Genomic DNA, 57,671 nt, shown 5'->3' on the forward strand with positions numbered 1-57,671 from the left:
TGGTACATCACTACGCTGCCCGTCATGATCATAAAGTCGAGGTATTCCTCATAAAAGTAATTGAAGGGTGTAGCGCTGTAATTGAGATATGATTTCAGGAAGAGCAGGGAACAGGTAAGAAAGGTATACCCTGCATAAAAAATAAATTCTTTATTACGGCTTTGAATATACACCGCGAGCGAATAAAAGATCATGAAGAGCAATATGCCTGAGACCGTATAGGTGAATACATCGAGCATATGATCGCGGTCGCGCTGGCTCATATTCCACTGCGGCAGGTAATCGTACCTGATGATGCGCGGGGTAAGCGAGTTGATGTTGGTGCGCACGAAATTGAAGCGGCAGTAATAGACAGCCGTTTCATGCGGCTGCAGGGTGATCTGTTTTACCCCGTGTGACCGGTCATCAGTTGTAAGGCTGTCGGGTAAACGCGTAAAGCTGCCGCTTATATCATCGGGCCGGGCTTTGAAAAGAATAAAGCTCCGGCAAAAATAGGCGGGCGTAAAACAAACCGTAATGGCCGTATCGTGGGTGTTTTTCAGAAAGAATTGTAAGAAGCAATCGCGTTCTATGAGTTTTCCCGGCAGGTCATGGGGCAGGTAATTACCGGGGTTATGGTTGAAAGGCAGTTTATAGATGTCGGCATCCGGAATTTGATGTTTGGGTTGTGAACTGAACAGGGAGTATTTCCCAATAGGCTTATGATAACGGATAGCGGCCACATCAATGATCATGGAGTCGGCCCATTGTGAATAACTATTGGTCGTAAAACAAAAAAGCAGGATATAAAAACATGTATGTTTGATGGCCTTGTGAAAAGGATGATGGCGTGTAGCGTTTGTGGATACAAATCCAGGATGGCGATTAGTGCTCATAAAGTGCCCCGGTTTGCACCGGGAAGCGTTAGTTTCGAAGGGTGAATGTACGAAAAAAGCACAATGTGCTCATGTGATAATTAGCTAATGGGCTGATCCGGCTGCCGGTTATCAGTTGCCGGGAACACAGGTTCAGGATCAGCGATGTTGAAATACTTAGTGGTTTCGGTTTTAAGGTCCGGTAACCGGGGGCCGGTAACCGGTAACCTCTTCGAAACTTAACAATTCTCATAGGTGTGAACCCATCTTATACTTTGATCCTTATTCCCTAAACTACTTATCTTTGCGAACATGGCCAACCGCTTAAAAGCAGATAAAGCAGAAAAGAAAAAGCCAGCTAATCCGGAAAAATTCAAACCTGAAAAGGAAGCTCAGGTTACGGTAAAACAATTGGTAAAAGACGAACGTACCCATAAAATTGCTGGTGCTTTCGCCTTATTGATCAGCCTTTTTTTATTCATCGCCTTTGCATCTTACCTGTTCACCTGGAAGGAAGACCAGGATAAGGTATTCCGGGGCGCTGCCATCCTCTTGCCGGGTGAAGAAGTAAAGACCACCAACCTGTTGGGAAACCTCGGTGCGTATATCTCACACCTGTTCTTTTTTAAAGGTTTCGGCGCTGCTTCCTTTATGTTCTGCAGCCTTTTTTTCGTAATTGGCGTAAATGCCTTACTCGGTTCCAAAATATTTTCGCTGGGGCGCAATCTGCGCTATGTGATAGTAAGCCTGGTATTTTTCAGTGTTGTATTTTCCTTTATTTTCAGCAGCAGCGCTTTCGCCTGGGGTGGGGCAGTTGGTGATATGTGCCGCGACTGGCTGGTTCGGATGATCGGCAGTGTTGGTACCGCTGCCTTGTTACTGGTAGCCGGACTGGCGTATATCATTTGGCGTTTCAACCCTGTGTTCAAAGCACCGGCTTTAACCAGGCCTAAAACGGAAGAACCTGCGAAAGTGGTAGCTCCGGTGCTGGCGAAAACGGAAGATACTGCAATGCCTGAGGTAAAAACTGCAGGTAATAAACTGAAAGACGGGGTAGGAGTGCTTAAAAAGTTACCTGAGACCGATACCGTGGAAGAAGAACCGCTGGATATACAACTGGTGGAAAAACAAACGCCGGTTCCTCAGCCCGCACTCGAAGAAGAAGAGCTTGAAGAAGAACTCGAAGAAGAAGAATTGCCGGAGCTTCCGGTGCAGGCAGAAATACCACCCGTGGTTGCACAAAAAGGCAAAGGTAAAAAGCCCGGTCCCGACCTGGAGCTGGAAATTAAGTCCTACCCGGAAGTGGATCAACCCGAGCCGCCTGTGGAAGAACCCAAAGTGGAACAAAAGGTCATTACCCAGGAACCCTATGATCCATCCCTTGAATTGCGCGATTATAAATTCCCTGGTCTCGAATTGCTGGAGCTGCATGGCAGTGAACGCATTATTCAGGATCCCGCCGAGCTGGAGACCAACAAGAACCAGATCATCAGTACGCTGAAGAACTACGACATCGATATTCAGAAGATCAGTGCTACGGTAGGACCAACGGTAACCCTGTATGAAATAGTACCCGCGGCAGGTGTGCGCATCTCACGTATCAAGAACCTGGAAGATGATATCGCCCTGAGCCTTGCGGCCCTGGGTATCCGTATTATTGCGCCTATACCCGGTAAAGGAACCATTGGTATCGAAGTGCCGAATGTAAAGAAAACGGTGGTGAGCATGCGCAGTATGCTCTCGTCGGAAAAATTCCAGCACAACAGTTTCAGTTTACCGGTGGCCATTGGTAAAAAGATCGATAATGAGAACTTCATTGTAGATCTCACCACCATGCCGCACCTGTTGATGGCCGGTGCTACCGGTCAGGGTAAATCGGTTGGTTTGAACGCTATCCTGGTCTCGCTCCTGTATAAAAAACATCCCTCGCAGCTGAAGCTGGTGCTGGTTGACCCCAAGAAAGTGGAGCTGAGTTTGTACCGCAATATTGAGACCCATTTCCTGGCGAAACTGCCAGGGGAAGAAGAAGCCATTATCACCGATACCAAAAAAGTTATTCATACCCTGAATGCCCTTTGTATTGAAATGGATAACCGGTACGATCTGCTGAAAGAAGCGGGCGCCCGTAACATTCGTGAATACAACGAGAAATTTATAAAACGGCGCCTGAACCCGCAGAAAGGGCACCAGTTCCTGCCATTCATTGTACTGGTGGTGGATGAGTTTGCCGACCTCATCATGACAGCCGGCAAAGAAGTGGAAATGCCTATAGCGCGTCTCGCGCAGCTGGCCCGCGCGGTGGGTATCCATTTGATCATTGCCACCCAGCGTCCATCGGTGAATATCATTACCGGTACCATCAAGGCCAACTTCCCGGTGCGTATCGCGTTTAAAGTTTCTTCAAAAGTCGACTCGCGGACCATCCTCGACACGGGCGGCGCAGAACAATTGATCGGTAAGGGCGACATGCTTATTTCCTATAACGGGGAAATCACGCGCCTGCAGTGCGCATTTGTTGACACACCCGAGGTAGACAGTATCTGTGATTTCATCGGTACCCAGGAAGGCTATCCTCAGGCATTCCTTTTGCCGGAATATGTTGATGAGAAACAGTTCGAAGGCAAGGACCTTGACCTGGATGACCGGGATTCCCTGTTCGAGGATGCAGCACGTATGATCGTACAAAGCCAGATGGGATCTACCTCATTGTTGCAACGGAGAATGAAGCTGGGTTATAACCGGGCCGGGCGCCTGATGGATCAATTGGAAGCGGCCGGTATTGTAGGCCCCAGCCAGGGCAGCAAGGCCCGCGATGTACTGGTTAAAACCGAGGCTGATCTGGAAAGGCTTCTGTCGGATCTGATCTAGGGTTACAGTTTTGTTAATATAGCGCTGATTTACAACCCGGGGTAACATTTCGCGTCTTATTATTGCCGCTAAAGCTTATAACTAATATCTTTGCGGCCTTTACCCAAAGAATAATGCATATAATGAAAAGCCTAATTGTATTTATAACTACTTTTTTTATAGCTACTATAAGTTTTAGTCAACAAAGCGATCCCGCTGCCAAAAAAGTACTGGATGCAGTAAGCGCCAAGTTCAAAACGTTTAAATCGGTTCAGGCCAGCTTTACCCTGCGTAATGAGGATAGTAAGGGCACTTTGCTCGGAACTAAAAAAGGTACTGCTTCGCTGAAAGGCGCCCGCTACCGGGTTAGCATTGCGGGAACCGGTCAGGAAGTTTTCTGTGATGGCGCCAATATCTGGACCTACGATAAATCAGCCAATGAAGTAACGATCACCAAACCCGATAATTCTGCCAATACCATCACCATGCAGAAGCTGTTCACCAATTTTTATGATAAGGATTTCCTGTACAAGCTGAATGGCGACAAAAAGGTGAACAACAAATCGGTTCAGGAAATTGAAATGACGCCGGTTGATAAAACCAAGCCTTTTCATAAAGTGTATCTGCTGGTTGACAAGAACAGCAAGACCATCTACAGCACGCGCATTCTCGATAAATCAGGCGCCGTAATGGTATATACCGTAAATACCATGAATGGTACTGCCAACCTGCCCGATAATCTCTTTGTATTTGATAAAAGCAAATACCCGGGGGTAGAGGTCATTGATTTAAGATAGAAACTGATAGCGATACTGCTTACGGTTTAATTTATAAGTTACAGGTTACAGGTTCCAGGTTACAAGGGTATAACACCCTGCAACTTGCAACTTGTAACCTGTAACGTTTAACGCAGATTTCAGGTTCAGGTTACAAGGGTCAAAGCTCCGCAACCTGAAACTTGTAACACTTTACACCAATCCTTATTACAGGAACTGTATTTCATTATCAAATTATCGAATTATCACATTATCACATTAGCTACAGGAACCGTATTGCATTATCAAATTATCGAATTATCACATTAGCTACAGGAACTGTATTTCATTATCACATTATCGAATTATCACATTATCACATTATTTTCCGCCCCACCGGTATGTCGTGATATCCAGTCCGGCAAGATCGAGCACCCGGTCGGTAACGGTGGCCACAGCTTCTTCGATGGTTTGCGGGCGGCTATAAAAGGAAGGAGTAGCAGGGCAGATGATGCCACCGGCCAGGGTAAGGGTCTCCATATTCCGGATATGCACCAGGTTATAGGGCGTATCGCGTACAACGCAAATGAGCCTGCGCCTTTCTTTCAGCACCACATCGGCAGCCCGGGAAATGAGGTCGCTCGAAACGCCGGATGCAATGCGGCCCAGGGTGCCCATCGAGCAGGGGGCGATGATCATGGTATTATACCTGCCCGAACCGGAGGCAAAAGGCGCGGTGAAATCTTTGGTCGTATAAAAAGAAACGGGGTATTGGGTGTAGTTGCTATTACCAAGTTCGGTTTCCCAAACCTGTTTGGCATTGTCGGTCATTACCACGGCAAGATCCTGCCATTGTTCTTTAATGGTGAGCAGTTTTTCTATCAGTAAACGGGCATAGATACTGCCACTGGCGCCGGTAATGGCCAACACTATTTTATGCATGGAAAAGACTTACATTTATGATGTTAAACAAAAATACAGATGCAAACATTGAAAATGTCGGTTTTGTTTTGCTGGTTAGCTGTTTTTTCATGTGCCGAAAAGCCGGCCATCAAGGCTGATGAGGGGAACCTGACAGGGCGCGGAAAGGAACTGAGCGCAGAAAAACTGCAGTGGATGACGCTGGATGATGTGGCCAATGGTTTGAAAAAAGAAAAGCGGCCTGTGCTGATCGATCTGTATACCGACTGGTGTGGCTGGTGTAAGACCATGGATAGGAAAACCTATGCGAATAAAGAGGTGAGCAGTTACGTGCAGGAAAAATTCTATCCGGTAAAATTCGATGCCGAAGGGCGCAAAAGCATTCAATGGAATGGCAAGACCTATCATTTCAATCCAGGACATAAAACCCATGATTTTGCCATCTACCTCACCAATGGCCAACTCTCATATCCTACTACCGTGATCATTCCGGTAAATGGTGAACCCCAGGCCATACCCGGTTACCTGGCGCCCAATGAGTTTGAGCTCATCGCTAAATATTTCGGGGAAGGAAAGTATGGAAAAGTATCTTTTGATGACTATCAGCGGAGTTTCAAATCAAGCTGGTAAAGAAACTATGAGGAATAAATGTAATAGGTGAAAGTGTGAGGGCGCTCATTCTTCTTTCCCGCGTTCAAGATCGTGGCGGGTAATGGAACCTGCCATGTAATATATAAAACGAAGAATCGCTATCTGTTTTATAATCAATTTGTAAACATGTGTTCTGTTTAAAATGTCTGACTGTTGTCGCCTGCTGGCAGGCGGGTAGATCACTTTATTAAATGAAAGAATATAAATAAATAATATGTCAGTGCAAACGGTTGCGTAGGTTATCCAGATTGGAAAAGGACTCAATTATTTAGTTTATTTTTGTGTTGATTTAGATCAACTAAGAAGCTTAGAAGCAAATTTTCCGAATAAGAGGACCTATACTTTGAGATATTCATACTATATTTGAATTTTCATAGGATAAGGTTTAATGGTTAATGGTATTTGATTAGTGCAGCCTCCCCTCCGGGAGGCTATTTTTTGCGCCAACCGCACCTGCGCGGCCGAATGGCCGCTTTCATTCATTTCCCGCCTCTTTATTTTCTCATTCTCCCTTTTAACAGAGGTTCTTCAGGCTGGTATAAGCTCGGGGCCGTATTGGCTTCTGGTTATCTTCGCCCATATCCCGAATATATTCCGTAGATATTCCGTACATGTCCCGTATATAAGCCCATCCTTTAAAGGAACGGGACATCTACGAGATAACTGTGAAACCATGATGTGACAAGGAGGAGAAATATGCGAAGCAAACCAAAAGCAAACCCGAAGCAAACCCGGAGCTGATGTTCATGTGGCTAGCGGAATGACTTAATATTGGTGATGGCGAGGTTGGTAAAATCAATTTCCATATCAGGCAGGTAAGTGCCGGGCACATACTCGTCTGTTCCTTTGAGTTTATACCTGAGCTGGTTGCTATGCCTTTTGCTGATGAACATGAGGTCGTTGAACTTATCGGTGTAAAAACCCAGGCAATAGATGGTGATGTAATATTTGCCTTCGGGCACCCGGGGAATAGTGAATTGATTATTTGTGGGGTAGTAGATATTGCGTACAATGCCGGCGCCGGTATGGTCAAAACGGTCGAAGATCACCAATACAGAGTCGACCCGCGGACTGGAAGGGTTCCGGGGATGCAGACGAATCAATACGTTCACACTGTCAGGTAGTCTTTTTCTTTGTGCATTGGCGGTTTTCACTGTCAGCAGCGAAACCAGCATGGTCAGCACAATGACCGTTTTCATAGTTATCGATATTAGGGTACCGGAATAAAATTCACTGCATGGTTAGTATTTTTGCTAGGGCGATTTACTATTTGAAATCATTGATCTCTAATAAGTATTAACGCTTATCCGCTCAATTTCTTATCCGGAAAGCAGACTCTTTGACAGAATTAATAAAAAAAATCCCGTCCGGGCCAGGCCATGACGGGATCTTGATTGTAATTCAATATGTTGACAGGCTTTTCAAACCAGCTGATCGTTTGAAAAGCGCGCAGTTAAGCTTCGGCCATATCAGGGATGGCAGACACTTTATAAGCGCCGGCGTCCAGCTTTTCTTTGGTGGCTGAGAACGCTTCCAGGGTTTTCTGGATATCCTCGTCCGTATGAACCGCAGTAGGTATTAACCGGTAAATGATGTGTCCTTTCGGAATAACCGGGTACACCACGATAGAGCAGAATATGCCATAGTTCTCGCGCAGGTCCATCACCATGGCGGTAGCTTCTTCAACGCCGCCTTTCATGTACACCGGTGTAACCACAGAATCGGTCTTCCCGATATCGAAACCTCTTTCTTTCAGGCCTTTTTGGAGTTTGGTAGCCACATCCCACAGTTTTTTCTTTAACTCGGGACGGGTCATCAGCAGTTCGAGGCGTTTGAGGTTACCGATTACCAATGGCATGGGTAAACTTTTCGCGAAGATCTGGCTGCGGATATTATAACGGATATAGTCGATGATGGATTTGGGTCCGGCTATAAATGCACCGATAGAAGCCATGGATTTGGCGAAAGTGGAAAAATACAGGTCTATCTCATCCTGTACGCCTTGCTCTTCACCGGCGCCGGCGCCTGTTTTACCCAGGGTGCCGAAACCATGTGCATCATCAACCAGTAAACGGAATTCGTATTTCTTTTTAAGATCGGCTATTTCTTTCAGTTTGCCCTGATCGCCTGCCATACCAAATACCCCCTCGGTGATCACGAGGATACCGCCGGCTTTTTGTTTTTCGATCAGTGCGGTTGCGCGTTGCAATTGCTTTTCCAGGTCTTCCAGGTCGTTATGCTTGAATACATAACGGTGACCGGGGTGTAAACGAACGCCATCAATGATACAGGCATGGCTTTCGGCGTCGTAAACAATAATGTCGTGCCTTCCGCACAACACATCAATCAGGCTTACCATACCCTGGTAACCAAAATTCAACAATATGGCATCTTCTTTACCCTCAAATTCGGCCAGCTTTTTTTCCAGTAACTCGTGGTTATTTGAATTACCACTCATCATGCGGGCGCCCATCGGCAATGCCAGTCCGTACTGAGCAGCACCATCTGCATCCGCCTTCCGTATTTCAGGATGGTTGGCTAAACCCAGATAATTATTCAAACTCCATACGATCATTTCCTTTCCCCTGAACTTCATTCTGCTCCCGATCTCGCCCTCTAGTTTAGGAAACGCAAAATAACCATGAGCTCTTTCACGATGTTGACCTATTGGACCGGCATTCTTTAGTAATCTTTCAAAAATATCTGCCATAATATGGATTTTAATTAAACGGTTATTGCTGTTTTTGGCGAATGGCGCAAAGGTAGCGCTTTTAATGGTTTATTGCCTGTCCGGCACAACAAACGTTCAGCCGGGGCCTTCAACAGGTTGTTTAATGGCTGACCGAAAGAACGATCTTGCTCTTAGCATGGATAAACGGATAAAGCAGATGATTATTGAATTTGCTATAACAATTGTGTAAATAAAGGGGCCGATGAAACAATTTCGATATGAGGTTATTAAACAAACGATTGTGTAGTTGATTTTATAAAATTTTAATGTTCCGGTTTAGGCAGCCGGTTATCTTTGCCAAAATTAATTTTTAATGCGCCTTCTTTTAGCAACGATCTGTTTATTGCTGTTTTGTTTAATAGCGCCCGCTCAAACCAAAACCAGCCCAGCCACACCCACATCGGTTAGCCGCCCTAAATTGGTAGTAGGTATCGTAATTGACCAAATGCGATGGGATTATCTTTATCGCTATTACGACCGTTATGCTGCTGACGGGGGCTTTAAACGCTTATTGAACCAGGGCTTTTCCTGCGAGAACACCCTCATCCCATATGTACCCACGATCACTGCCTGCGGCCACACCTGCATTTATACCGGCAGTGTACCTGCCATACACGGTATCATCGGCAATGGCTGGTACGATCCGCAAAGGAAACGCAGTGTTTATTGTACCGAAGATTCATCGGTAACAACAGTAGGAGCCGCTGCCGGCGCACCCGGCGCTATGAGTCCGCGCAATATGTTCGTTACCACCATTGGCGATGAACTGAAACTGGCCACGAATTTCCGCAGCAAAGTGATCGGTGTAGCCGTAAAAGACCGCGGTGGTATTCTGCCGGCCGGTCATTCAGCCGACGCTGCTTACTGGTACGATTCGCGGAATGGCAACTGGATAACGTCTACCTACTACATGAACGAACTGCCCAAATGGGTGCAGGACTTCAATGCCCGCAAACTGGTTGATAAATACTATGCGATGGGATGGAATACCCTGTATCCCATTAACACCTACCTGCAAAGTACGGCCGATGAAAAGCCGTATGAAGGTAAACCACTGGGCGCCGATCAGAAAGGCTTCCCTTATGATTTAACCAAGTTTACGAATACTAACTATGGTGCAGTGTGCAGCACGCCCTACGGTAATTCCATGACCATTGAAATGGCCAAAGAAGCCCTGGTGAATGAAAAACTGGGGGCCGACAATTTCACCGATCTGCTGGCTGTGAGCTTTTCTTCGCCCGATTATATTGGCCATGCATTTGGTCCGAATTCCGTTGAACAGGAAGATGATTATCTGCGCCTGGATAAAGAACTCGGCGGCTTTTTCAATTTCCTGGATGCAAAGGTGGGCAAAGGACAATACCTGGTCTTTTTATCGGCCGACCATGCGGTAGCCCATGTGCCCGGTTTTATGAAAGAACATAAACTGCCTGGTGGTTCCGCGCCTGCCGGCCGCTGGCTGCAGGAACTGGGTAAAATATTATCGGCCAAATTTGGTAACGGAAAACTGATCATTGGCAATTACAATCACCAGCTTTATCTCGATCATAACCTGATCGATTCCCTGAAGCTCGATGAAGCGGCTATCAAGAAAACGATCGTGCAATACCTGGGCCGTCAGCCGGAAATTGCGCGGGTATTTGCCCTGGATAAATTGATGGAGGAACCGCTGACCGCCAAACAACGCGACATGGTGGCCAATGGTTATAACCAGCGCCTGAGCGGGGATATCGAAGTAATGCTGCAATCGAATTATATGGAAGGGGGCGCTACCGGTACTACCCACAGTGCCTGGAACCCATATGATTCGCATATCCCCTTATTGTTCTACGGCTGGCGTGTACCCGCCGGTAAAACCAACCGCGAAACCTATATGACGGATATTGCGCCTACTTTGGCCGCCATGCTGCGGATCCAAATGCCCAGTGGTAATGTGGGGGCGGTTATACCGGAGGTAGTGAAATAAACATAGTTGAAAGTTAATATACTCAAGGTGAGGTTCTCGTCAAGGGAAACTCACCTTTTTTTATTGCCGGTTGCCCCTTTACAGATCTTATGGCAGGCTGCCGCCGCTTTTTTATCAACGGCGATCCGATATAAGCCCTGCGCCAATATTTTTGTAATCCAAAATGACAACTATCATGATGTACTTTTTGCGCATAGAAACCCGGTGGCTATTGCTGCTGCTTGGCATTTTTGTGATCGAACCTTGCTTTGCCCAGCTGAACCTGGCCGGTAAACTTCCTATCGACAGCAAGGTAAAGATCGGCAGGCTGGACAACGGGCTTACTTATTATATCCGCCAGAATAAAAAGCCGGAACAGAAAGTGGAACTGCGCCTGGTATTGAATGCCGGTTCCATTCTGGAAGATGATGACCAGCAGGGGCTTGCCCATATGGCCGAACATATGGCCTTTAACGGCACCTCGCACTTCAAGAAAAATGACATCGTATCTTTTTTACAGGATATCGGCGTAGGTTTTGGCAATGACCTGAATGCCTATACCAGTTTCGATGAAACGGTTTACATGCTGCCCATACCAACCGATAAACCCGAAAACCTGGAAAAAGGTTTCCAGGTGCTGGAAGACTGGGCGCATAACGTAACCTATCTTGATGATGATATCAATGGCGAGCGCGCCATTATCCTCGAAGAAAGCCGCATGGGCAAAGGCGCCAATGAGCGCATCTTCCGGAAAATTTATCCAAAGCTGTTTGAAGGATCGAAATATGCGAGGCGGCTGCCGATAGGGGTAGACAGCATAATCAGGAATTTCCCGGTCGAAAATATTCGTAAATACTATAAAGATTGGTACCGGCCCAACCTCATGGCAGTGGTGGTTGTTGGCGACATTGAAATAGCAAAAGCCGAAGCAATGATCAAAAAGCATTTTGCCGGCTTAAAGAATCCTGCTTCCCCCCGCGAAAGAGAGTATGCCGATGTGCCGCCTTATACCGCTTCCCAGGCAATGGTGGTGACCGATAAGGAAGCCACCAGTAACCGGGTGGCCATCAATTATCCGGCGGTTAAGAAAGCAGCACCGGTAACGGTAGGCGATTACCGCAAGGACCTGGTACAACAGATGTTTGTGTCTATGTTAAATGAACGTTTGCAGGAACTGACGCAGAAGGAGAACCCACCCTTTATTTATGGGGGCGCGGATTTTGATTCCTATGCCCGCGGTTATGAGTCGTTCAATGCGATGGCGGCAGCAGGCACCGGCGATGCGCAAAAGGCACTGGAGGCCCTGGCCGAAGAAATTGAGCGCGTAAAACGTTTTGGTTTTACGGCGCCTGAACTGCAGCGGGCAAAGAAATCGGTGATGGCTGAATACGAAAGAGCTTATAACAATCGCGCAAAAACAGAATCGGCCGATTATGTGGAGGAATATATAAATCATTTTCTCACGCAGGAACCGATCCCCGGTATTGAAAAAGAGTATGAATATGCGAAAGCCCTTTTACCGGCCATTACGCTTAGTGAAGTAAATGCAGTGTCGAACCGCATCAAAGAGCAGAAGAACCTCTTTGTGTACATGAGCGGTCCTGAACCAAAAGAAACAGATAAGCTGCCTGCTGAAAAAGATCTGCTGGCGATTATCGATGCAAAAGCGAAGGCCGATATTAAACCATACCAGGAAAAGGTCATCGCCAGCACCTTGCTGACCAAGGAACCGAAAGCGGGTAAAGTGCTCACTGTTAAGAAGAATTCGCAACTAGGCACTACTGAATATACGCTGAGTAATGGTATAACGGTGACCTTAAAGCCAACTGATTTCAAAAGCGACCAGATCATTATGGGCGCTACCCGCCCCGGTGGCAAGAACAGTTACGGGTTGGCAGATAAATACAATGCTGAATATATGGTTCCGGCCACGGTTGCCATGGGGGTAGGCCAGTTTTCACCTACTGATCTGGGTAAGGCGCTGGCAGGAAAAACGGTGCGCGTTGAACCCGTGTTCACCACCATTTCAGATGGCTTCAGCGGCAATAGCAGCGTTAAAGACCTGCCCACCTTGTTTCAGTTAACGTATTTACAGTGTACTGCTCCTCGTGCAGATACGGCTTTGTTCAGGGCTTTTGTACAAAAGAATAAATTGCAATTTGCTAAGATCGATGCCAATCCAAAGGCTGCTTTCGTGGATACCTTGTATAAGACCTTCTTCAATAACAATCCACTGGCGCCCGTTGTGGTGCCCAACAGTGCAGACTTTGATAAGATCGATCTTGACCGGGTGCTGGCCATCCGCCGGGAACATTTAGGCGATTGCAGCAATATGCATTTTGTTTTTGCCGGCAGTTTTACGGAAGCAGCCATTAAACCGCTGATAGAAAAATATCTCGCCAGTTTGCCGGTAAGCGATAAAAAATTCAGCATCACAGATAATAAAGTGCGGCCGGTGGAAGGGAAAAGAACATTCACGGTAAATAAGGGTAAAGAAGACCAGAGCATGATACTGGCATTTTATACAGGCGAAACACCGTATAATGAAGACCTGGAGCTGAAAGCGCATGCACTGAGTGAAGTGTTGAACATTCGCATTATTGAAGAATTGCGCGAGAAGATCCAGGGTATTTATGGCGGCGGTACTTATGCAGAGCTGGAAAAATATCCGTATAACAATTTCAGTTTTGTGGTACAACTGCCTTGCGGTCCGCAAAAAGTAGATACACTGGTAAAAGCGATCAAACAGGAGTTGAATGCCATGGCAACTGCAGGGCCCGATACAAGTTATCTGAACAAAGTAAAAAAGCAATGGCTTGAACAACATAAACTGAACCTGAAAGAGAACGGGGTTTGGGTGAAAAAACTACTCCACTACAAATTGCAGGGTGGCGATGCCGGCAGGTTCGTTCAATATGAGAAGTACGTGAATGCATTGGCACCGAAAGACATCCAGGAGGCTGCCAAACTGGTGCTCGCAGGCAATGAATTCCTGGCCATTCAAATGCCGGAAAACGGAAAAGCAGGAACGGAAGCGGAGTCTAAAAAAGGATTTTAGGAGCTAAATAACTAAAGCACAATATAGAACCGGGGGTGTCTCAAATGAAAGAGACACCCTTTTTTTATACGGTTACCGGAAGGCCGGGTAGCCGTTCATGTGATACTGGGCAGATTGGTTGTTTGCACCGCCTTTACTGTGATGGTTATGTGTATAATATTGAAATGCAGTGCAATTGAGCGAGTGGATGATGTTGGCATAAAATGCAAAAGACAAATCTGCGCAAACACTGGCGGGACAAGCACTTCGTGACTAACTTGCTCATTCGTTTTATTGATAAAAAAGGGCAAAAAAATTTTTTTATTTTAGTTTTACCACTAACTTGCAGGAACAAACGGATATAGCGAACTCCTCCCTAGTTGTGTTTTTGCTTTCATTATTAAATGGCTTGGTTGTATAACAAGCATTGGCCCTTCATGAATACTGTTAGAGACAGCATTAATTGACTGATTACTGTGCAGACGGAAGTCACGTATGTAGAATAAACATAAAATTATTGGTAAGATATCCCGGAGGTGAGAGGTGTCTTAGTACCGGCTTTAATTAGTAGCGGGTAAAGCTTTGTTCATACAAGCATCGTTAAGTTGCTCTGAAAAATTACCCGTTTAACGATTTCGCTGGTTTAGGGGTTGCTAGATCACGACAGTCGGCCGCATGGCTGGCTGTCTTTTTTTTGCCCCGGCCCGGTAAACGTATCGATCGCTTACAGGGTTTGGTGTTCAGGAAACGTTTTTGGGTAAGCGAAGGGGGTGGTGAATGGTCAATGGTGAATGGTGAATGGTCAATGGTGAATGGCTCGCTGTTTTTTGGGATGCGATTGCAATTGCTGCTTGTCGGTTGCGATTGCCAATTGCCAATTGATGTATTGCCCATTGCCAATTGATGTATAGCCGATTGCAACTGCCAACTGCGAACTGCGAATTGCGATTTGCCCGTTGCCAATTGATGAATTGCCGATTGCAACTGCCAACTGCCAACTGCGAATTGCGATTTGCCCATTGCCAATTGATGTATTGCCCATTGCCAATTGATGTATTGCCCATTGCGAACTGCCCATTGCCTGGTGTCGATTGTGAAACGAAATGTGCATTCATAGACCATTGACCATTCACCATTGACCAATGGGATTTATTGCGTATTGTGAAAGAGATGTGCATCAATTGCCCATTGACCATTCACCATTGACCAATTGAAAATAATATCTTAAATCAAGATCCTTACCCTCACTTTTATCTTGTCATTAACGATTAACCCGCTGTAACACAGCTTATATGCTTAAAGTTTGTTAATTGAACGGTTGTCCACATTTTTAATTAAACAGGGCATGTATTTTGGCGTCTCAACCGTAACCAAATCGATTACATATGAAACGGGTTCTACAGTTTTTGCCAGTACTTGCGATCTTAACAACAGCTTCAGTCAGTTCATCCCAGGCTCAGGTGAGTGTAAATGTAAATATCGGTGCGCAACCCATGTGGGGACCTGCCGGTTATGCCGATGTGGATTATTACTACCTGCCGGATATTGAATGTTATTATTATGTGCCCAGGCGTCAGTTCGTGTACTTAAGCGGACCTAACTGGGTGTTCTCTTATAACTTACCGGCCCGCTGCCGCAACTATGACCTGTACAGCGGTTATAAAGTGGTTTGCAGTGGCCCAAGGCCTTACATGCACTTCAGCGATCACCGCGTAACATACGCCCGTTACAGGAACTACAGGGGCCACCAGCAGTGTTGGCGCGATTACCGCGGCCGCGACGATTATTATGATGGTCCACGCGGTCATGGACATGGTCATTACAAACATCATGGGCGTGGCCACGATCGCGATCATGGGCATGGGCGCGGACATGGACGTGGTCATCATGATCATGACAGATGGTAGTAGCCAAAGTGTATAGTGACGGATGTTATGTTTATATAGCAGGTGAGCGGATGCAGGGCATGCGATGTTTACAGAAGATACAAGTTTTAAATACTATTGAAGTCCGGCGTTGAAAAATGAAAAAGCCGGTAGTAAATGGCTGGTGGCGAGTGGGAAACAGCTTTGGATATTTCCTACTGGTTACCAGCTACTCACTACCAGCTTACCACTTCAGCGCCGGATCTTTTATAGTAAGCGCTAAACTTTAACGCTGATCTTCATACCTCTTACTTCATACTTCTTACTTCATATTTCTTACTTCCTACTTCGTACCCCGTACTTGGCATCAATTGGAATTCAAGCCTGAGGTAAGCCTAAGCTACAGTGATATCCTTATCCAAGTACACATCCTGTGTAGCATGTAATAACTCGATGCCTTCTTTAAATGGCCTTTGAAATGCTTTCCGGCCAAGGATCAATCCCATACCACCGGCGCGTTTATTAATAACAGCAGTATATACCGAATCGGCGAGGTCGCTGGCGCCCTTGCTTTCTCCACCGCTATTGATCAGTCCCACCCGGCCACTGTAACAATTCAACACCTGGTAACGGCAAAGATCGATGGGGTGATCACTGGTTAGTTTGTCATACACCAGGTTGGAAGTTTTACCATGTTTGGTGGCCAGGTAACCGCCGTTGTTGGTAGGCAGTTTCTGCTTAATGATATCGGCCTGCAGGGTAACACCCAGGTGATTGGCCTGCCCGGTAAAGTCGGCAGCCGTATGATAATCCACTCCCTCTACTTTGAAACCACTGTTACGGGTATAACACCACAGGATGGTGGCCATGCCCAACTCATGCGCTATTTCAAAGGCTTCAGCCACTTCTTTTAACTGGCGGGCGCTTTCTGCAGAACCCCAGTAAATAGTAGCCCCAACCGCCACGGCGCCCATGTTCCAGGCGCTTTTGATGGTACCAAACATGGTTTGATCATATTTATTGGGCATACTCAGGAATTCATTGTGATTGATCTTTACGACAAAGGGAATGCGATGGGCATATTTGCGGCTCATAATGCCCAATACCCCATATGTACTGGCTACAGCATTACAACCACCTTCAATAGCGAGTTTGATTATATTTTCCGGATCGAAATAAATGGGGTTGGGGGAGAAGGCAGAACCTCCGCTGTGTTCAATACCCTGGTCAACCGGGAAGATGCTGCAAAAACCGGTATTGGCCAAACGGCCATTGCTTAATAATGTTTGCAGGCTGCGCAGTACCTGGTTGCTGCGATTGCTGTTCAGCCAGATCTCTTCAATGTGATTAGGTGAGGGAAGTGTGATCGTGGACTTGTCAATAGTCTTGCTTTTGTGTTCGAGCAAATAAGCGGCTTTGTCACCAAGCAGTTCGATAATTTTTTTTGACGGCATACTTGTTATTTAGTTTGTGTGAATTGTCAATGGAATTGCCGTATGCAAACAATAAGCCACGCATCAATGATACACGTATGGGCAATCGTCAATCAGCTGATCGCTGGTGATAAGTGGCTGGTGGAAACTTAATTCGTAGCCCGCTACTAAAACGATCCTCACGTCATTTCTGCCTTTGCCTACTCGCCCACCTGCCATTAGCTCCCCTTCAGGGGAAGCAAAGATATGCCGTACAAGGGCACCATACAACGAAAGTCCCGGCGGTGCCGCCGGGACTGATATCATATCTTTTAAACCAGTAAAGGAATATGAAACTAAATTCTAAACTTTAAGCATTTCTGTTAATGCAATTCAAATCATTAAACGCAATTTCTAAACGTTTAATAAAATTTTCTTCGCCCTTACGCAACCAGGTACGCGGATCGTAGTATTTTTTGTTTGGTTTATCCGGCCCTTCGGGGTTGCCCAGCTGATCCTGCAGATATCCTTCGCTCTTTTTGTAATAGTTCAGGATACCTTCCCAGAAAGCCCATTGCAGATCGGTATCAATATTCATCTTGATAGCGCCATAACTGATCGCCTCCCTGATCTGGTGTTGAGGTGAACCGCTGCCGCCATGGAATACGAAGTACACGGGTTTTTCGCCGGTCTTGAATTCTTTTTTAATATACTCCTGGCTGTTCTTCAGGATCTCGGGACGCAGTTCCACGTTACCCGGACTATAAACTCCATGCACATTGCCGAATGCAGCAGCTACCGTGAACAAACGGCCTACTTTGCCTAACTGCTCATAAGCATAGGCTACGTGCTGCGGCTGTGTATATAATTTTTCATTTTCAACACCGCTGTTATCAACGCCGTCTTCTTCACCACCGGTAACACCCAGTTCGATCTCGATACCCATGCCCAGGGGCTGCATGCGTTTGTAATAGTCAACAGAGGTATGAATATTCTCTTCGATCGGCTCTTCGCTCAGGTCGAGCATGTGTGAGCTGAACAAAGGTTGTTTTTTCTCTTTAAAGAATTGTTCGCCGGCATCGATCAAACCGCTGATCCAGGGTAACCATTTTTTAGCGGCATGGTCGGTATGCAGCACTACCGGTACGCCATAATATTTTGCTACATTATGAATATGCAATGCGCCGGAAATAGCGCCGGAAATATTGCCCTGTAACTGATCGTTGGGCATGCCTTTACCGGCAATGAACTGTGCACCACCATTGGAAAATTGAATGATAACGGGGGAGTTTACTTTTGCGGCTGTCTCAAGGGTCGCATTGATCGTATTAGTGCCAATTGTATTTACGGCAGGTAAAGCAAACTGGTTTTCCTTAGCATCTTTATACAGGGCCTCCAATTCTTCACCAAAGAGTACGCCTGGTTTGTATTTTTTCATCTTTTTCAGTGTTAAAGCGTCTGTTAGTTAATTGAGTATCAAAAGCGTTGGAAATTATTTAAAGAATTATGTCTTTTTTTAATAAGGCGCGAAGATAGTCAATTTAGCAGAAAATGAGTATCGGATACATGATTGCCGGTTAACGGGCTGGCTGTTAAGGATATTGGACCCTACCTGGCCGGGCAATACCCTGAACACCGGAATATTGATGGCATAGCGGTTACAAAGCTCCAGGATGCGGCGGTCGATCTGTTCCTGCGAATAACGCGCTGAAAAGTGGCCGAGAATAAGGTTATCGTGAATGACATGTCGGGAATTGCTTGAACGGGTGAGTGTATTATGGATTTTCTATTAATCTTCAAACTTGCCCAGGTTCTTCTGGATCAGTTTTAAATTCTTTTGCAGGGTTTGTTTCAACTGCCGTTTTACCAGCTGACCCATGGAGCCGCATTTGTAAAACTGCTGGTTATGGAAATAATCACCCAACTCGGTGCGCAACTGGTGGAGCTTTGCCGGCACAGAGATCTGGTCTTTCGCCATGATGTTCAGCAATTCCATTAAGCGAAAACGCGAAGAAGCCACCCGGAAGGCCATCATGGTCCTTTCTTCCGTTTGATACTGGTGAATACTTTCTTTATTGAGCAGTTTAGAACAGAGGTCTACCAGCGCATAGTTCTCCTTAAAGAACTGTGGCATGTACAGGTTCTTGCGTCCTTCATACGATTGCTGATCGAAGTCGATGGCGCGGATGCGGTATTGATAGTCCTCGATATCGGGTGTAATATCTACCACGAAATTGTAAGAGCGCATATCGCCCAGTAACCGCACAAAACAACGTTCGTTGAATTTGACGAATTCTTTCGCCAGCCTGATCTTGTTGGTATGCGGATCGTTGAGGTGATTGGCGATGAAAACATCGCCCGGAATACCGGGAATATGTTCCTCCACCAATGTGTTCTGGTTGGTGAGGTAAGTGATCCGGTTGGGTGAAAGAATATGTTCCAGTTCCAGTCCGTAAATACGCGAAGCATCGGCTATCTTGATATAGTAATGGTCGTAATTGTCGTTATATTTATTCACGATGCGGATGCGGAAGGGGTTCGAATTGCCAAAGCTGCAATAATCTATCCGGGCTACATCGAGATGACTGGTGAAAGTGAGATCACCTTCTGTTTTTAAAATAGCGTACATCTGTACCAGTCCGCTCCGGATAAATTCCCAGTCGCGCATATCGTACACAACCGTTTCCCAGTAGGTATCGTTTCCCAGTTTATCTTTTAATGGCAAAGAATACGTAATGTGCAGCAGATCGTTGTACAGGACGGGCAATTTCACTTCACGGCCATGGTTTTTCAGGTAGGCGCGCAAGCGGTCATTTACCGGGAACATAGGTTTCTTGCGGGATGGCTTATTGGGCTCCTGGTGATCGATGGTAGAATGCATAATGTGCTGATCTGCTAATTTGCTAATGTGCTGATGAACTACGGCAAGCGACAGCATTCATATCAACTGTCAGCTGGCAATCGTCGTTGGTCAAATTTACGGTATGCTTTGCAACAATCTGCTGAAATAAGCGGGGGCGTTGAGCAGGCGGCTGCCGTACCAGCTGAACATCTGGCCATCCACCAACATGATCCTGGTATCGGGTAAATGCGCCTGCAGTTCATCCACATGTTTTTGTTGAAAGGGATAAGGTTCCGAGGAAAGTAATAATAACTCGCACCGGGCCAGTTGCCAGGTGTCGATGGCAGGATAGCGGATCATATCGCCAAATACATTGGTAAGTCCGCAACGGGTGAGCATATCATGAATAAAGGTATCCTTACCAACGGTCATATACGGATTGCGCCAGATCAGGTAGCCGGTCTTAATATTATAGAATCTCTTTTTAAGGTTCATAAATGCCGAAGTGATCTGGCTTACTAAAAAAGAGGCCCGGTGGGCGGTGCCGGTAATGCGGCCAATTTGTTCAATCATCTCCAGCGCATCGTCGAGATTATTAATATCTGTCGTAAATACGGGAAATTCTTCAGCCAGGGCTGATACCTGTTCTTTTACATTTTCTTCTTTATTGGCAATAATGAGGTCGGGCTCTAATTGCCGGATGGCGCCGGTATTGATGTTTTTGGTGCCGCCTATCCTGGTCTTTTGCCGGAACCAGCTTTCGGGGTGAATACAAAATTTGGTAATACCAGTCACCCGGTCATCGAGCTGTAAAGTGTACAGCAATTCTGTTATGGAGGGAACCAGGGACACGATGCTGCGGGGTGTAGCCGGCAGCTCAATCACATGGCCCAGCTGATCGATGTAGGCAGGCATAAAGTAATTTGCTGATTTGCTGATTTGCTAATGTGATAATGTGATAATTTGATAATATGATAATGTGATAATGCCGGCGAAAGCCAGCCATGTCGTTTTAAGGAACACAATAAGCTGCAAAAGTACTGAAGATAGGCATTGGTTGCTTGAAAGCTGCTTTGAACGTTCTGCCACCGGCCTGATGGCCTTTGAAAGGTTAAATGAAAAGAATGAGGAAAAAACGAAAGTGGGAGGGCGTATTGCCGGGAAAGTTGAGCGTCCGGCGGTTTAGGTCGTTTTATGCGTTTGCTTTTTGACCCGGCGTCAAGCATTTTGCGTGGGAGACCGCTGCTGCCTCCTGCTAAAAGCATTGACGGTTTTAGCAGGAGGGGTTATTGGAGTTAAGCAGACGGTTTTTAACACACAGGAATTGGAACTACCTCGGTCTTTATCGGACGTTGGATTTTAGATACTGGTTGATCACAGGATATACTTGGTGGTTTTCACAGAATACTCGGTTGTCACGGACATTGGATCTGGATAGTGGATTTTATAGAATGATATCGGATTGTAAAAATGAAGTTGACTGGTACTGGATCTTAAGCTTTTTATTGGATATTGAACACGAACAGTTTTCCCTGAACATTGGATTTAGATTGATTAGTAATCAATCAACTTCTGACACAAAATTACATCTAAAGGAAATGTTAACAAGCGCAGAAACTCTCGATTTAAACCGTTCGGTAATTACTGCAAAATTAGTAGCTGTCCATGGCTGTTATACGTAGTATTTCCGCGTGCATGAAGTAATAATACGATGACCCGGATGATGGGCTATGTTTTTTATTGATCGGGATCAAGCATTTTGTAAAAACCTTATGGATGAAACGCCCTTCCAGTAAGGGTTTCACGGGATATCCACAGCTTAATCCGGAATTTCTTTGCATTAAACGAGTAAGCGCTGCCATTGATCGAATAAAGTCATACCACGGCAAAAACATCAGCATCTTTGTACAGTCAAAACGTTGTTGACGTACCCTGAAAAGATCACGTACCCTGAACACGAACAAAACCTTACTCCTGAAGTAGAAAGAACCCCTGATCCCTAATTTAGTTTATAGTTTTTTTGGTTTTTGATCCGTACCCCGTATCCAATATCGTGAAAACCAGAAATCTCTATCAGCAAACCAGTCCTTAGTTAAAACCGTCCAAAGTACCTGAACAAGATTTCACAAAGGCGCCCTGCTAATACCGGGGCGCTTTGTTTTGTCAATGTGCCAATGTGCTGATTTGCTGATTCGCTAATGAAAAATGCAAAACGCAAAGCGTTTTGCATCCTGGAGCTGTATTTCATTAGCATATCAGCACATTAGCAAATCAGCTAATTGCCCAACGCCTGTATAACATCATATTTGGTAACGATATGATAATTCCCCAGTTCATCTTTACTCAACACTGCACCATTGTCTTTATTGATGAGGGTGCGCAGTTTTTCGATCGGCGTATTAAAATCAACTACCGGGAAAGCGGGTTCCATAACAGCGGCGATGGTTGCATTCTTGATATCAGGATTTGAAAATACTTTCTGGAATAAACCACTTTCACTGATGGCGCCTACCATACCGCTGCCATTAATGACGGGGATATGTTCGATATCATATTTCCGCATGAGTTCTACCGCTTCCGCCACGGTGCGATTGGGATCGATGGTGATAAGCTTTTGTTTGGCGGCCCGGCTGTTAATGATGTCTTTGCAGGTCTTCACATCCATAAAGCCCCTTTCCATCATCCATTGGTCATTGTAGATCTTGGCAACATAGCGGCTTCCATGATCATGGAAGATACAAACCACCAGGTCGTCTTTGGTCAAAGGAAATTGAGCGGCTACCTGCATCAATCCCTGGATGCAGCTGCCGGCGCTGTAACCACAGAAAATACCTTCGTCCTTAGCCAGGCGGCGGGCCATAACAGCGCCATCCCGGTCTGTGACCTGTTCAAAATGATCGATGACGCTCATGTCGTAATTTTCGGGAACAAAATCTTCTCCAAACCCTTCAGAAATATAGGGGTGCACTTCATTCATATCTATTTCGCCCGTACGAAAATATTTGGTGAGCAGGGATCCATATACGTCGATTGCCCAGACTTTGATGTTGGGATTTTTTTCTTTCAGGAACATGGCTGTACCGGTTACTGTACCACCGGTACCTGCGGTACAAACCAGGTGGGTTATTTTTCCATCGGTTTGTTTCCAGATCTCAGGGCCGGTAGTTTCATAATGGGCCAGCCGGTTGGCCAGGTTATCGTACTGGTTGCAGTGAAATGAATTGGGAATTTCTTTGGCCAGGCGGCGGGCTACGGAATAATAACTGCGCGGATCCTCGGGCTCAACATTGGTTGGACAAACAATTACTTCTGCGCCTACTGCTTTTAAGATATCTACCTTTTCTTTGGATTGTTTGTCGGTAGTCGTGAAAATACATTTATACCCTTTTACGCAGGCTGCAAGCGCGAGTCCCATGCCGGTATTCCCGCTGGTGCATTCAATGATGGTGCCTCCAGGTTTTAATTTTCCTTCCTGTTCAGCAACCTCGATCATTTTAATGGCCATGCGGTCTTTGATCGAATTGCCCGGATTAAAATAATCGACTTTGGCAAGCACGGTGGCCGGCAGCTGCCGGGTGATCTTGTTGAGCTTGATAAGTGGCGTATTTCCAATCGTTTCAAGAATATTATTTTTAATATCCATGTAGTGTTTGTTTATTCAGGCAAAGGTATGTCTTTAATGGCTAGTGGTGCGCAGCTGACCCTTCTAACCGGCCCTTTCGTTGACAAGCTGACAGTTTACCAGGCAGGTAACATATTGAAAACTTAACTTTTTTAACCGCCCGGCTTTCCAAGTTTTTTAATGACCCGGTGCTAAATTTGTATCGGAGAACTTAATAATGAAAGTGTATTTTATCAGTGGGATGGCTGCCGATAAGCGGGTGTTTAAATACATACAGTTACCGGCAGGATTTGAAGCCGTTTACCTGGATTGGATTAGACCTGATAAGGAAGACACCCTTCCTTCCTATGCCCTGCGTCTGGCAACCGGCATTAATACCAATGAACCCTTTGCACTGGTAGGTCTGTCATTTGGCGGTATGCTGGCGGTGGAGATCGCGAAACGATATCAGCCCGCAGTAACCATTCTGATCTCCAGTATACCTGTCTCTAACCACTTACCCGGTTATTTCCGCACGGCTGCTAAAATCGGCTTGCATAAAATAATACCGGTATCCCTGTTAAAAACATCGGCAGCCGCGAAAAGATTTTTCACCAGGGAAAAGAGCGACGTTAAAAAATTACTATGGCAGATCATTCATGAAAGCGATGCCGCTTTCATTCGCTGGAGCATGAATGCCATTCTGAACTGGCAAAATGAAATTATTCCGCAACCTGTGTGGCATATTCATGGAACGGGAGATGAAATACTACCAGTTAAGTATACACAACCTACACATACGATCCCGAAAGAAGGCCATATGCTGGTAATGACGAATCCGGCGAAAGTAAATGCGGTACTGGCCACAGCGCTTACCGTTGCTGCCCGGGCCTGATGTTTGAACCTTTCTTCAACCGTTATAAGATGAGAAAGAGCTGTTTAGAAAACAGGCTTTTTTACTTATCAACAATGCCTTTATAAGTTATAAATTTGACGATGCCTAATAAAAACTGGTACGTTTTTTAGAAAAAGATGTTGTTGGTAAAAACAAGTTTTTTCTTTGTTTTCATGCCTTACATTTGCGACCCCTTTGGGGATACCAGCTTTGGCTACGAGATTAAAAAAAACTGCAAATTCTAATAGATGGAAGTAAAGTACATTCAGAAGATCGCTGAAAAATTATCGTTCAGCATTAAGCAGATCACTAACATTCACCAGTTGCAAAGCGAAGGGGCTACCATTCCGTTCATGGCCCGTTACCGCAAGGAAGCGACCGGCAATATGGATGAAGTGGGTATTACCCAGGTTGTTGAGCAGATCGCTTATTTTTCTGAACTGGATAAGCGCAAGGAAACAGTTATTAAAACGATTGAAGGCCTGGGGAAATTAACACCCGAGCTGAAAGAACGGATCGAGAACTGTTTCGACGCTACCGAGCTGGAAGATATTTATCTGCCCTACAAACCCAAGCGCAAAACAAGAGCAACCCAGGCCATTGAAAAGGGGCTTGAGCCCCTGGCGAAACTGGTATTTGAACAGGGCGGTGAAAATCCTGAGGAAGCAGCAGCCAAATTCCTGAATGAGCAGGTAAAAGATGTTAAGGAAGCGCTCCAGGGCGCCCGCGACATTATTGCAGAGTGGGTAAGTGAAAATGAGCAGGCGCGTAATAAAGTGCGTCAGCAATTCACAGAGACCGCCAAGCTCACTTCAAAAGTCCTGAGCAGCAAAAAAGAAGAAGAGGAAGCACAGAAATACCGCGATTACTTTGAGTTCAATGAGAACCTGGCCGATAGTCCTTCCCACCGCATACTGGCCATACGCCGCGCAGAAAAAGAAGGGTACCTGGTCATGGATATCAATATCGACAAACAAAGCGCTGTTGATGAACTGAACAGAACTTTTGTAAAAAATAACAATCCTTTCGCCAATGAAGTGAAGAAAGCGATCGACGACTCATTCGATCGTTTATTGAAACCTTCTATTGAAAATGAATTCCGCCTGGCAAGCAAGAACAAAGCCGATGAAGAGGCGATCCAGGTATTTACCGAGAACCTGCGGCAGCTGTTGCTGGCTTCGCCCCTGGGCTCAAAACGGGTACTGGCGCTTGACCCGGGTTTCCGTACGGGTTGTAAACTGGTATGTCTCGACGCGCAGGGTAACCTGGTACATAATACAACGATCTATCCGCACCCGCCACAGAATGAATGGCAGAAGAGTGTGGCTGAGCTAAAATTCCTGGTCGATAAATACGATATTGAAGCCATTGGGGTTGGGAATGGTACTGCGGGCCGCGAAACAGAACAACTGGTGCGCAGCATTGACTTCGGTAAACCGGTCAGCGTATTCCAGGTAAATGAAAGCGGCGCTTCTATTTATTCCGCATCGGAAGTGGCGCGCGAAGAATTCCCCGATCATGATGTAACGGTTCGTGGCGCAGTAAGCATTGGCCGCCGTTTGCTCGATCCGTTGAGTGAGCTGGTGAAAATAGATCCCAAATCAATTGGTGTTGGTCAATACCAGCACGATGTTAACCAAACCCGACTGAAAGAAGCACTGGACAGGGTAGTGGAGAGTGCAGTGAACTTTGTAGGAGTGGATGTAAATACCGCTTCTAAACACCTGCTGGTATATGTTTCCGGTTTAAGCAATACACTGGCTAAAAATATTGTTGAATACCGCGCGAAGAATGGTCCCTTCAAGACCCGTGATGAATTGAAGAAAGTGCCGATGATGGGACCCAAATCTTTTGAACAATGCGCCGGTTTCTTACGGATCCCTGGTGCTGAGAATCCGCTGGATAATTCTTCGGTGCACCCCGAGAGCTACCATGTGGTAGAAAGCATGGCAAAAGACCTGCAGGCTTCCCTGGAAGACCTGATCAAAAAAGCCGAGCTGCGTAAAAAGATCAACAAGAAACAATACATCTCAGAAAGCATTGGTGAATATACCATCGATGATATCCTGAAAGAGCTGGAGAAACCCGGCCGCGACCCCCGCGCCCCGATCGAGGAGTTCCGCTTCGATGACACCATCAAGGCCATTGAAGATGTAAAACCTGGTATGACGGTGCCTGGCATTATCACCAATATCACCAACTTTGGGGTATTCGTTGATATTGGGGTTAAGCAGGATGGACTGGTGCATATTTCCCAGTTGAGCAATACCTATGTTTCTGATCCCAACGAAGTGGTGAAGCTGCAACAAAAGGTAATGGTTACCGTTACTGATGTGGATGTGGCCCGCAAAAGGATCTCGCTTACCATGAAGGATCAGGCCAAGGGTGGCGGTGGCGAAAGACGCAGCGGCGGCGGAGCTGACCGCAAACCAGCTGCCAGCGGAAAAGGACAACTGAAAAAGCTGGAGCCGCTGAATCCCTTCCAGGCGAAGCTGGCGGAATTGAAGAAGAAGTTTAATGACTAGTTAAAAAATCAACTGGTTGAAAAGCGAAATACAAAAGCCTCTGCTGATAGCGGAGGCTTTTTGCTTACTGGTAATTTCTGATTTTGAGATTTTGTGATTTGCTCCGATTTGAATGCTCCCATAGATCTCAAAATCTCTAAATCACAAAATCTCTGAATTTCTTACTTATTGTATTCCCATCTATGAGCTCTTACTTTCAGTTTTCGTTTTCCGGTAATTCAAATAGCGATCGAGCAACACCAGGGCCAGCACCACATTGATCATCATAAAAATGGTGGTATAAGTGCTATTAATAAACTGGCCGGGGTCCAGGTGATTGAGTTTGCCGAGGTTGATCGGGGAAGCACTTTCCGTTGGGCCGGCGGCCGACCAGTTCATCTGGCCAATACCGGCGATGAGCAGTGCCAGAATACTGCAGATAAAAAAGCCGGCAATGCCCCAGATGATCCGTTTGTTGATATAGGATTTGGCAGCAGGGGCTATGTGATATTTGCTGATCGATTCCATAATGTTCTGGGTGAATCGCATGGACGGTTCATCCAGTTCCAGGTGATTACTTAGCAGGTCTTGTAATTGCAGCAGTTCCTGGTATTTGGTTTTCCATCCCTGGTTGGTGGCTATTAGTTGTTCAATAAACAAGCGGTCATCGGCGCTGCCGGCGCCATCGATATAATTCCACAAACGTTCCTCCATATTTTGATGCTTGTTCATAACATTACTTTTTTATACTTCCTTACCGCCAAAGGTGCAATAGGGAAGCGTTTTCAATGCGTCAACTCATTAACGATCTCCGCATAGTGTTTCACCATTTTCTCCTTCAACCGCTGCCGGGCGCGATGCAGTTTTACCTTGGCGGTATTGGGGTCGATGCCCAGGATGCGGCCGATCTCTTCCAGGCTTTGTTCAGCCTGGTAAAAGAGGGTAATGATCCGCGCATCATCAACACTCAATAAGCGCATGGCTTCCTGAATGGCCTGCGCCTTTGATTTCTGTTCTACCTGGTTGGCCCTGAAAGCGGAATTCTGGTTGTCTGCGACCTCAAACACCCGTTCATTATCGAGCGAGTGCACCGGTATTCTTTTCTTGCGTAAAAAGGTGATACAGGTAGTGGTCACAATGGTATATAACCAGGTGCTGAATTTGGAATCGCCGCGAAAATCGGCCAGGCTGCGATAGGCTTTTACAAATACATCCTGGGCTATTTCTTCGGCGTCTTCCCGGTTGGGCGTATAGCGCAAGGCGATGGTGAAAACGAAGTTCTGGTATCGTTTTACCAATTCAGCATATATTGCCTGGTCGCCTTTCAGCACCCTGCTTATGATCTCGGTATCAACCGGTCCGGTTTGCATTATTAACGGTATGACGATGTACAATTAAAATAGGTTACAGCCATTGGGGCATTAGCTGTGCCGGAATCGGGTACACCTGATTATCAGTCGCTTATTAAAAGGGATATTACCAAACTGTCCGCTTTTGATACTTATCTGTTCATTTATGAAATAAATTGACCGCCTTACCTGTAACCTCGCCGCGACGGCCGTAGTCATAAATGCATAGAACTTAAAAAATATACAATATGGATAAAGGAGTATTAGCTATCGTCTGGTTGATCATCTCTTCTTTGGCATTGCTTATCATGATCTTTGGCATCCGGTATCTGATAAGCCGGGAAAACCTGGCCATGCTGGAAAAAGGATTGAATCCCCGGGATAAGATCAACCGCCCGGCGCCTTATACCAATTTGAAATGGGGCCTGCTGCTCTTTGGCGCAGGTATGGGCCTGGCCTTATCTTATTTTATTACGCAGTACATGCTGCATGATTATGAGAACCCGGCCTTGTGGTTTGCCTTTATTGCAATGGGCGGTGGTACCGGTTTAATAATTTCTTACCGCATCGAGAAGAAAGAATTACTGGATAACAACCCCCTGACCTCCTAACCTTTTGAACGGGGACCCTTAAAGGGTAACCGCCGATTGTAACCGCAACTACCAACATAAATAAGAAAACCCCGGAATTGATCCGGGGTTTTCCAGATATGATCATCTCTGTTTATTTTGCCATTAGCAAATCAGCACATCAGCAAATCAGCACATTGCTTATTTTTTCTTCATTTCCGCAATTGCCTTCGCAAGCGCTGCATCATCGGTATTACTAACCTCATAATAACCTTCCATGCGCCAGATCTGACGGGCCAGCCAGGTCTTGATCCGTTTCTCGATCTCCACTTTATCGCGCTCGGGAACGTTTTGTACGTTCACGCCGTTTTTGCCCGCGTAGGCCACCAGGTTGCTCCAGGCGGTGCGGGTATCGCTATAGCGACGCGCAAAATCAGCCGGGCTCTTGAATTGATCGAAATAGGATTTGTTTTGCTGATAGTAGATATAAATGAATTTGCTGAACAGCTGGTTATCGAACAGCACGTACACATTGCTGGAAAAAGTGGCTGTATCAAAGGGAATGAAAATATCGGGGGTAATGCCACCGCCGCCGTATACGATCCTGCCGCTTTTGGTCTTATAGGCCGGACCGCTATGTTTCGTAACCGTATCGCCATTTACCAGTTCGCCGTTCTCAAAACGTTCGGCCAGTTCATCATTATAGGCATCGCGGCCCTTGTTATACGGTTTTTGAATGTTACGGCCAAGCGGCGTATAATAACGGGCCACGGTTAAGCGCAGTGCCGATCCATCGCTGAGGTCATATTGTTCCTGCACCAGGCCCTTGCCGAAAGTACGGCGGCCGATGATGGTAGCGCGGTCCCAGTCCTGCAGCGCCCCGGCCACTACTTCACTGGCGCTGGCAGAGCTTTCATCTACCAGCAGCACCAGTTTGCCGGTTTCAAAAAGACCCGGCCTTTTGCAATGGTATTCTATTTTCTCCTGTTTGTTGCCCTGGGTATAAACGATGAGCCGGTCATTGCCCAGGAATTCATCAACAATATCGGTCGCTTCGGTAAGTATGCCACCGCCATTGCCGCGCAGGTCGAAAATGAGTTTGGTCATGCCTTTGGCCTGCAGGGTCTCCATCGCTTTCATAAATTCCTCATAGGTGGTACCGGAGAACTTGTTCAGGTGTATGTAGCCGGTAGCCGTATCGATCATATAAGCCGCATCAACAGAATACAGGGGAATGGTTCCGCGGGTAATGCTGGCTTTTATCTGTTTGCCGTTGCGTAAAACGGTCACTTCTACCTTGCTGCCGCCTACGCCCCGCAGGAAGTCTTTTATTTTATCGCCATTAATGGCCTTGCCGGTTACCATGGAGTCGCCTACTTTCAGGAACTTATCACCTACCTGTAAGCCGGCTTTGTCGCTGGGGCCGTCTGACAGTACATTGGTAACATGAACAGTGTCGTCGATGATAAAGAATTCAACGCCGATGCCTTCAAAATTACCTTGCAGGTCTTCGTTTATTTCTTCTACGTTAGAAGCGGGAATAAAAACAGAGTGGGGATCGAGGTGGGCCAGCATCACCTGGATGGCCTCTTCGGTAAGGGTGTCGGTATTAACCTTGTCAACATATTTCAAATTAACCAGGTCAACCACTTCCTGTAATACGGAACGCTTACCACTGTTAAAAATGCCGCGGGAGCCAGGTACGTTCTGCCTTAAAGCCGAACCGATGAACATACCCAGGATCAATACAAGAGAAAATAACAGTGGCATCCATACTTGAAGTCTTTTCATCTGCAATTATATAGTTTGTTTTAATAAGGCCGGTCCTTCCGGGTACATACCCTTAACTGCCTTTTTTGCGTACACCGCAACATCCAGCCCGAGGCTGTAAGTGAATTTGCCGGAAGAGCAAAGAAACAGCATCGCAATGGATAGAAATCTATAAATTTTCGGCGAAGTTCATAATTAATTTGCAAGTAGCGGTTTTTTGTTTTGAGTGGTTACAGGCCGCATTATTCCGGCACTTTTAACCAATAAAGGGTGGGGGAAGGGCCTGTAGCCTTAGGCGGCTTGCGTTTTTATGCAAGGTATATGCCTGGCTTTCAGCATGGTTGTTTCAGGTATGCGTCTTACCTTCGCAGGATGGCTATGTGTATAAATGAGCCTGTTACAAGGGTTTGGAATTATACGACTAAACGGTTATAATATGGCAATACTGCTGGCAGATAGTGGGGCAACCAAATGTGAATGGTTTCTGGCAGAATCGAAAGAAAACACAAAATCGGTTTTTACTCAAGGCATCAGTCCGTATTTTTTCAATACAGAAAAAACGGTGGCGTTACTGCAGCAGGAATTGCTGCCACAGTTAGCGCTTTCGACAGACATCGAAGAAATTCACTATTACGGAACCGGCATGCGAAACCCGGCCAATGTAGATATGGTGCGGTCTTCCCTCTCAACTGTTTTCGGCAAGGCCACGATAGAGGTAAGCGATGATATGGTGGCAGCAGCAAGGGCCCTGAACGGCAGAAAGGCAGGCATGGCCTGTAATTTGGGAACCGGCTCATTTGCCGTTTACTATGATGGTAATACCATCACAAGGCAGGCCGCCGGCATTGGATACATCCTGGGTGATGAAGGCAGTGGCGCCTACCTGGGCAAAAAAGTACTTCAATATTATTTGTATAATACGTTTGATGAAGAGCTGCGATACAAATTCGAGCAAAGGTATAAAGCAACAGCCGTAGATATCCTGGAGAACGTGTACCGGAAACCGCTGGCAAACAGGTATATGGCTACTTTTTGCCTTTTCCTGTCGGAGAACAGGGGCCATTATATGATTGAAAATATCATTGAAGACGGTTTGAATGATTTCTTTTTTACACACCTCTGTAAATTCCCGGAAAGCTGGAACAGCCCCATACATTTTGTAGGCGGCGTGGCTTTTGCGTTCCATGATATAATACACGAGCTATGTCATTCCTATGAATTTGAAGAGGGGAAAATCCTGAAAGGCGCTATGGAAGGCCTGATCCAATACCATGTTTAAAAGTAAACTATAAACCTTGTGCAGAACCCGAATAAAACATTGAACAACAGAAATATGGCAGCAGAATTTACCAGGGTAACAGAGCAGTCGAGCGAATACCGGCATCTTGAGCAAATGAGTATTCATGAGTTGCTTACCAACATGAATAATGAAGATAAGAAGGTGCCTCTTGCCGTGGAGAAAGCCATCCCCCAAATCGAGAAACTCGTAGCTGCTATTTCCGACAAAATGCTGGCTGGGGGCCGCCTCTTTTATATTGGCGCCGGAACCAGTGGCCGACTCGGCATCCTGGATGCCAGCGAAATTCCGCCAACATATGGTCTTCCGCAGGGACTGGTGATCGGTATTATTGCCGGTGGCGATGTGGCCATTCAACGGCCGGTAGAACAGGCGGAGGACAGCTGGGAGCAGGGTTGGCTCGACCTCATGAAACATGCCATCGATGAAAAAGATGTAGTGATAGGTATTGCCGCCAGCGGAACCACCCCTTATGTGATCGGCGCTCTTACCGAGGCCCGCAAAAAAGGCATTACCACCGGTTGTTTAACCTGTAACGCCGGATCGCCCCTGGCCGATGCCGCCGAACTTCCTGTAGAAGTGGTGGTAGGCCCCGAGTTTGTTACGGGCAGCACCCGCATGAAAAGCGGTACGGCGCAAAAGCTCGTGCTGAATATGATCTCCACCGCCGTTATGATCCAGATCGGCCGTGTAGAAGATAACAAAATGGTAAACATGCAACTTACCAATAGCAAACTGGTTGACCGCGGCACCAAGATGGTGATGGAAAAAACCGGTATCAGCAGCTATGATAAAGCCCGCGAACTGTTGCTGAAATACGGCAGCGTGAAAAAAGCCGTTGATTCGTTCAAATAGTCAAATCAGTCAGTAGTCTAATCACTCAGTAGTCAAATGAGTCATACGGTTATATGACCCATTTGACTTATGTGATCCATTTGACTTTTTTGACCTGTTTACGCTTGTAAGCTGCGCAAAAAGCTGTAACTTTTAAGTACATATCATTAAACTTTTACTTATGAGGTACAGCTTTACACTTCCTGCTATGGCAGCCTGTTTGCTATCAGCCAATACACAACTCTCAGCCCAACAATTAACGACAGCATACGCCATAACAAGTACTGAAAAAGGGAACTTTAACTGGACCGATGTAAAGCAGATCGACTTTACTACCGGTACGGTCACCCGGTCTATATTCGATTCAAAGCAAGCCAGTTTCACGGTCTACAATGCACGAACCGGCAAAGAAATAAAACCGGTTACAAACGCCAACGGTGTTGCTGCCAATATAAGTGCTCCGGTAGCTTCCCTCTCGGCCGCCTGCGCCTATGACCAGCGGCACAACCGCCTCTATTATGCGCCCCTGTTCATGAACCAGCTGAGGTATATCGATCTTAATAACCAGCCGAAGATCTATTACTTCGAGAATGAAAATTTTACCCCGGTAGCTGATCTTAACAATGAAGCCAATCATATAACCCGGATGGTCATTGCTGCAGATGGCGATGGTTATGCATTAAGTAACGATGCCAATCACTTAATACGCTTCACTACCGGCCGCAAGCCGGTGATCACCGACCTGGGTGCATTACAGGATGATGCCGGCAATGGCGAAAGATCCATACATGCAAAAACAACCGGCTGGGGTGGTGATATGATCGCTGATGCAGCCGGTAACCTTTATGTGATCTCTGCCTACCGCCAGGTTTTCAAAGTGAACATTCAAAGCAAGCTGGCTGCCTGGGTGGCTGAGATCCAGGGTTTACCTGCAAGCTTCACTACTAACGGTGCAGTAGTGGATAATGATGGCAATCTGATCGTAAGCAGCGCTAATACGGCGGAAGGATATTACAAAGTAGATATGCATTCCTGGCAGGCCACCCGTATTGATATTAAAGGCACGGTATTCAACGCTTCGGACCTCGCCAATGGCAACCTGGCCTTTGCCAATGACAAGTCTTCTATAGCATTAATTAACAGGGCTGTTATCCGCAATGATAAAATATCTATGTATCCCAATCCGGTTGCTAACAGCTGGGTAAACGTAAATTTCAATGGTAAGGAATCCGGCCGGTTCACCATTCAATTGGTTGATCTTGGCGGCAAAGTGATCTCTGAAAAGATAGCTATGGTCAATGGCGCCCAGAATGTGCCTGCCTTTCTTACAACCGGCCTTGCGAAAGGACCCTATATGATAAAAGTGTTAAGTAATAGTAAAAAAGCGGTGTTTACCGACAAGTTGATCGTTGAATAATACAATAAAAAAATATTTGGAAACCGCATTGCGAAGGCTGTAAATTGCTACAGCCTTTTTCATTTTGTATTGTCCTTCGTGGCATAGTTTTTAGTGAGCAAAAGACCAACAGGCAATAAGTAACAGAGAATCGGCAAGAGCGCCAATAGACAATCGGCAATCGGCAATGAGCAGAAGGCAAAAAGGGCGAAAGCCAGGGATTAAATTTTGATAAAAACGAACAGGCAAAAAGCAAGCGGCAAAGGATAGCAGCGGTGATCTTCGTTCGGAAAGATTTGCCAATTGCCAGATGCCAATTGCCATTGATTTAAATTATGCATGAGATAGAACCATTTTATAATTGGCGTCACATATACACCAGTGAGCAGGACGAGCGGTCGCCGTTTTTCGGAAGGGTGTACTCTGAATTTACATTTTCACAAACTGTTTACAATTATTATATCCATCCACAGTGGGACGATTTCGGTTCCCGCACCATGTACCTCAAAACATTAATGGCCGATTATGAAGAAAAGTATGCGATCATAGAACTGATCGGTGAATGGAATGATGCTATAGAGAATGATATCATGGAACTGAAGCGCGAAGTGACTGATGTTTTCTTCTACGAGGGTATAACCAAATTCATCTTTATAGCCGAGAACGTATTGAACTTCCATAGCGGCGATAAAGATTATTACCAGGAATGGTTCGAAGAAGTGACCGATGAAGAAGGCTGGATCGTGATCCTGAACATGCCCGAACAAACGCAATACGACTTCAAGGGAGCCCGCCTTAACCGCTATGTTGAACTAATGGATCTCGACAACTGGCGTACCTATAAACCGTTCCACTTATTTAAGAAAATCGATGAACAAATGCAAAAAAGGCTGGAGTAAGGTTGAAAACCGGTTTTTTAAATCGCTAAAATGCAGTCCCACACTGCATTTGCCATCAAAATGGGCGCGTTGGCAACAGTAGAATTCATTGAAAAAAGTTTGCGTATAAGTATTTAGTTATTATTTTTGACCTGATGATTACAGCAAAGGCATACCGTTTCTTTTATTTTTATTTTTACTTCTACTTTACCAGTAGGCCGGGAATGCTTTTGTTGACAACAAAATAAGAATAAACAAAAAGTTCAACATAAGAAGTCCCGGCGAAAAAGCCGGGACTTTTTTTTTGCTTTTTAATCCCCCGTTCAACGGGTAAAGCATAAAAAAGAATCTATGATCGACCGAAAACAACAACAGGAGACCACCGACGGCAGCCCAGGCTCCAATGGCATGCAGGGTACAGGCATCAAGGTTTCTATCCAGGGATATGAAGGCAGCTTTCACCAGGTAGCAGCCCGCCAGTTCTTCGGCAAAAATGTAGAAGTGATACCCTGCGCCACTTTTCGCGAAGTGACCCGCATCGCGAGCAGTAAAAAGGAAAGTAATGGTGGCGTGATGGCCATCGAAAACTCCATCGCCGGCAGCATTTTACCCAACTACAACCTGTTGCAAAAAAGTACCCTGAAGATCATCGGAGAAATTTACCTGCCTATAAAACAACAACTGTTAGTTAACCCAGGGGTGCAATTGGAAGATATACGCGAGGTGCATTCCCACCACATGGCCATTCAGCAATGCCTTGAATACCTCGACAAATACAACTGGAAGCTGGTAGAAACAGAAGATACCGCTTTAAGCGCCAAACATGTTCACCAGCACCGCAGCAAACACATTGCCGCCATCGCCAGTAAACTCGCCGCCGACCTGTTCAATCTCGAAGTGATCGCTCCCAACATACATACGATGAAGAATAACTATACCCGGTTCCTGGTGCTGCAACCAGAAGAGGTGGCTCAACCGGTAGGGGATGCCGACAAAGCATCGGTGAGTTTTATCACCGATCATTCCCGCGGCAGCCTGGCCAGGGTGCTCACGCGTATTGCCGATGGCGGTATCAACCTGAGCAAGCTGCAAAGCTTTCCCATTCCCGGCAGTGACTGGAAATACAGTTTTCATGCAGATATGGAATTCACTACGCAGGATCAGTTCGAGGAAGTGGTAAAGAGTATGAAGCCGATCACCGAAGAATTGAAGGTGTATGGCGTTTATAAAAATGGGAAGACTGTCGATTAGGTACCGGGTTCCCAGGTAGCGGTTACCGGGGAATACAGCCGGCGAATTGCGGGCAGCCTGCAGGAAAAGCCTGGCGCCTGGAAACCGGCAAGCGGTAAGGAGAAACAAATCACTAACGATCTATGTTATACGATCAAGAAAAACAATGATATGCAAACTTCAAAAAGATTGGAAGGAATTGGCGAATACTATTTTTCGCAAAAGCTGCGCGAGATCGATGAGTTGAACAAGCAGGGCAAAAATGTGATCAATCTTGGCATTGGCAGTCCCGACCTGCCGCCCCATGCCGATGTGGTAAAGACCCTGCAGGAAGAAAGCGCCAAACCCAATGTACATGCTTATCAGAGTTATAAAGGATCGCCGGTATTACGCAAAGCGATCAGCGACTGGTACAGGAAATGGTACGATGTTGAATTGAATGCGGATACCGAAATATTACCCCTGCTGGGAAGTAAGGAAGGCATCATGCATATTTGCATGACCTACCTGAATGCAGGCGATAAAGTGCTGGTGCCCAACCCCGGTTATCCCACCTACAGAAGCGCCGTTAAACTGGCCGGTGGTGAATGCGTTGATTACGACCTTACCGAAGCCAATAACTGGGAACCCGATTTTGATGCGCTGGATAAACTGGTGGCTGCCGGCGGCACCTTCAAACTTATGTGGATCAACTATCCGCAAATGCCCACGGGTCAACTACCGTCTGTTAGCCTCTTTGAAAAGATAGTGGCCTTTGGTAAAAAGCATCATATTCTTATTTGTCACGATAACCCTTATAGTTTCATCCTCAATGACAACCCAAGCAGTTTACTGCGGGTGCCGGGGGCGAAAGATATAGCGATAGAACTGAACTCGCTCAGCAAATCGCATAATATGGCCGGCTGGCGGGTAGGGGTATTAAGCGGCGCCAAAGAACGCATCGACGAAATATTAAGGTTTAAAAGCAATATGGACAGTGGCATGTTCCTGCCTGCACAATTAGCTGCCGCCAAAGCATTACAATTGCCCAAAAGCTGGTACGATGAAGTGAATGTTATTTATAAAAAGCGCCGCGAAAAAGTTTTTGCGTTGCTCGATCTGCTGCAATGCGTGTATGACAGGAACCAGGCCGGCATGTTCGTTTGGGCAAAGATCCCGGCCAATTATAAGACCGGTTATGAGCTGAGCGACCAGGTGCTGTACAATACCGGCGTATTCATAACACCCGGGGGCATTTTCGGAAAGGCCGGTGACGGTTATATCCGGGTGAGCCTGTGCAGTACCGAAGAGAAATTTGCAGAAAGCATTAACCGGATAAAAGCATTTTTAGCAGCATAAAAAGTCAATAGAAGATGTTCAATACCGTTACTATAGTTGGTGTAGGATTGATCAGCGGCTCCTTTAGCCTGGCGCTAAAAGAGCGGGCGCTGGTAAAAAAAGTGATTGGTGTAAGCCGCACGGAAGCAAGTGCGCAAAAGGCCATTGAGCTGGGACTGATAGATGAAGCCTTATCCCTCGAAGAAGCGGTAAAACAGGCCGATCTCATTTATGTGGCCATCCCCGTTGATGCTACCATTGGGGTCATGCAGCAGGTGATGGACATGGTGACCGAGCAGCAGATCGTAGCCGATGCGGGCAGTACCAAACATGCGCTTTGCTCAGCGATCGCCGGTCATCCCAAACGCCACCGTTTTGTAGCTACCCACCCGATGTGGGGAACCGAGTACAGCGGTCCGGAAGCAGCCGTGCGCAATGCCTTTGCCGGCCGCTCCTGTGTGATCTGCGAAAAAGAGAAAAGTGATGCAGCGGCGGTTGCAACCATTGAAGAGGTTTACCGTCAATTAGGTATGCACCTGGTGTACATGGATGCCGACAGCCATGATATGCATACGGCCTATGTGAGCCATATTTCACACATCACTTCCTTTGCCCTGGCCAACACGGTACTGGAAAAGGAGAAAGAAGAGGATACCATTTTTGAACTGGCCGGTGGTGGTTTTGAAAGTACGGTTCGTTTAGCCAAAAGTAATCCCGCCATGTGGGTGCCTATTTTTAAACAGAACCGCGAGCATGTGCTGGATGTGCTGAATGAACATATCAGCCAGCTGCGCAAGTTCAAAGCCTGCCTGGAGAAGGAGAACTATGCTTATTTACTGGAGTTAATAGAACAGGCGAATAAGATTAAACGGATATTAAAATGAGTTACAGGTTACAAGTCCCAGGTTACAAGTGCTGGTCAAATGGTACCTGTATTCCCTGTAACCTGCAACCTGAACCCTGTAACTGCATTGTTTATTGCTGGATCATAGTGCCCCAAAAGGGTGCTAAAAAGGCTGAACAGTTGAGTGCATAATCAAATTGCTCTTTGAACAGGATTAAGTTGGTCGACGGCCATAATAACAGTACCTTTGCGCCAAATTTTCTGACTATGATAACATTTGATGCATTGGGTTTAGATGAGCGGCTAATACAGGCTACCAATGCTTTAGGATATGTTAACCCCACCCCGATACAGGAACAAGCCATTCCTGTGTTGTTGAGCGGGACAAAGGATCTGGTGGGACTGGCGCAAACAGGTACCGGTAAAACGGCTGCATTTGGGTTGCCCCTGTTGCATTTGGTAAATGAGCAGTTGAAGCATCCCCAGGCATTAGTGGTGTGTCCGACAAGAGAGTTGTGCATGCAGATCGTTAATGAAGTTGAAGGGTTCAAAAAATTTATACCCGGTATGTATGTGGCGGCCGTATATGGCGGCGCCCCGATAGGCCAGCAGATCCGCGAGTTGAGAAGAGGCGTACAGATAGTAGTAGCCACACCCGGCCGTTTGATCGATCTTATAGAACGCAAGGCCATTGACCTGGAACAGATCCATTATGTAATTCTCGACGAAGCCGATGAAATGCTGAACATGGGTTTCCAGGAAGATATTGAATTCATTTTAAAGAACACCCCCAAACGGGAAGCTACATGGTTGTTCAGTGCTACCATGCCACCGGAAATACGCCGGGTAAGCAAGCGCTACATGAAAGAGCCCGTGGAAGTGACTGTGGGCAAAGTGAATTCAGCGAACAAGAACATCGATCACCAGTATTATGTAACCAGTGCACAGCACCGGTATGAAGCGCTGAAACGATTGATCGATTTCAACCCCGGCATTTACGGCATCATTTTTACGCGTACCAAGGCCGATGCCCAGGATATTGCCGAGAAATTGACCCGCGAAGGGTACGACATCGACGCATTGCATGGCGACCTTACACAGCAGCAACGCGACAAAGTGATGGGTGATTTCAGGGATAAGACCTTACAGCTCTTAATAGCAACGGATGTGGCCGCCCGCGGTATCGATGTATCGGGCATTACCCATGTGATCAACTATGAGCTGCCCGATGATGTGGAAGTATACACCCATAGAAGCGGACGTACCGGCCGTGCCGGTAAAACCGGGGTGTGTATGTCTATCGTGCACGTGCGTGAGCTCGGTAAGATGCGGCAGATCCAAACCATTGTACAGGCGCCTTTCCATAAGCTGGAGATTCCCACCGGCAAAGATGTTTGCCGCAAACAGTTCTACCACTTTATGGATAAGCTGTTGAGCCTGGAAGTGAACCACGGCGATTATGAGACCTATGTGCCCATGCTCGAGGAGAAATTTGCTGAAATGAGCAAGGAGGAGATCCTGAAACGTGTGGCCGCCCTGGAGTTTGACCGCTTTTTGAAATATTATGAGAACGCCGAAGACCTCAACGTGCGGGAACAACGCCGCGAAAGAGGCGAACGTTTGACCGTTCGGCGCGATGGCGACAGAAAAGCCTACACCGATACCAGGGGCCGCAAATTCAGCGCTGGTGGAGGTGATTATACCAAGTTATTTGTGAACCTGGGTACCAAAGACGGTTTTTATAAAGCCAGTTTCCTGCAGTTCATTTTAGATATGAGCGAATTGCAGAAAGAAGTACTCGGCAGAATAGATATGAAGGAAATGAATAGCTGGATCGAAATTGATAAACGGGCTGCCCGTCAGATGATCCAGGCTATTGACGGAAGGAATTACAAGGGAAGAAGGATCAGGATGAATGAAGCCGATAGCAGACGGTAACCCAATTAGCTAATTAGCTGATTTGCTAATGTGCTAATTGGAATACAACGACTGAACATTTAAAAATCAATTAGCATATTAGCACATTATCACATTAGCAAATTAACTTTTTATGCAACAAACATCAACAACCATGAGAGAGACCGTGCAACAGGTATGGAAGAAGCGCCCGATGATCATCAGTGGACCTTGCAGTGCCGAAACAGAAGAGCAGGTACTGGAAACCGCTACCCGGCTGGCGAAAACAGGTAAGGTAGACATGCTGCGTGCCGGCATTTGGAAACCGCGTACACGTCCCGGAAGTTTTGAAGGTATCGGAACGAAAGGATTACCCTGGATGCAGCAGGCTAAAAAGATCACCGGTTTACCAGTGACTGTAGAAGTAGCTACCGCAAAACAGGTAGAAGATGCACTGACCTTCGACGTAGACGTATTATGGATCGGCGCCCGTACTACCGTTAACCCGTTCAGCGTACAGGAAGTAGCGGATGCTTTGCGTGGTGTTGATGTACCCGTGTTGATCAAAAACCCTATCAATCCCGACCTGGAACTGTGGACCGGTGCCGTGGAGCGCGTAGCCAAAGCAGGTATCAAACAAATTGGTTTGATCCACCGCGGTTTCAGTTCTTATGGTAATACCGAATACCGGAATGCGCCCATGTGGCACCTGGCTATCGAAATGAAACGCCGCAATCCGGAATTATTAATGATCAATGACCCTTCCCATATCAGCGGCCGCCGCGATATCCTGCTCGATGTAGCGCAGAAAGCGATTGACCTGGATATGGATGGTTTGATCATTGAAAGCCATATAGATCCTGATAAAGCCTGGAGCGATGCCAAACAACAGGTCACTCCTGAAAGACTGGGTGAAATGATTGGCCAGATCGCATGGCGCAGAGAAGATATCAACTCCGAAGAATATCATGCCGCTCTTGAAAAATTGCGTCAGCAGATCAATCACCTCGATGATGAACTGATGCAGATCTTAAGTCAGCGTATGAGCATTGCAGAAAAAATAGGCGAATACAAAAAGAACAACAATATCACCATTCTGCAAACCAACCGCTGGAATGAGATCCTTGACAGAGCATTCAAAAAAGGTGAAAAACTGAACCTGAGCAAAGAGTTCATCACCAAATATTTTGATGCTGTACACATGGAGAGCATTAACCACCAGAATAAGATCATGAATTCATAAAGGTCAATAGTCAATGGTCAATGGTCAATAGATGTCGAATTCCGTAATGACTGATTGAATTTCGAAAGTTATTCACCATTGATCATTCACCATTCACAAAGTTTTCTAATATGACAAGCCCAAACAGCAAAGTGTATTTGTTCATTCATGTGATCACCTGTGTAAAGAACAAAGAGCCTTTGTTGACAAAGCCTGTTCGTACTGTTTTATTTGCACACATTAAAAAGCATGCAGGTGAAAATGGCATCAATGTGCTGTCGGTGAATGGCACAGATGACCATATGCATGCTGTGGTGCAAATGATGCCTACCCAGAATCTGGCCCAGATCATGAAAAGCATCCGCGCAGAATCAGCCGCCTGGATCAATGAAGGCAATTTCATCAAAAGCCATTTTGAGTGGGAAGAAAGCTTCGCCGCCTTAAGCGTTAGCCCCAGCAGTGTAAAGCAGGTGCTTGATTATCTTGAAAAACAGGAAGAACATCATAAAACGAAGACGCTGGAAAGTGAACTGGAAGTGTTTCAGAAAATTCAGATTTGATTAGCCCATATGCAAACAAAAAGTTACCGGTTTACAGCGGCCACCGTGAATTATTATTTCGATGCTGATTTTTCCCGACTGGAAAAAATGATCGGAAAAGAAAACGCGGTGCTGATCACTGATGAACATATATTCCAGGCCCATAAAAAAAAGCTGAAGGGATGGAACTGCATTTCCCTGAAGCCCGGTGAAGAATATAAGGTGCAGGCTACCGTTGATTCGATCATTGAACAACTGATCGAATTTAAGGCCGACCGAAGTACCTGGCTCATAGGCATTGGCGGCGGTGTTGTAACCGATATTACAGGTTATGTGGCCGCTGTGTATATGCGCGGCATCCGGTGTGGTTTTGTGCCTACCACCATCCTGGCCATGGTAGATGCTTCCATCGGCGGCAAGAACGGCATTGATGTAGGCATTTATAAAAACCTCGTTGGTACCATCCGCCAGCCGCAATTCCTGTTGTACGATTACAGCTTCCTGAAATCGCTGCCCAAACAGGAATGGGTGAACGGTTTTGCAGAGATCATTAAACACGGTTGCATCAAAGACCTGTCTTTATTCAAAGAACTTGAAAAGAACAAGCTCACCCATTATCAGAAAAATAAACCGGCTTTGGCCAAACTCATTCGCCGGAATGCCGATATAAAATCAACCGTAGTACAGGCCGATGAATTTGAGAAAGCAGAACGGCGCCTGCTGAATTTTGGTCATACCCTGGGGCATGCTATTGAAAATATGTATGAGCTCAGCCATGGCCAGGCCATCAGTATCGGAATGACGGCCGCCTGCCAGATCTCGCAAAAGCTGGTGCGTTTTAAAGACAGTGAGCGGGTTATTCAAACGCTTGACCAATACGGATTGCCAACGCTTGCCAACTTCGATAAACCAAAAGCCTTTGAAGTGTTGAAGATGGATAAAAAGCGGGAGCAAAAAGAAATGAACTTCGTGTTGTTGGAGAAGCTGGGAAAGGGAATCGTTAAACCTATACCCATGACGGAGTTGGAGACAATTATTAATGAACTTAGTTAACCAGTTGAACAGTTAACGAGTTTACTGTTCAAGTTTCAACTTTATGATCGTAACAATTCAACCATCTGAAATAAAAGGCAGCATCCAGGCGCCTGCCTCCAAAAGCTCGATGCAAAGAGGATGTGCAGCGTCACTACTCTTCAAGGGTACCACCATCATCCGCAATCCCGGTCATTCAAACGACGATAAAGCGGCGTTAGGTGTTATCAGGGATCTGGGTGCGGTAGTGGAGAAAATGGATGACGGTAGCTTACAGGTCACCGGCAGCGGTGTAAATCCTGAAAGCGGGGCCGTTAATTGCGGAGAGAGTGGTTTGGGGATCAGGATGTTCACGCCCATTATTTCCTTAAGCAATAAACAGATCACCATCAATGGCGAAGGCAGCCTGGTGAACCGTCCCATGGATTTCTTCGACGAAGTGTTGCCGCAGCTGGGCGTTCAGATCATTTCCCGCAAAGGCAAATTGCCCTTGCAGGTGAAGGGCCCCCTGCAGCCAAAAAATATTACGATCGATGGTTCTTTGAGCTCACAGTTCTTAACCGGTTTGTTATTCGGTTATGCGGCTTCGAACGCCAACAATGTTACCATTACCGTGAACAACCTGAAGAGTAAACCGTATATCGATCTTACCTTAACGGTCATGAAGCAGTTTGGCTGGCAGGTAGAGAACCGGAATTATGAGGAGTTTCGTTTTACAGGAAATCCCAACCCGCCATCGCAACGGATCACGTATACCGTAGAAGGCGATTGGAGCGGAGCCGCCTTCCTGCTGGTAACGGGCGCCATAGCCGGTGATATTACGGTCATGGGACTGGATGTGCAATCGACCCAGGCCGACCGCGCCGTGCTGCAGGCATTACAGGCTTGTGGCGCAAAAATGTCCATTCAGGCTGAACAGATAGAGATCGGTCCGGCCTCGTTAAAAGCCTTCCAGTTCGATGCAACAGAATGTCCTGACCTGTTTCCGCCCCTGGTAGCTTTGGCTGCTTATTGCAAAGGCACCACGGTCATTGAAGGCGTGAAGCGCTTAACCCATAAGGAAAGCAACCGGGCCTTAACGCTGCAGGAAGAGTTTGGTAAAATGGGCATTGAAATAGAGCTGCAGGATGACCTGATGCTGATCAAGGGTGGTAATGGCGTGAAAGGGGCGGCAGTCCATTCGCACCATGATCACCGTATTGCGATGGCCTGCGCCGTAGCCGCTTTAAAAGCGACCGGAGAAACCATTATCAGCGAAGCACAGGCCATTAACAAATCGTATCCTGATTTTTATGAGCATATTGCTGCTTTGGGAGCGGTGGTAAACAAAGAGAAAGAAAGCGCGAAATAGGAATAAAGAGAGATCTGTATTGTAACCAGGAGTTACAAGTTACAGGTTACATGTTCCAGGGCAAGACGATGAAGCCATGTAACCTGTAACATATTGTTAGTTGCTGCAGGCATTTCGTATTCTGAAGCGCTCTAATATTAAACGAAGAACTCACTAAAACAATGAACAGTTTCGGTCGCATATTCAAAGTAACCATCTTCGGAGAATCGCATGGTGAAAGCGTGGGATTGAATATTGATGGTTGTCCGGCAGGTTTGCCATTAACCGTAGAAGATTTCCTGGTTGATATAGAACGCCGTAAAGGCGGTACCCAAAAAGGTACCACCCCGCGTAAGGAAGATGACCTGCCTATTTTTAAAAGCGGCCTGTTCAACAACAAAACAACCGGCGCTCCGCTGACCATTTTGTTCGAGAACAAAAATACCCGCTCCGGAGATTACGAGAAGCAACGCGCTGTTCCGCGTCCGGGCCATGCTGATTTTGTAGCCCATCAAAAATTCGGCGGCCATGAAGATTATCGCGGCGGCGGGCATTTCAGTGGCCGCCTGACCGTTAGCCTGGTAGCTGCCGGGGTCATTGCCAAAAAGTTATTGGGAGATGCCAAAGTAACTGCCAGCATCCTGGAGATCGGCGGTGAAAAAGACCTGGAGAAAGGATTACAAAATGCGATCGATCATAAAGATTCCATTGGCGGTATTGTTGAATGCCGGGTAACCGGTTTACCGGCCGGATTGGGCGAGCCTTTCTTTGATTCAGCGGAATCACTGATCAGCCATGCCGTTTTTGCGATCCCCGCTATCCGTGGCATCGAGTTCGGGACCGGCTTTGCAGCTGCCCGCATGTACGGAAGCGAGCATAACGATGCTATTGAAGATATGACCGGTAAAACGCGCACCAATCATGCCGGGGGCATAGTGGGCGGTATTACCAATGGCAATGAGCTGGTTTTCCGAATTGCGGTAAAACCCACTTCCTCTACGCCTAAGGAACAACATACCCTGAACTGGGAAACCGGTGAACAGGAATCATTCTCGGTTAAAGGGCGCCACGACCTCTGCATTGCCTTACGGGTGCCTGTGGTACTGGAAGCAGTAACTGCCATGGTGCTTGCCGACCTGCTGTTGCTGGAACAAAGACTGAAAAGATTGTTTTAATCGTTTACTAGATCATGCATTCTTATATCATCAATGCTTCTATACAAATCGTTCCTATTGTACTGGACAAGCATCCCTACGATTGGGTAGATGATGCGATTGCGATCATTCAAAAATCGGGCATCAAATACGAGGTTACACCCTTTGCCACCATTTTGGAAGGCACCTATGATGCGGTAATGAAAGTGATCCATGATGTGAATGAATTCCTGTATGAAAAGGGGTGTGCTGAGTGGATCACGAATCTGCAGATCCAGGTGCGTAGTAGTAGCAATGTAACTGGTGATGAGAAGATTTCGAAGTTTAGATAGCGTTACAGGTTTCATGTTACAAGGTTCAGGGGGCCGGTAGCAGGATATCGTCGATAGTCTTATGATTTACATGGAATGCCCTGCAACCTGCAACTTGCAACCTCTAACGTTTACTTGCTTTTAGAAAGTAAATAATTAAAAGGAAGATCAAGTACCTCATATCCGCGATCATTGCTCCAGAAAAAATGCCACCATTCCGTCTCCAGTTTATTAAAGCCATGTTTTTCCATCGTTTCTTTTAACAGCTTCCGGTTGGCCAGTACGGCAGGTGACAGGCCTGCAAAGCTATGATGGGCCGTATCGGTGAAATTATCAAAGCCGGTACCCATATCCAGCTCTCTGCGGCTTTTCAGTTCCACGATGGTCAGGTCAACCGCCAGCCCCCGATTATGCCCCGAGCCTTTTGCCGGATTGGCCACATAGCGTTCATCGCCGATCAGTTCCCAAAAACGTACAGTTACCCCATAAGGCCGGTAAGCATCAAAGATCTTCAAGCCATATCCTTTGCTTTTCAATTCATTTTGAACCGCCGCCAGAGCCCCGGCGGCCGGTAAACGCAGGTATGTACGCCGCGGCGCCGGCGTATACATTTGCCTGTTGGTAAAATTGTTGGTGGTGGCATAACGCAGATCCAGTATCAGCCCCGGAATAAATTTTAGCAGATCGACCATGGTTTTGGCAGAATCATTGCGTACAGATAATTGATAGTCAGCGAATTTGTTAATAACTGGCACCCCGTATTTACTAACGGTCGTTTGCTGGCCCGTGACCGTAAAAACGTGGAAAAAAATACAGTAAGCCATTATGTAAATACAACGGTGAAGCACTATTTTGTATAACATTGCAACCGGTTTAAAGGCAGGTTAGTAACTGAAAAGATACAAACTTTTATTCCGGATAACCAGGATCAATGAACATGAAAAAATGCATTCTTTCCCGCCTTCATTGGTGTTTGATCATTGTAGCGCTCAGCCTGGCAGCCTGCCATGGACGAGGGAAAGCCGCCGTTAAGCCCCCGCAACCCAAAGAAAAAGACATTGTAGAACAGCCCGAAGCACTGCATATCCGCATCCCAAAGAATATGCAGGCGGCCCTCGAATTCATTCTGGCCAGTAACGGCGTGTTGAACGACTCCATGTATTTTGCCAAAGACTCGCTTGTTTACGAAATATATCAGAAAAGAAATTTCGAACCCATCTGGAGCAGCCGGGAGAAATGGCTGCCGCTGAGCGATTCCCTGCTGAACTTCATTGGCCATGCGAAAGAGTATGGTTTATTTCCTCCTGATTATCATTATAATATAATAATTAATATCCGCGCCAAAACCACCGAAGACACACTTGCTCAAAAGGACGCCGCCCTCTGGTCGCGGGGCGAATTATTGCTTACCGACGCCTTTTTCAGGATCTGCAGTGATTTGCATCGCGGCCGCCTGCCATACGATAGTGTTACCCTGCGCAAAGACACCCTTACCAGAACTGCCTATCTCAGTTTATTTGATACTTTACAGCAAACAGGCCGGGTAGACACCCTGATGCATGCTTTGGAGCCGAAACACCTGGGATATGATTCTTTGAAATTCGGCTTGCAGGAGATGTTGAGATCAGTAGATACTCTTAAACGATATACGTATATACCTTACCCGGCTAATAATTCCATGGAGTATACCAACAACCTGAAGCAGCGGCTGTTTGAAGAGGGGTTGCTGGAATCGCCATTCGATTATATGGATACCACTTCGCTGAAGCTGGTGATCGGGAAATACCAGAGGCAGAAAGGGCTTACTGAAACGGGGAAGCTGAACGCCAGTACGGTCAGCAGCCTGAATAACACGAATTGGGAAAAATTTAAAAGAATTGCCATTACCCTGGATCGATATAAGCTATTACCAGATTCAATGCCAACGACTTATATCTGGGTTAATATCCCAGGCTATAAAATGTGCATTGTTGACTCGGGTACTGTGGTGATGGAATCGAACGTTATAGTAGGGCAGCCTAAAACGAGGACGCCCTTGTTGACCTCGAATGTGTCGAATTTCATTACGTATCCGCAATGGACGGTTCCTTACAGTATCATTTTCAATGAAATGTTACCGAAGATCAAGCAGAACCCGGATTATTTGCGGAAGCAGAACCTGATGGTGGTGGATAAGAACGACAGCGTAATGAATCCAGACAGCGTGAACTGGAAAAGATACAGCAAGCATTATTTTCCTTTCCTGATCAAACAACGGCAGGGGGATGATAACTCGCTGGGCGTGTTGAAGTTCAACTTTGCGAATAAATACGCTGTGTATTTGCATGATACGAATGCGCGCTGGCTGTTCTCGAAAGAGAACCGGGCCCTGAGTCATGGTTGTGTAAGGATCAAGGATTTTATGAAATTGGCCGATTTTTTGGTAAGGAATGATACCCTGCGATATCCGCCCGATACGTTGCGGAACTGGATAGACCGGCGGGAAAAGCATGTGGTTTCCGGGTTTCCCCGGGTGCCCATCTTTATCAGGTATTTTACCTGTGAGGTTAAGAACGGAAGTATTAGGTTTTATAACGATGTATATGGGGAAGACCGGTTATTGAGTCAGCGATACTTCGATAGCAAGACCCTTTGATAAATTCTATACCATGAAAAATGTTTTGGTTCTGACAGTCCTGATGTGTGCGGCTGTTGCGTCAAAAGCGCAGCAGAAACCGGATAGTGTAGCATTGAATAAGAAAAGAAATGTGCCTGTAACCCAATATGGGGTAGCCAGTTTTTATGCCGACAAATTTGAAGGGCAGCGTACCTGCACCGATGAGGTGTTCACCCAGAAAAAACTGACTGCTGCCTGCAATACCCTTCCGCTCAATTGCTGGATACGCGTTACCAATCTCAAGAATGATAAAAGTGTAGTGGTATGGGTCAATGACCGCATGCACCCGGCCAATCCGCGTTTGATCGATATGAGTAAATCCGCCGCTGTTGCGCTGGGTTATACCGGTCGCGGCTTAACGAGGGTGAAGATCGAGTATCTGGGTAAAAAGAAACCCGAGATCCAAATGGTAGCCGGCAATCAATAATTAATTTCTCCAGTTTACAGGTACCGGTTATTTTTGCTCATAACGGTTCTTTCCAAACCAAGCCGGATATGAGAAAAAATGTAGGATTTCTGCTGGCAGTCCTGTCGTTACTGACGCCTGCATATAGCCAGGACGATCTTATACAGCGACCTACATTAGGCATCTATTTCATCTTTAATGATTTTAAATCGGCTGCCAATATCCGCGCCACATCGCTGCGCCAGGCGCTGCGTAATGCGCAATTCGGCAAGCTGAAAGAAATGTCGCCCGGACTGGCGCTGAATTATATCAGCGGGCTCACGAAACATTTTGATTTCACCAGCACATTGACCGGTAGTTTTCTCGATTATTATCAACAGGATGGCGCCTTGCTGGGCCAGGATAACCTCTTGCTCGAAGGAGACGTCTCCATCAAGGGAAAATTGTTTTCGAACCGGTATTGGGTAAGTCCTTTCCTGCAGCTGGGCACGGGCATCTCCAAATTCAGGCATTACTGGGGCGCGTTCATTCCCGCCGGTACCGGCCTGCAGGTAAATCTCTTTGATGAAGCTTTGTTTTTATTTCATGCGCAATACCGCATTGCGGTTACGGAAACCGTTAGTAATCACTTTTACTATAGTGTAGGTATTGCGGGCAATATCGGCAGGAGGAAGATGGTTAATAAATCTGTGTTGCCGGATTAGTTCAAACTTCTCAGTTCATAGTTCACAGTTTTTAGTTCCGGAGTTATTAAGTTATTAAGTTTGTTGGTTGTGACTTAATAACTTAATAACTGCAAGAACTTAATAACTAAAGAACTCCTTTAGTCGATGGCAAATAATTCGATAAAGGATCCCGTTTCACGGCCATGCGTATCGCTTTGGCAAATGCTTTGAAGATCGCTTCTATTTTATGATGTTCGTTATCGCCATGACATTCGATATTCAGATTGCAGCGCGCTGCATCGGAAAACGATTTAAAGAAGTGAAAGAACATTTCAGTCGGCATTTCTCCAATGCGTTCTCTTTTGAATTCGGCATTCCATACGATCCAGTTGCGGCCGCCAAAATCGATCAGCACTTTGGCATCGGCTTCATCCATCGGTAAGGCAAAACCGTAACGCTCCATACCGCGCTTATCTGCCAGCGCTTTGGCGAATGCTTCGCCCAGTGCAATACCGGTATCTTCAATCGTATGATGTTCATCGATGTGCAGATCGCCGTTTGCGCGAATGGTAAGGTCCATTTTACCGTGGCGGGCAATTTGATCGAGCATATGATCAAAAAAGCCAAGGCCGGTATAAATAGCGCCTTTGCCGCTGCCATCTACGTTCAAATCGATCTTGATCTGCGTTTCATTGGTATTGCGCTCATGAACCACCCGGCGTAATCCCAGTTTCAGGTATTCATAAATGGTGCTCCAATGCGTAGATTCCAATGCGATCACAGGACGTAGTTCATCTATTTTATCTTTTATTTCACCGGCGCCCAGATCGGGATCCTGGTTGAGCCAGATGGCTTTACAGCCCAGGTTCTTGGCCAGCTGAACGTCGGTAATGCGATCGCCGATGACATAGGAATTGGCGATATCGTACGCCGGATTGTTCAGGTATTGGGTGAGCATGCCGGTGCCCGGTTTGCGGGTGGGGGCATTGTCTTTGGGAAATGATCTGTCGATATGCACTGCGCTGAAATGAATGCCTTCCCCTTCCAGGCTTTTCATTACCAGGTTATGCAGGGGCCAGAAAGTATCTTCGGGGAAAGCAGCTGTGCCCAGGCCATCCTGGTTGGTGACCATTACCAGTTCATAATCCAGTTCGCGGGCAATGCGGCCCATGTACTCGAACATGTGCGGATAAAAGGTCAGCTTGTCAAAAGAGTCTAGCTGATAGGTAGGAGGCGCTTCATTAATTAAGGTTCCGTCGCGGTCGATGAATAAAATCCGTTTCAAAAAAGTTATTTTAAAAGTTCAATTGTTATTTCAGTTTGGCGCGCAGGGCTTTTACTTCCGCAGCCGTTACCATGCTGGCTTTATTGCCAAAGCTATTGCGAACATACGTTAAAACGTCAGCAATTTCCTGGTCATTCAATACCGATTCCTGGGGTGGCATGGGATTGTGGTATTTATCACCGTCGATCTCGATCTCACCGCCCTGTAATCCTTTCAATACGATCTTCGTGAGGGCTTTTTTATCGCCCAGTACCCATTTGGTTTTTATCAGCGGCGGGTTCATGTTCGGTACGCCGCTGCCATCGGGCTGGTGGCAGGCCAGGCAGGCGTTTTCGTATACTGTTTTACCTCTGGCGATCGCTGCCTTTAAACCGGCAGGTTGTTGTTTCTGTTGAAATGCAAAAGCGGTGGCGATAAATAATACCAGTACTAAGAGCATTGATCTTTTCATATGATTACTTTAAACTGTGATTGGTTGGTATTTATGTTACTATGTTACAGGTTACAGGTTGCATGTTACAGGGCGGTATCTGGTAATCCGGCTCTTGCAGTGTGAGTTCCTGGAACCTGGATCCTGGAACCTGTAACAGCTTGCTTACTTGCCATAGCTCACTTTCCAGATTGTACCATTGTTGTCATCAGAAACATACAATGATCCGTCGGGGCCCTGGGCCAGTCCGCACGGCCGGTATTTGGCTTTACCGGTTGAACCGCCCTGTTGAAAGCCGGAGAATCCATCGGCAAATACTTCCCATTTTCCATCAGGCATGCCGTTTTTGAATGGCACGAAGACCACAAAGAAACCAGCCTGTGGTTCCGGCGCGCGGTTCCAGGAGCCATGAAATGCGATAAAAGCGCCGTTCTTGTATTTGGCAGGGAATTGATCGCCTGTATAGAACAATAAAGCATTGGGCGCTAAATGGCCGGGGAACTGTACAATTGATTTTGTTTTATCGGTGCAGCGATCGGCTTTTTTACGGTCGCCACCATATTCAGGATTTTGTAATTGCTGTTGTTTATCGATATCCCAATAGCAATAGGGCCAGCCGCAATCGGCGCCCTTCTTTACGCGAAAGAGTTCTTCTGCCGGATTTTCTGCGCCTTCTTTCTGGCTGAACAATTCAGGGTAGAACTGGTACAGCATATCGCGGCCATGTTGCATAACGTAAAGATCATTTACCTCTGTGTTCCAGTCGAGTCCCACTACATTGCGCAAGCCGGTAGCATAGCGTACGCCATCTTCATACCCCTGATTGGTTTTGTCGGCTTTAAACTGCCAGATACCGCCTGCTTTTTCGAGGATCGGGCAGGGGTCTTGTCCGGGTGACCCTTTTACGCGGTCCTGCACCTGGCAGCAATTGGAAGGAGCGCCAATATTAACATAGATGTTGCCATTGTTATCCAGGGCCAGTGATTTTGAATTGTGCTGGTTTTTGTTGACCAGTCCGGTAACAATTTTCTGTTCGGAAGCAATATCTACTTTGCCCGACTTCTCGTCGATCTTGTAGCGGTATACATCATCATTGGAGGAAGCGTATAAATAACCGTTCTTAATGGTAATGCCGGTACCAACATAATTGCCGAAGCCGCTGGTCTCATCGGCTTTGCCATCGCCATTGCTATCGTGTAAACGGATAATGCCTTTGCCATCTTTCAGTTTTTCCAGCTTTACAAATACGTCGCCATTGGCTGCTACGGTCAAATGGCGGGCCTTGCCAAGACCGCTTGTTACTACAACAGATTTAAAACCCTGGGGCAAGGTGATGGCTGGTGCATCCTCGTCTTTTTGAACAGTGCCGGCCGGAGGTGTTTTCCGCTTGGTGGTATCATTGCCAAATGCAGTAGCCGCTATCAGGGCTGTACATGCAAGGATCAGCATTTTTTTCATCTGTATAATTTTAAATTTTTTCAATGGTCAGCTGGAAGCAAGCAATACCGGGATCGCTTTTCCCAAAGCAGTTTTAAAATTACTGTTTTAGCAGTCCTTTTATCAGGATGGTTTCCAGTTTTTCATCGCATTAACAACGGAGCTGTTCTCAGCTGGTGTGCCCACGGTGATCCGTAAACAGCCGGCGCAGAGCGCAACGCTGCTGCGGTCGCGTACAACAATTCCTTTTTCCAGTAAATATTTATAGATGGCTTTGGGGTCGGTTACCTGTACCAATAAAAAGTTAGCATCCGATGGATATATTTTCTGAACCACCGGGATGGTCATCAGGTCTTTAGCCAAAAGATCGCGCTGGGCCACAATTTCCTTGATCATATCATTCACCTGCCCAACCTCTTCCAGCGCCTGCAGGGTCAGTTCCTGCGAAGCCTGGTTGATATTGTAAGGCGGTTTTATTTTATTCATGACATGAATGATCTCCTGCGATGCAAATGCCATTCCTACGCGCAGGGCAGCCAGGCCCCAGGCCTTTGACAGGGTTTGCAGGATCACGAGGTTCGGATAATCATTCAATTCCTGGGAGAAGGAACGGAAACGGGAAAAGTTGATATACGCCTCATCGATCACCACGATGCCGTGATAATTGTTCAGAATGATCTCAATATCGTCGCGGTCTAATGAGTTACCGGTGGGGTTATTGGGGGAACATAAAAAGATGATCTTGGTATTATCGTCGATCGCTTCTTCAATGGCCGGCAGGTTCAGCTGGAAGGCAGGTGTAAGCTCCACCTTTTTTATGTTAACGTCATTGATGTGGGCGCTTACTTCGTACATGCCGTAGGTGGGCGGACAAATGAGAATGTTATCAACGCCCGGCTCACAAAAGGCGCGCATCAGCACATCGATACATTCATCACTGCCATTGCCCAGAAAGATGTTCTCTACCGGAACGCCTTTGATGGCGGACAGCTTTTCTTTTACTTTTAACTGCAATGGATCGGGGTACCGGTTATACCATTTGGTAAGCGGGGAGCCGAAACTGTTTTCATTCGCATCGAGAAATGTATTGGCCTCGCCTTTGAACTCATCCCGTGCAGATGAATAGGGTACCAGCTTTTTTATATTTTCTCTGAGTAAATTATTTAAATCGAAAGACATACTATTTTTTTATCGTGAAACGATGAGCAGTTGGCAATTCGCAATTTGCAGTTGGCAGTTGGCAGTTGGCAATTCGCAATTCATTTCAAAAAGCGCAACTTTAAACCAAATTATCGCAATTGCCATTGGTTTTTAGACAAACCGCATTTAAAAACCACCAACCACCGCTAAACCTGAGAACTTTAAACTGTGAACTTATAAACGAACCTTAACCGCATTGGCATGGGCCTGCAGCCCTTCCGCTTCGGCCATGGCAATTACTGTTTTGCTGATATTCTTCAGTCCCTCCCGGGTGAGCTGCTGGAACGTTATCTTTTTGACAAAGCTATCCACACTCACCCCGCTGTATGCTTTGGCATAGCCATTGGTTGGCAGCGTATGATTGGTGCCGCTGGCATAATCACCCACGCTTTCGGGTGAGTAATGACCCAGGAACACAGAACCTGCATTGATGATCTTTTCAGCAATTGCTTCGGGATTGTTACAGCTTAAAATAAGGTGTTCGGCTGCATACTCATTCAGCAGGTCAATGGCTTCCGCTTCATTATTTACCAGGATCAGTTTGCTGTTGGCCAGCGCTTTTAAGGCAATATCCTTTCTGGGTAATGCCTGCACCTGGTTGTTGATCTCCTGCTCAATACTGTTAACCACTGCCTGGGTGCAGCTTACCAGCACCACCTGGCTATCGCTGCCATGTTCGGCCTGGCTTAAGAGGTCCGCCGCTACAAATGCCGCATTGGCCGATTCATCGGCATACACGGCTACTTCGCTGGGGCCGGCAGGCATGTCGATGGCCAGTCCATCCTGCTGCACCAGTTGTTTGGCGCAGGTTACGTACTGATTGCCCGGGCCGAAGATCTTGGCAACGGCGGGAATGGTTTCGGTACCATAGGCCATAGCGCCAATGGCCTGTACGCCACCTACTTTGAACACCTTAGTAATGCCCACTGCTTTTGCCGCAAACAAAATAGCAGGATGCAGCTGGCCATTGGCATCGGGTGGGGAACAAAGGATGATCTCGGTACAGCCGGCCAGTTTAGCCGGAGTGCCCAGCATGAGTATTGTAGAAAAGAGCGGGGCGGTGCCGCCGGGTATATACAGGCCTACTTTTTCGATGGCCACATTTTTACGCCAGCATTGTACGCCGGGCATGGTCTCGATGATCTCCGGCGCCGTTAGCTGTGCTTTGTGAAATGTTTCAATATTTACTTTGGCCGAAAGGATAGCGGCTTTCAGTTTGGCATCGAGCGATTGCTGGGCGGCCATGAATTCTTCTTCAGTGACCTGCAGCTGGCCGAGCGTAGCTTTATCAAACTGCCGGGTGAATTTTTTTACGGCTGCATCGCCTTCCTGCTTAACAGCCTGCAGAATATTTTTTACAGAACCTTCCAGCGCTTCCACATTCATCACCGGGCGTTGCAGCAACGCCTTCCACTCATTCCTTTGCGGATATTGATAAACTTGCATAATGAAATTCTTGTTTTCTTGTGCCCTGATATTTGTTGCTTTGAACCTTGCATTATTATGCCTTGTGCCTGGCTTGTGCTTTCAGTCTTAGATGATCATTTTTTCAATAGGCACCACCAGTATGCCCTGGGCGCCGGCAGCTTTGAGCTGTTCAATGATATCCCAGAAGGTATCTTCGCTGAGCACGCTGTGAACACTGCTCCAGCCAGCTTCGGCCAGCGGTAATACGGTGGGGCTTTTCATACCGGGTAGCAGCGAAATGATCTCTTTTACCTTATCGTTTGGTGCGTTCAATAAAATGTATTTGTTGTTTTGCGCTTTCTTTACCGAGCGGATGCGGAATACCAGTTTATCGAGCAGTTTCTGTTGTTCGGCATCCAGGCTGTTATTGCGGATCAACACGGCCTGTGATTGTAATAATACTTCCACTTCTTTCAGGCCATTCATTAAGAGAGTAGAACCGCTGCTTACGAGGTCGGCCACTACGTCGGCCAAACCAATGCCAGGGGCTATTTCAACGGAACCGCTGATCTCATGGATCTCGGCCTGTACATTATTCTTAGCGAGGAATTCATTCACGAGGAGGGGATAGCTGGTGGCAATGCGTTTGCCCTGTAAAGACTGCACGCCTTCGTATTGCTGGTTACGGGGAATGGCTACGGAAAGGCGGCATTTGCCAAAGCCGAGTTTTTCAACGATAGCGGCTTTTTTATTCTTTTCGTAGAGGACGTTCTCGCCTACGATACCAATATCGGCCACACCGTCTTCAACATATTGCGGAATATCGTCGTCGCGCAAAAAGAAAACTTCCAGGGGAAAATTGTCTGATTCGGTTTTCAGGCGGTCCTTTACATTGCGCAGGGCAATACCGCATTCTTTTAACAGTTGTACGGAATCTTCATACAGGCGTCCCGATTTCTGAATGGCAATCCGAAGTTTCATCAGCATGTCATGTTTTAAGGTCTGGTACAGACCATGTTTAAAATGATAAGGGCTTACCATGCGGTAAGCCCTTAATAATATCTGGCACTACACAAAGCACCACCGGCCTACCTGCTGAGGTAAGTATGATGATGGTGATGGATGTGTATGAAAATTGTCATAATGAGCCGCAAAAATACTACTTACCTGCTGCCGGCAAAATTTTTTTTATGTTACCAGTGGGTATGCAGGACCTGCAAAAATTATTTTGGGCGCATCCGTTTAATAATGTGTAACTTACATAGGAGCAAACCCCGCCGTGCGCTTGCCCGGAAAGGCTTGTGCCGGTAACCCAGGGAATAATACATTACAAAAAAGATAGACTTACAGACTGGTATTCCCTGATCATTGTTGGATAATTAAATATTGCCACATGCCAAACCGATCTCGCATCCAACGATTTGTAATTTTGTTATTGCTGCTGTTCATGGCCTGGTTTACCCGGTGTAAACCTGCACACGCAGACATACCACAGCAACCGGCAGCCATCGAGCAATAACCTCAACTTGATTCTATGAAAGCGCATGAGTACAAAGTAAATATTACCTGGACGGGCAACCGGGGAAAGGGTACCGCTTCCTATACCTCGTACGAAAGAGAACATACGATCGTTGCCGGTAATAAACCGGTGATCCCGGGTTCATCGGATCCAGCTTTCCGCGGTGATAAGACCAGGTACAACCCGGAAGAACTGCTGGTGGCGTCTTTGTCGTCCTGCCACATGTTATGGTTTTTGCATTTATGCTCCGCGGCCGGGGTACAGGTAGTTGAATATGTTGATGATGCCACCGGTGTGATGGAAGAAACAGCCGACGGGGGTGGCCATTTTACCGAAGTGACGCTCTTTCCTGTAATAACCCTCGCCAATGAACAGATGATCGATCGGGCCGATGCCTTACATGAAAAAGCCAATGCCTTATGTTTTATTGCCAACTCCTGCAATTTTCCGGTGCATCATAAACCTATTTATAAGATTGCGGAACGCGAAACGCAGAACGCTTGATCCGCCAAAGGCCAACATGCGGACTTATGGCGCCGGCGGAAAAGAGATCGAACGCAGGATCGTTTTCTTCAGCACCAGTTTAAAGAAGAGGTATAATACATGTAATATAAGTATTGTCCATACCAGCACATCGAATATCCTGCCCATCATTTTTTCCGCTCCTGTATACATAACGGTATCCCTGTCTAATTGCTTCGTAACAAACAATTCATCCAGATATACATAGGTGCATAGCAACAGGAGCAGAAGGAACAATTCCTGTAAAATGAACGTATACAGGAGGAATGGCTTCCCCAGCTGTTTTTTGACCTGACTGTAAAAGTAAACGGTTACT

The 57,671-nt window shown here is 46.5% G+C and carries 48 protein-coding genes (2 of these 48 cut by a window edge); 27 read left to right on the forward strand and 21 right to left on the reverse strand.

What is annotated here, in order from left to right; genetic code table 11:
• On the reverse strand, nt 1-875 hold the 5' portion of the coding sequence (locus tag JT717_RS19135; RefSeq protein WP_205512535.1) for a sensor histidine kinase. Its footprint begins 1,111 nt before the window's first position; the window shows 875 of its 1,986 coding nt (coding positions 1-875); the start codon lies at nt 873-875; its stop codon lies beyond the left edge, outside the window.
• Nucleotides 876-1,166: 291 nt separating this feature from the next.
• On the opposite strand from JT717_RS19135, the gene JT717_RS19140 reads away from it, so the two are divergent.
• Both JT717_RS19140 and lolA1 read left to right on the forward strand, forming a co-directional pair.
• Nucleotides 1,167-3,722: an FtsK/SpoIIIE family DNA translocase gene (locus JT717_RS19140; RefSeq protein WP_205512536.1), complete on the forward strand. Its 2,556-nt coding sequence runs from the start codon at nt 1,167-1,169 to the stop codon at nt 3,720-3,722.
• A 122-nt stretch (nt 3,723-3,844) separates the two neighbouring features.
• Nucleotides 3,845-4,498, forward strand: coding sequence for an outer membrane lipoprotein periplasmic chaperone LolA1 (gene lolA1 / locus JT717_RS19145; protein WP_205512538.1), 654 nt, complete (start codon nt 3,845-3,847; stop codon nt 4,496-4,498).
• Nucleotides 4,499-4,837: 339 nt separating this feature from the next.
• On the opposite strand, the gene JT717_RS19150 is transcribed toward lolA1, so the two are convergent.
• Nucleotides 4,838-5,398, reverse strand: coding sequence for a UbiX family flavin prenyltransferase (locus tag JT717_RS19150; RefSeq protein ID WP_205512540.1), 561 nt, complete (start codon nt 5,396-5,398; stop codon nt 4,838-4,840).
• 39 nt (nt 5,399-5,437) lie between these two features.
• On the opposite strand from JT717_RS19150, the gene JT717_RS19155 reads away from it, so the two are divergent.
• A complete protein-coding gene (locus tag JT717_RS19155) occupies nt 5,438-6,007 on the forward strand; it encodes a thioredoxin family protein (RefSeq protein WP_205512542.1) in 570 nt (189 codons plus the stop codon).
• A 773-nt stretch (nt 6,008-6,780) separates the two neighbouring features.
• Here JT717_RS19155 and JT717_RS19160 read toward each other — a convergent pair.
• Both JT717_RS19160 and JT717_RS19165 read right to left on the reverse strand, forming a co-directional pair.
• The gene (locus tag JT717_RS19160) at nt 6,781-7,227 is read right to left on the reverse strand and encodes a peptidase associated/transthyretin-like domain-containing protein (RefSeq protein WP_205512544.1); all 447 of its coding nucleotides are present in this window, start codon (nt 7,225-7,227) and stop codon (nt 6,781-6,783) included.
• A gap of 254 nt (nt 7,228-7,481) precedes the next feature.
• A complete protein-coding gene (locus tag JT717_RS19165) occupies nt 7,482-8,738 on the reverse strand; it encodes an aminotransferase class I/II-fold pyridoxal phosphate-dependent enzyme (RefSeq protein WP_205512568.1) in 1,257 nt (418 codons plus the stop codon).
• Nucleotides 8,739-9,072: 334 nt separating this feature from the next.
• On the opposite strand from JT717_RS19165, the gene pafA reads away from it, so the two are divergent.
• Together pafA and JT717_RS19175 are read left to right on the forward strand one after the other, a co-directional pair.
• Nucleotides 9,073-10,725 (forward strand): alkaline phosphatase PafA, encoded by a 1,653-nt coding sequence (gene pafA / locus JT717_RS19170; RefSeq protein ID WP_240348255.1) that lies wholly within the window; start codon nt 9,073-9,075, stop codon nt 10,723-10,725.
• A 175-nt stretch (nt 10,726-10,900) separates the two neighbouring features.
• A complete protein-coding gene (locus tag JT717_RS19175; RefSeq protein WP_205512571.1) occupies nt 10,901-13,762 on the forward strand; it encodes a M16 family metallopeptidase in 2,862 nt (953 codons plus the stop codon).
• Nucleotides 13,763-14,543: 781 nt separating this feature from the next.
• On the opposite strand, the gene JT717_RS19180 is transcribed toward JT717_RS19175, so the two are convergent.
• Nucleotides 14,544-14,819, reverse strand: a complete 276-nt coding sequence (locus tag JT717_RS19180) for a hypothetical protein (RefSeq protein ID WP_205512573.1) — start codon at nt 14,817-14,819, stop codon at nt 14,544-14,546.
• A 307-nt stretch (nt 14,820-15,126) separates the two neighbouring features.
• Between JT717_RS19180 and JT717_RS19185 the strand changes: the two genes are divergently transcribed.
• Nucleotides 15,127-15,648 carry a hypothetical protein gene (locus JT717_RS19185; protein ID WP_205512574.1) on the forward strand — a complete coding sequence of 174 codons (522 nt, stop codon included), beginning with the start codon at nt 15,127-15,129 and terminating at the stop codon, nt 15,646-15,648.
• Between the two features lie 353 nt (nt 15,649-16,001).
• Here the strand turns inward: JT717_RS19185 and JT717_RS19190 are convergent, their stop codons facing one another.
• From JT717_RS19190 to JT717_RS19210, 5 genes are all read right to left on the reverse strand, one after another.
• The gene (locus tag JT717_RS19190) at nt 16,002-17,060 is read right to left on the reverse strand and encodes a class I fructose-bisphosphate aldolase (RefSeq protein ID WP_205512576.1); all 1,059 of its coding nucleotides are present in this window, start codon (nt 17,058-17,060) and stop codon (nt 16,002-16,004) included.
• A 328-nt stretch (nt 17,061-17,388) separates the two neighbouring features.
• Nucleotides 17,389-18,456 carry a class II fructose-bisphosphate aldolase gene (gene fbaA / locus JT717_RS19195; protein WP_205512577.1) on the reverse strand — a complete coding sequence of 356 codons (1,068 nt, stop codon included), beginning with the start codon at nt 18,454-18,456 and terminating at the stop codon, nt 17,389-17,391.
• Nucleotides 18,457-18,807: 351 nt separating this feature from the next.
• Nucleotides 18,808-19,899: a hypothetical protein gene (locus JT717_RS19200; protein ID WP_205512579.1), complete on the reverse strand. Its 1,092-nt coding sequence runs from the start codon at nt 19,897-19,899 to the stop codon at nt 18,808-18,810.
• Between the two features lie 96 nt (nt 19,900-19,995).
• Nucleotides 19,996-20,775, reverse strand: coding sequence for a helical backbone metal receptor (locus JT717_RS19205; RefSeq protein WP_205512587.1), 780 nt, complete (start codon nt 20,773-20,775; stop codon nt 19,996-19,998).
• A 1,360-nt stretch (nt 20,776-22,135) separates the two neighbouring features.
• The gene (locus JT717_RS19210; RefSeq protein ID WP_205512589.1) at nt 22,136-23,503 is read right to left on the reverse strand and encodes a pyridoxal-phosphate dependent enzyme; all 1,368 of its coding nucleotides are present in this window, start codon (nt 23,501-23,503) and stop codon (nt 22,136-22,138) included.
• A 196-nt stretch (nt 23,504-23,699) separates the two neighbouring features.
• Here JT717_RS19210 and JT717_RS19215 point away from each other — a divergent pair, with 196 nt between their 5' ends.
• Together JT717_RS19215 and JT717_RS19220 are read left to right on the forward strand one after the other, a co-directional pair.
• Complete coding sequence (locus tag JT717_RS19215) at nt 23,700-24,356, forward strand: alpha/beta fold hydrolase (protein ID WP_205512591.1); 657 nt, start codon at nt 23,700-23,702, stop codon at nt 24,354-24,356.
• 248 nt (nt 24,357-24,604) lie between these two features.
• Nucleotides 24,605-26,881, forward strand: coding sequence for a Tex family protein (locus JT717_RS19220; RefSeq protein WP_205512593.1), 2,277 nt, complete (start codon nt 24,605-24,607; stop codon nt 26,879-26,881).
• Nucleotides 26,882-27,061: 180 nt separating this feature from the next.
• Here JT717_RS19220 and JT717_RS19225 read toward each other — a convergent pair whose 3' ends face one another.
• The gene (locus tag JT717_RS19225) at nt 27,062-27,592 is read right to left on the reverse strand and encodes a hypothetical protein (RefSeq protein WP_205512595.1); all 531 of its coding nucleotides are present in this window, start codon (nt 27,590-27,592) and stop codon (nt 27,062-27,064) included.
• A gap of 53 nt (nt 27,593-27,645) precedes the next feature.
• On the reverse strand, nt 27,646-28,230 hold the full coding sequence (locus JT717_RS19230; RefSeq protein WP_205512597.1) for an RNA polymerase sigma factor: 585 nt from the start codon (nt 28,228-28,230) through the stop codon (nt 27,646-27,648).
• A 227-nt stretch (nt 28,231-28,457) separates the two neighbouring features.
• Here JT717_RS19230 and JT717_RS19235 point away from each other — a divergent pair, with 227 nt between their 5' ends.
• On the forward strand, nt 28,458-28,820 hold the full coding sequence (locus JT717_RS19235; protein WP_205512599.1) for a DUF6249 domain-containing protein: 363 nt from the start codon (nt 28,458-28,460) through the stop codon (nt 28,818-28,820).
• Nucleotides 28,821-28,979: 159 nt separating this feature from the next.
• Here the strand turns inward: JT717_RS19235 and JT717_RS19240 are convergent, their stop codons facing one another.
• On the reverse strand, nt 28,980-30,569 hold the full coding sequence (locus JT717_RS19240; RefSeq protein ID WP_205512601.1) for a S41 family peptidase: 1,590 nt from the start codon (nt 30,567-30,569) through the stop codon (nt 28,980-28,982).
• Nucleotides 30,570-30,984: 415 nt separating this feature from the next.
• On the opposite strand from JT717_RS19240, the gene JT717_RS19245 reads away from it, so the two are divergent.
• From JT717_RS19245 to JT717_RS19310, 14 genes are all read left to right on the forward strand, one after another.
• A complete protein-coding gene (locus tag JT717_RS19245; RefSeq protein WP_205512603.1) occupies nt 30,985-31,827 on the forward strand; it encodes an N-acetylglucosamine kinase in 843 nt (280 codons plus the stop codon).
• Between the two features lie 54 nt (nt 31,828-31,881).
• Entirely contained in the window at nt 31,882-32,700 is an 819-nt protein-coding gene (murQ, locus tag JT717_RS19250) for an N-acetylmuramic acid 6-phosphate etherase (protein WP_205512610.1), read from the forward strand.
• Between the two features lie 160 nt (nt 32,701-32,860).
• A complete protein-coding gene (locus tag JT717_RS19255; protein ID WP_205512611.1) occupies nt 32,861-34,096 on the forward strand; it encodes a T9SS type A sorting domain-containing protein in 1,236 nt (411 codons plus the stop codon).
• 314 nt (nt 34,097-34,410) lie between these two features.
• Nucleotides 34,411-34,974: a hypothetical protein gene (locus tag JT717_RS19260; protein WP_205512613.1), complete on the forward strand. Its 564-nt coding sequence runs from the start codon at nt 34,411-34,413 to the stop codon at nt 34,972-34,974.
• A gap of 330 nt (nt 34,975-35,304) precedes the next feature.
• Entirely contained in the window at nt 35,305-36,204 is a 900-nt protein-coding gene (locus tag JT717_RS19265) for a prephenate dehydratase (RefSeq protein ID WP_205512615.1), read from the forward strand.
• A gap of 150 nt (nt 36,205-36,354) precedes the next feature.
• Nucleotides 36,355-37,521, forward strand: a complete 1,167-nt coding sequence (locus tag JT717_RS19270; RefSeq protein ID WP_205512620.1) for a pyridoxal phosphate-dependent aminotransferase — start codon at nt 36,355-36,357, stop codon at nt 37,519-37,521.
• A 14-nt stretch (nt 37,522-37,535) separates the two neighbouring features.
• Nucleotides 37,536-38,384 (forward strand): prephenate dehydrogenase, encoded by an 849-nt coding sequence (locus JT717_RS19275; RefSeq protein ID WP_205512622.1) that lies wholly within the window; start codon nt 37,536-37,538, stop codon nt 38,382-38,384.
• A 227-nt stretch (nt 38,385-38,611) separates the two neighbouring features.
• The gene (locus JT717_RS19280; RefSeq protein ID WP_205512624.1) at nt 38,612-40,282 is read left to right on the forward strand and encodes a DEAD/DEAH box helicase; all 1,671 of its coding nucleotides are present in this window, start codon (nt 38,612-38,614) and stop codon (nt 40,280-40,282) included.
• 112 nt (nt 40,283-40,394) lie between these two features.
• Nucleotides 40,395-41,483, forward strand: a complete 1,089-nt coding sequence (locus JT717_RS19285) for a chorismate mutase (RefSeq protein WP_240348258.1) — start codon at nt 40,395-40,397, stop codon at nt 41,481-41,483.
• A 110-nt stretch (nt 41,484-41,593) separates the two neighbouring features.
• A complete protein-coding gene (gene tnpA / locus JT717_RS19290) occupies nt 41,594-42,022 on the forward strand; it encodes an IS200/IS605 family transposase (protein ID WP_205512633.1) in 429 nt (142 codons plus the stop codon).
• Between the two features lie 9 nt (nt 42,023-42,031).
• Complete coding sequence (gene aroB / locus JT717_RS19295) at nt 42,032-43,054, forward strand: 3-dehydroquinate synthase (protein ID WP_205512635.1); 1,023 nt, start codon at nt 42,032-42,034, stop codon at nt 43,052-43,054.
• Nucleotides 43,055-43,097: 43 nt separating this feature from the next.
• Nucleotides 43,098-44,384, forward strand: a complete 1,287-nt coding sequence (gene aroA / locus JT717_RS19300) for a 3-phosphoshikimate 1-carboxyvinyltransferase (protein ID WP_205512639.1) — start codon at nt 43,098-43,100, stop codon at nt 44,382-44,384.
• A 161-nt stretch (nt 44,385-44,545) separates the two neighbouring features.
• Nucleotides 44,546-45,538, forward strand: a complete 993-nt coding sequence (locus tag JT717_RS19305) for a chorismate synthase (RefSeq protein ID WP_205512642.1) — start codon at nt 44,546-44,548, stop codon at nt 45,536-45,538.
• Nucleotides 45,539-45,552: 14 nt separating this feature from the next.
• Nucleotides 45,553-45,849 (forward strand): MTH1187 family thiamine-binding protein, encoded by a 297-nt coding sequence (locus tag JT717_RS19310; RefSeq protein ID WP_205512648.1) that lies wholly within the window; start codon nt 45,553-45,555, stop codon nt 45,847-45,849.
• A 110-nt stretch (nt 45,850-45,959) separates the two neighbouring features.
• On the opposite strand, the gene JT717_RS19315 is transcribed toward JT717_RS19310, so the two are convergent.
• The gene (locus JT717_RS19315) at nt 45,960-46,691 is read right to left on the reverse strand and encodes a M15 family metallopeptidase (RefSeq protein WP_205512650.1); all 732 of its coding nucleotides are present in this window, start codon (nt 46,689-46,691) and stop codon (nt 45,960-45,962) included.
• A 74-nt stretch (nt 46,692-46,765) separates the two neighbouring features.
• Here JT717_RS19315 and JT717_RS19320 point away from each other — a divergent pair, with 74 nt between their 5' ends.
• The 3 genes from JT717_RS19320 to JT717_RS19330 all read left to right on the forward strand — a co-directional run bounded on the left by JT717_RS19320 (nt 46,766) and on the right by JT717_RS19330 (nt 49,594).
• Nucleotides 46,766-48,463, forward strand: a complete 1,698-nt coding sequence (locus JT717_RS19320) for a L,D-transpeptidase family protein (RefSeq protein WP_205512657.1) — start codon at nt 46,766-46,768, stop codon at nt 48,461-48,463.
• A gap of 13 nt (nt 48,464-48,476) precedes the next feature.
• Nucleotides 48,477-48,911 carry a septal ring lytic transglycosylase RlpA family protein gene (locus JT717_RS19325; RefSeq protein WP_205512658.1) on the forward strand — a complete coding sequence of 145 codons (435 nt, stop codon included), beginning with the start codon at nt 48,477-48,479 and terminating at the stop codon, nt 48,909-48,911.
• A gap of 68 nt (nt 48,912-48,979) precedes the next feature.
• Complete coding sequence (locus JT717_RS19330) at nt 48,980-49,594, forward strand: hypothetical protein (RefSeq protein ID WP_205512660.1); 615 nt, start codon at nt 48,980-48,982, stop codon at nt 49,592-49,594.
• 106 nt (nt 49,595-49,700) lie between these two features.
• Here the strand turns inward: JT717_RS19330 and hisB are convergent, their stop codons facing one another.
• The 6 genes from hisB to hisG form a co-directional block, all read right to left on the reverse strand.
• Nucleotides 49,701-50,840 (reverse strand): bifunctional histidinol-phosphatase/imidazoleglycerol-phosphate dehydratase HisB, encoded by a 1,140-nt coding sequence (gene hisB, locus JT717_RS19335; protein ID WP_205512662.1) that lies wholly within the window; start codon nt 50,838-50,840, stop codon nt 49,701-49,703.
• 25 nt (nt 50,841-50,865) lie between these two features.
• Nucleotides 50,866-51,291, reverse strand: coding sequence for a c-type cytochrome (locus tag JT717_RS19340; protein WP_205512663.1), 426 nt, complete (start codon nt 51,289-51,291; stop codon nt 50,866-50,868).
• Nucleotides 51,292-51,435: 144 nt separating this feature from the next.
• Nucleotides 51,436-52,728 (reverse strand): PQQ-dependent sugar dehydrogenase, encoded by a 1,293-nt coding sequence (locus tag JT717_RS19345; protein WP_205512665.1) that lies wholly within the window; start codon nt 52,726-52,728, stop codon nt 51,436-51,438.
• A gap of 102 nt (nt 52,729-52,830) precedes the next feature.
• The gene (gene hisC / locus JT717_RS19350; protein ID WP_205512667.1) at nt 52,831-53,886 is read right to left on the reverse strand and encodes a histidinol-phosphate transaminase; all 1,056 of its coding nucleotides are present in this window, start codon (nt 53,884-53,886) and stop codon (nt 52,831-52,833) included.
• 195 nt (nt 53,887-54,081) lie between these two features.
• Complete coding sequence (gene hisD / locus JT717_RS19355) at nt 54,082-55,353, reverse strand: histidinol dehydrogenase (RefSeq protein ID WP_205512669.1); 1,272 nt, start codon at nt 55,351-55,353, stop codon at nt 54,082-54,084.
• An 87-nt stretch (nt 55,354-55,440) separates the two neighbouring features.
• Complete coding sequence (gene hisG, locus JT717_RS19360) at nt 55,441-56,295, reverse strand: ATP phosphoribosyltransferase (protein ID WP_205512671.1); 855 nt, start codon at nt 56,293-56,295, stop codon at nt 55,441-55,443.
• 553 nt (nt 56,296-56,848) lie between these two features.
• Here hisG and JT717_RS19365 point away from each other — a divergent pair.
• Nucleotides 56,849-57,337: an OsmC family protein gene (locus JT717_RS19365; RefSeq protein ID WP_205512673.1), complete on the forward strand. Its 489-nt coding sequence runs from the start codon at nt 56,849-56,851 to the stop codon at nt 57,335-57,337.
• Between the two features lie 24 nt (nt 57,338-57,361).
• Here JT717_RS19365 and JT717_RS19370 read toward each other — a convergent pair whose 3' ends face one another.
• A protein-coding gene (locus tag JT717_RS19370) for a hypothetical protein (RefSeq protein ID WP_205512674.1) crosses the window boundary here: on the reverse strand, nt 57,362-57,671 show its 3' end. Its footprint extends 326 nt past the window's final position; 310 of the gene's 636 nt are visible here — the last part of the coding sequence; the start codon falls outside the window, past its right edge — the gene reads right to left on this strand; it ends in the stop codon at nt 57,362-57,364.

This window comes from Longitalea arenae, from assembly GCF_016924755.1.
Lineage (GTDB): Bacteria > Bacteroidota > Bacteroidia > Chitinophagales > Chitinophagaceae > Niastella > Niastella arenae.

Coding starts and splice junctions, on each gene's coding strand:
- JT717_RS19140 (WP_205512536.1), top strand. CDS start 1,167: ATGGCCAACCGCTTAAAAGCAGATAAAGCAGAAAAGAAAAAGCCAGCT.
- lolA1 (WP_205512538.1), top strand. CDS start 3,845: ATGAAAAGCCTAATTGTATTTATAACTACTTTTTTTATAGCTACTATA.
- JT717_RS19150 (WP_205512540.1), bottom strand. CDS start 5,398: ATGCATAAAATAGTGTTGGCCATTACCGGCGCCAGTGGCAGTATCTAT.
- JT717_RS19155 (WP_205512542.1), top strand. CDS start 5,438: ATGCAAACATTGAAAATGTCGGTTTTGTTTTGCTGGTTAGCTGTTTTT.
- JT717_RS19160 (WP_205512544.1), bottom strand. CDS start 7,227: ATGAAAACGGTCATTGTGCTGACCATGCTGGTTTCGCTGCTGACAGTG.
- JT717_RS19165 (WP_205512568.1), bottom strand. CDS start 8,738: ATGGCAGATATTTTTGAAAGATTACTAAAGAATGCCGGTCCAATAGGT.
- pafA (WP_240348255.1), top strand. CDS start 9,073: ATGCGCCTTCTTTTAGCAACGATCTGTTTATTGCTGTTTTGTTTAATA.
- JT717_RS19175 (WP_205512571.1), top strand. CDS start 10,901: ATGATGTACTTTTTGCGCATAGAAACCCGGTGGCTATTGCTGCTGCTT.
- JT717_RS19180 (WP_205512573.1), bottom strand. CDS start 14,819: ATGGGCAGTTCGCAATGGGCAATACATCAATTGGCAATGGGCAATACA.
- JT717_RS19185 (WP_205512574.1), top strand. CDS start 15,127: ATGAAACGGGTTCTACAGTTTTTGCCAGTACTTGCGATCTTAACAACA.
- JT717_RS19190 (WP_205512576.1), bottom strand. CDS start 17,060: ATGCCGTCAAAAAAAATTATCGAACTGCTTGGTGACAAAGCCGCTTAT.
- fbaA (WP_205512577.1), bottom strand. CDS start 18,456: ATGAAAAAATACAAACCAGGCGTACTCTTTGGTGAAGAATTGGAGGCC.
- JT717_RS19200 (WP_205512579.1), bottom strand. CDS start 19,899: ATGCATTCTACCATCGATCACCAGGAGCCCAATAAGCCATCCCGCAAG.
- JT717_RS19205 (WP_205512587.1), bottom strand. CDS start 20,775: ATGCCTGCCTACATCGATCAGCTGGGCCATGTGATTGAGCTGCCGGCT.
- JT717_RS19210 (WP_205512589.1), bottom strand. CDS start 23,503: ATGGATATTAAAAATAATATTCTTGAAACGATTGGAAATACGCCACTT.
- JT717_RS19215 (WP_205512591.1), top strand. CDS start 23,700: ATGAAAGTGTATTTTATCAGTGGGATGGCTGCCGATAAGCGGGTGTTT.
- JT717_RS19220 (WP_205512593.1), top strand. CDS start 24,605: ATGGAAGTAAAGTACATTCAGAAGATCGCTGAAAAATTATCGTTCAGC.
- JT717_RS19225 (WP_205512595.1), bottom strand. CDS start 27,592: ATGAACAAGCATCAAAATATGGAGGAACGTTTGTGGAATTATATCGAT.
- JT717_RS19230 (WP_205512597.1), bottom strand. CDS start 28,230: ATGCAAACCGGACCGGTTGATACCGAGATCATAAGCAGGGTGCTGAAA.
- JT717_RS19235 (WP_205512599.1), top strand. CDS start 28,458: ATGGATAAAGGAGTATTAGCTATCGTCTGGTTGATCATCTCTTCTTTG.
- JT717_RS19240 (WP_205512601.1), bottom strand. CDS start 30,569: ATGAAAAGACTTCAAGTATGGATGCCACTGTTATTTTCTCTTGTATTG.
- JT717_RS19245 (WP_205512603.1), top strand. CDS start 30,985: ATGGCAATACTGCTGGCAGATAGTGGGGCAACCAAATGTGAATGGTTT.
- murQ (WP_205512610.1), top strand. CDS start 31,882: ATGGCAGCAGAATTTACCAGGGTAACAGAGCAGTCGAGCGAATACCGG.
- JT717_RS19255 (WP_205512611.1), top strand. CDS start 32,861: ATGAGGTACAGCTTTACACTTCCTGCTATGGCAGCCTGTTTGCTATCA.
- JT717_RS19260 (WP_205512613.1), top strand. CDS start 34,411: ATGCATGAGATAGAACCATTTTATAATTGGCGTCACATATACACCAGT.
- JT717_RS19265 (WP_205512615.1), top strand. CDS start 35,305: ATGATCGACCGAAAACAACAACAGGAGACCACCGACGGCAGCCCAGGC.
- JT717_RS19270 (WP_205512620.1), top strand. CDS start 36,355: ATGCAAACTTCAAAAAGATTGGAAGGAATTGGCGAATACTATTTTTCG.
- JT717_RS19275 (WP_205512622.1), top strand. CDS start 37,536: ATGTTCAATACCGTTACTATAGTTGGTGTAGGATTGATCAGCGGCTCC.
- JT717_RS19280 (WP_205512624.1), top strand. CDS start 38,612: ATGATAACATTTGATGCATTGGGTTTAGATGAGCGGCTAATACAGGCT.
- JT717_RS19285 (WP_240348258.1), top strand. CDS start 40,395: ATGCAACAAACATCAACAACCATGAGAGAGACCGTGCAACAGGTATGG.
- tnpA (WP_205512633.1), top strand. CDS start 41,594: ATGACAAGCCCAAACAGCAAAGTGTATTTGTTCATTCATGTGATCACC.
- aroB (WP_205512635.1), top strand. CDS start 42,032: ATGCAAACAAAAAGTTACCGGTTTACAGCGGCCACCGTGAATTATTAT.
- aroA (WP_205512639.1), top strand. CDS start 43,098: ATGATCGTAACAATTCAACCATCTGAAATAAAAGGCAGCATCCAGGCG.
- JT717_RS19305 (WP_205512642.1), top strand. CDS start 44,546: ATGAACAGTTTCGGTCGCATATTCAAAGTAACCATCTTCGGAGAATCG.
- JT717_RS19310 (WP_205512648.1), top strand. CDS start 45,553: ATGCATTCTTATATCATCAATGCTTCTATACAAATCGTTCCTATTGTA.
- JT717_RS19315 (WP_205512650.1), bottom strand. CDS start 46,691: ATGTTATACAAAATAGTGCTTCACCGTTGTATTTACATAATGGCTTAC.
- JT717_RS19320 (WP_205512657.1), top strand. CDS start 46,766: ATGAAAAAATGCATTCTTTCCCGCCTTCATTGGTGTTTGATCATTGTA.
- JT717_RS19325 (WP_205512658.1), top strand. CDS start 48,477: ATGAAAAATGTTTTGGTTCTGACAGTCCTGATGTGTGCGGCTGTTGCG.
- JT717_RS19330 (WP_205512660.1), top strand. CDS start 48,980: ATGAGAAAAAATGTAGGATTTCTGCTGGCAGTCCTGTCGTTACTGACG.
- JT717_RS19340 (WP_205512663.1), bottom strand. CDS start 51,291: ATGAAAAGATCAATGCTCTTAGTACTGGTATTATTTATCGCCACCGCT.
- JT717_RS19345 (WP_205512665.1), bottom strand. CDS start 52,728: ATGAAAAAAATGCTGATCCTTGCATGTACAGCCCTGATAGCGGCTACT.
- hisC (WP_205512667.1), bottom strand. CDS start 53,886: ATGTCTTTCGATTTAAATAATTTACTCAGAGAAAATATAAAAAAGCTG.
- hisD (WP_205512669.1), bottom strand. CDS start 55,353: ATGCAAGTTTATCAATATCCGCAAAGGAATGAGTGGAAGGCGTTGCTG.
- hisG (WP_205512671.1), bottom strand. CDS start 56,295: ATGAAACTTCGGATTGCCATTCAGAAATCGGGACGCCTGTATGAAGAT.
- JT717_RS19365 (WP_205512673.1), top strand. CDS start 56,849: ATGAAAGCGCATGAGTACAAAGTAAATATTACCTGGACGGGCAACCGG.